The sequence below is a fragment of the Thalassotalea montiporae genome (genome assembly GCF_053485855.1).
Genome location: NZ_JBQRUO010000003.1, coordinates 346028 through 403698 on the forward strand (window position 1 = coordinate 346028; position 57671 = coordinate 403698).

42 protein-coding genes and 1 other RNA gene (2 of these 43 running past the window's edge) are annotated in these 57671 nt (G+C 43.9%); 21 read left to right on the forward strand and 22 right to left on the reverse strand.

Annotation, left to right across the window (positions count from 1 at the left end; translation table 11 throughout):
* Positions 1–813, reverse strand: partial view of a DUF3299 domain-containing protein gene (locus tag ACSLUR_RS12205; protein ID WP_448554891.1) — the 5' portion only. 42 nt of this gene lie to the left of the window's left edge; the window shows 813 of its 855 coding nt (coding positions 1–813); it begins with the start codon at positions 811–813; the stop codon falls past the left edge of the window.
* 115 nt (positions 814–928) lie between these two features.
* Between ACSLUR_RS12205 and ACSLUR_RS12210 the strand changes: the two genes are divergently transcribed.
* From ACSLUR_RS12210 to ACSLUR_RS12220, 3 genes are all read left to right on the forward strand, one after another.
* Positions 929–1765, forward strand: a complete 837-nt coding sequence (locus ACSLUR_RS12210) for an ABC transporter ATP-binding protein (protein ID WP_448554893.1) — start codon at positions 929–931, stop codon at positions 1763–1765.
* The gene (locus ACSLUR_RS12215; protein ID WP_448554895.1) at positions 1765–2994 is read left to right on the forward strand and encodes an ABC transporter permease; all 1230 of its coding nucleotides are present in this window, start codon (positions 1765–1767) and stop codon (positions 2992–2994) included. Before ACSLUR_RS12210 ends, ACSLUR_RS12215 begins: the two co-directional genes overlap by 1 nt.
* Before the next feature lie 104 nt (positions 2995–3098).
* Positions 3099–4490 carry an alkaline phosphatase PhoX gene (locus tag ACSLUR_RS12220; protein WP_448554897.1) on the forward strand — a complete coding sequence of 464 codons (1392 nt, stop codon included), beginning with the start codon at positions 3099–3101 and terminating at the stop codon, positions 4488–4490.
* Between the two features lie 182 nt (positions 4491–4672).
* Here ACSLUR_RS12220 and ACSLUR_RS12225 read toward each other — a convergent pair whose 3' ends face one another.
* Both ACSLUR_RS12225 and ppnP read right to left on the reverse strand, forming a co-directional pair.
* Complete coding sequence (locus tag ACSLUR_RS12225) at positions 4673–6628, reverse strand: BCCT family transporter (RefSeq protein WP_448554899.1); 1956 nt, start codon at positions 6626–6628, stop codon at positions 4673–4675.
* Between the two features lie 509 nt (positions 6629–7137).
* Positions 7138–7500, reverse strand: coding sequence for a pyrimidine/purine nucleoside phosphorylase (gene ppnP, locus ACSLUR_RS12230; RefSeq protein WP_448554901.1), 363 nt, complete (start codon positions 7498–7500; stop codon positions 7138–7140).
* A gap of 473 nt (positions 7501–7973) precedes the next feature.
* On the opposite strand from ppnP, the gene ACSLUR_RS12235 reads away from it, so the two are divergent.
* From ACSLUR_RS12235 to ACSLUR_RS12255, 5 genes are all read left to right on the forward strand, one after another.
* Complete coding sequence (locus ACSLUR_RS12235) at positions 7974–8951, forward strand: DUF1852 domain-containing protein (RefSeq protein ID WP_448554903.1); 978 nt, start codon at positions 7974–7976, stop codon at positions 8949–8951.
* A 105-nt stretch (positions 8952–9056) separates the two neighbouring features.
* On the forward strand, positions 9057–10145 hold the full coding sequence (locus ACSLUR_RS12240; protein WP_448554905.1) for a methionine synthase: 1089 nt from the start codon (positions 9057–9059) through the stop codon (positions 10143–10145).
* A gap of 227 nt (positions 10146–10372) precedes the next feature.
* A complete protein-coding gene (locus ACSLUR_RS12245; RefSeq protein WP_448554907.1) occupies positions 10373–11263 on the forward strand; it encodes a LysR family transcriptional regulator in 891 nt (296 codons plus the stop codon).
* Positions 11264–11568: 305 nt separating this feature from the next.
* Entirely contained in the window at positions 11569–12309 is a 741-nt protein-coding gene (locus ACSLUR_RS12250; RefSeq protein ID WP_448554909.1) for a putative quinol monooxygenase, read from the forward strand.
* A gap of 85 nt (positions 12310–12394) precedes the next feature.
* Positions 12395–13525: an SMP-30/gluconolactonase/LRE family protein gene (locus ACSLUR_RS12255; RefSeq protein WP_448554911.1), complete on the forward strand. Its 1131-nt coding sequence runs from the start codon at positions 12395–12397 to the stop codon at positions 13523–13525.
* A 184-nt stretch (positions 13526–13709) separates the two neighbouring features.
* Here ACSLUR_RS12255 and ACSLUR_RS12260 read toward each other — a convergent pair whose 3' ends face one another.
* Positions 13710–14219 (reverse strand): hypothetical protein, encoded by a 510-nt coding sequence (locus ACSLUR_RS12260; protein WP_448554913.1) that lies wholly within the window; start codon positions 14217–14219, stop codon positions 13710–13712.
* Between the two features lie 663 nt (positions 14220–14882).
* Between ACSLUR_RS12260 and ACSLUR_RS12265 the strand changes: the two genes are divergently transcribed.
* On the forward strand, positions 14883–15512 hold the full coding sequence (locus ACSLUR_RS12265) for a PilZ domain-containing protein (protein ID WP_448554915.1): 630 nt from the start codon (positions 14883–14885) through the stop codon (positions 15510–15512).
* 216 nt (positions 15513–15728) lie between these two features.
* Here ACSLUR_RS12265 and ACSLUR_RS12270 read toward each other — a convergent pair whose 3' ends face one another.
* On the reverse strand, positions 15729–16409 hold the full coding sequence (locus ACSLUR_RS12270) for a helix-turn-helix transcriptional regulator (protein WP_448554917.1): 681 nt from the start codon (positions 16407–16409) through the stop codon (positions 15729–15731).
* 116 nt (positions 16410–16525) lie between these two features.
* Between ACSLUR_RS12270 and ACSLUR_RS12275 the strand changes: the two genes are divergently transcribed.
* Both ACSLUR_RS12275 and ACSLUR_RS12280 read left to right on the forward strand, forming a co-directional pair.
* Positions 16526–16915 (forward strand): VOC family protein, encoded by a 390-nt coding sequence (locus tag ACSLUR_RS12275; RefSeq protein ID WP_448554919.1) that lies wholly within the window; start codon positions 16526–16528, stop codon positions 16913–16915.
* 521 nt (positions 16916–17436) lie between these two features.
* Positions 17437–19317, forward strand: a complete 1881-nt coding sequence (locus tag ACSLUR_RS12280) for a methyl-accepting chemotaxis protein (RefSeq protein ID WP_448554921.1) — start codon at positions 17437–17439, stop codon at positions 19315–19317.
* Between the two features lie 246 nt (positions 19318–19563).
* Here the strand turns inward: ACSLUR_RS12280 and ACSLUR_RS12285 are convergent, their stop codons facing one another.
* The 6 genes from ACSLUR_RS12285 to gcvT all read right to left on the reverse strand — a co-directional run bounded on the left by ACSLUR_RS12285 (position 19564) and on the right by gcvT (position 27992).
* Positions 19564–20580 carry an AraC family transcriptional regulator gene (locus tag ACSLUR_RS12285; protein WP_448554924.1) on the reverse strand — a complete coding sequence of 339 codons (1017 nt, stop codon included), beginning with the start codon at positions 20578–20580 and terminating at the stop codon, positions 19564–19566.
* Positions 20581–20662: 82 nt separating this feature from the next.
* Positions 20663–21151 carry a hypothetical protein gene (locus ACSLUR_RS12290; RefSeq protein WP_448554926.1) on the reverse strand — a complete coding sequence of 163 codons (489 nt, stop codon included), beginning with the start codon at positions 21149–21151 and terminating at the stop codon, positions 20663–20665.
* Positions 21152–21244: 93 nt separating this feature from the next.
* A complete protein-coding gene (locus ACSLUR_RS12295) occupies positions 21245–22846 on the reverse strand; it encodes an aldehyde dehydrogenase family protein (RefSeq protein ID WP_448554928.1) in 1602 nt (533 codons plus the stop codon).
* A 562-nt stretch (positions 22847–23408) separates the two neighbouring features.
* Entirely contained in the window at positions 23409–26312 is a 2904-nt protein-coding gene (gcvP, locus tag ACSLUR_RS12300; RefSeq protein WP_448554930.1) for an aminomethyl-transferring glycine dehydrogenase, read from the reverse strand.
* A gap of 83 nt (positions 26313–26395) precedes the next feature.
* Complete coding sequence (gene gcvH / locus ACSLUR_RS12305; RefSeq protein ID WP_116000968.1) at positions 26396–26785, reverse strand: glycine cleavage system protein GcvH; 390 nt, start codon at positions 26783–26785, stop codon at positions 26396–26398.
* A gap of 106 nt (positions 26786–26891) precedes the next feature.
* Entirely contained in the window at positions 26892–27992 is a 1101-nt protein-coding gene (gene gcvT / locus ACSLUR_RS12310) for a glycine cleavage system aminomethyltransferase GcvT (RefSeq protein ID WP_448554932.1), read from the reverse strand.
* Between the two features lie 597 nt (positions 27993–28589).
* On the opposite strand from gcvT, the gene ACSLUR_RS12315 reads away from it, so the two are divergent.
* Genes ACSLUR_RS12315 through ACSLUR_RS12325 form a run of 3 tightly spaced genes read left to right on the forward strand, consistent with a single transcriptional unit; the run spans position 28590 to position 33834 of the window.
* A complete protein-coding gene (locus ACSLUR_RS12315; protein WP_448554934.1) occupies positions 28590–29645 on the forward strand; it encodes an efflux RND transporter periplasmic adaptor subunit in 1056 nt (351 codons plus the stop codon).
* A 1-nt stretch (position 29646) separates the two neighbouring features.
* Positions 29647–30732, forward strand: a complete 1086-nt coding sequence (locus ACSLUR_RS12320; RefSeq protein ID WP_448554936.1) for an efflux RND transporter periplasmic adaptor subunit — start codon at positions 29647–29649, stop codon at positions 30730–30732.
* 3 nt (positions 30733–30735) lie between these two features.
* Entirely contained in the window at positions 30736–33834 is a 3099-nt protein-coding gene (locus ACSLUR_RS12325; protein ID WP_448554938.1) for an efflux RND transporter permease subunit, read from the forward strand.
* Between the two features lie 68 nt (positions 33835–33902).
* Here the strand turns inward: ACSLUR_RS12325 and ACSLUR_RS12330 are convergent, their stop codons facing one another.
* The 3 genes from ACSLUR_RS12330 to ACSLUR_RS12340 form a co-directional block, all read right to left on the reverse strand.
* Positions 33903–36350 carry a beta-glucosidase gene (locus tag ACSLUR_RS12330; RefSeq protein ID WP_448554940.1) on the reverse strand — a complete coding sequence of 816 codons (2448 nt, stop codon included), beginning with the start codon at positions 36348–36350 and terminating at the stop codon, positions 33903–33905.
* A gap of 151 nt (positions 36351–36501) precedes the next feature.
* Positions 36502–38793, reverse strand: a complete 2292-nt coding sequence (locus ACSLUR_RS12335) for a TonB-dependent receptor (RefSeq protein ID WP_448554942.1) — start codon at positions 38791–38793, stop codon at positions 36502–36504.
* 96 nt (positions 38794–38889) lie between these two features.
* Entirely contained in the window at positions 38890–40200 is a 1311-nt protein-coding gene (locus ACSLUR_RS12340; protein WP_448554944.1) for a sugar MFS transporter, read from the reverse strand.
* A 513-nt stretch (positions 40201–40713) separates the two neighbouring features.
* Between ACSLUR_RS12340 and ACSLUR_RS12345 the strand changes: the two genes are divergently transcribed.
* Positions 40714–41754 carry a LacI family DNA-binding transcriptional regulator gene (locus ACSLUR_RS12345; RefSeq protein ID WP_448554946.1) on the forward strand — a complete coding sequence of 347 codons (1041 nt, stop codon included), beginning with the start codon at positions 40714–40716 and terminating at the stop codon, positions 41752–41754.
* Between the two features lie 77 nt (positions 41755–41831).
* On the opposite strand, the gene ACSLUR_RS12350 is transcribed toward ACSLUR_RS12345, so the two are convergent.
* The 4 genes from ACSLUR_RS12350 to ACSLUR_RS12365 form a co-directional block, all read right to left on the reverse strand.
* On the reverse strand, positions 41832–43088 hold the full coding sequence (locus tag ACSLUR_RS12350; RefSeq protein ID WP_448554948.1) for an FAD-dependent monooxygenase: 1257 nt from the start codon (positions 43086–43088) through the stop codon (positions 41832–41834).
* A 61-nt stretch (positions 43089–43149) separates the two neighbouring features.
* Positions 43150–44439, reverse strand: a complete 1290-nt coding sequence (gene ubiH / locus ACSLUR_RS12355) for a 2-octaprenyl-6-methoxyphenyl hydroxylase (RefSeq protein WP_448554950.1) — start codon at positions 44437–44439, stop codon at positions 43150–43152.
* A 24-nt stretch (positions 44440–44463) separates the two neighbouring features.
* Positions 44464–45795 carry a Xaa-Pro aminopeptidase gene (gene pepP / locus ACSLUR_RS12360; RefSeq protein WP_448554952.1) on the reverse strand — a complete coding sequence of 444 codons (1332 nt, stop codon included), beginning with the start codon at positions 45793–45795 and terminating at the stop codon, positions 44464–44466.
* Between the two features lie 51 nt (positions 45796–45846).
* Positions 45847–46413, reverse strand: coding sequence for a UPF0149 family protein (locus tag ACSLUR_RS12365; protein WP_116000974.1), 567 nt, complete (start codon positions 46411–46413; stop codon positions 45847–45849).
* Between the two features lie 236 nt (positions 46414–46649).
* Between ACSLUR_RS12365 and ACSLUR_RS12370 the strand changes: the two genes are divergently transcribed.
* The 3 genes from ACSLUR_RS12370 (at position 46650) to ssrS (ending at position 48486) form a co-directional block, all read left to right on the forward strand.
* Positions 46650–46955: a cell division protein ZapA gene (locus ACSLUR_RS12370; protein WP_116002442.1), complete on the forward strand. Its 306-nt coding sequence runs from the start codon at positions 46650–46652 to the stop codon at positions 46953–46955.
* Between the two features lie 26 nt (positions 46956–46981).
* On the forward strand, positions 46982–48184 hold the full coding sequence (locus ACSLUR_RS12375; RefSeq protein ID WP_448554955.1) for a hypothetical protein: 1203 nt from the start codon (positions 46982–46984) through the stop codon (positions 48182–48184).
* Between the two features lie 118 nt (positions 48185–48302).
* A non-coding RNA gene (gene ssrS / locus ACSLUR_RS12380) (6S RNA) lies at positions 48303–48486 on the forward strand.
* Between the two features lie 78 nt (positions 48487–48564).
* Here the strand turns inward: ssrS and ACSLUR_RS12385 are convergent.
* Positions 48565–49944: an MDR family MFS transporter gene (locus tag ACSLUR_RS12385; protein WP_448554957.1), complete on the reverse strand. Its 1380-nt coding sequence runs from the start codon at positions 49942–49944 to the stop codon at positions 48565–48567.
* Between the two features lie 151 nt (positions 49945–50095).
* On the opposite strand from ACSLUR_RS12385, the gene murI reads away from it, so the two are divergent.
* The gene (gene murI, locus ACSLUR_RS12390; protein ID WP_448554959.1) at positions 50096–50932 is read left to right on the forward strand and encodes a glutamate racemase; all 837 of its coding nucleotides are present in this window, start codon (positions 50096–50098) and stop codon (positions 50930–50932) included.
* 257 nt (positions 50933–51189) lie between these two features.
* Complete coding sequence (metK, locus tag ACSLUR_RS12395; RefSeq protein WP_448554961.1) at positions 51190–52377, forward strand: methionine adenosyltransferase; 1188 nt, start codon at positions 51190–51192, stop codon at positions 52375–52377.
* A 104-nt stretch (positions 52378–52481) separates the two neighbouring features.
* Here metK and ACSLUR_RS12400 read toward each other — a convergent pair whose 3' ends face one another.
* The 3 genes from ACSLUR_RS12400 to ACSLUR_RS12410 form a co-directional block, all read right to left on the reverse strand.
* The gene (locus ACSLUR_RS12400; protein ID WP_448554963.1) at positions 52482–55001 is read right to left on the reverse strand and encodes an ABC transporter permease; all 2520 of its coding nucleotides are present in this window, start codon (positions 54999–55001) and stop codon (positions 52482–52484) included.
* Between the two features lie 14 nt (positions 55002–55015).
* On the reverse strand, positions 55016–55696 hold the full coding sequence (locus ACSLUR_RS12405; protein WP_448554965.1) for an ABC transporter ATP-binding protein: 681 nt from the start codon (positions 55694–55696) through the stop codon (positions 55016–55018).
* Between the two features lie 107 nt (positions 55697–55803).
* Positions 55804–57138 carry an efflux RND transporter periplasmic adaptor subunit gene (locus tag ACSLUR_RS12410; protein WP_448554967.1) on the reverse strand — a complete coding sequence of 445 codons (1335 nt, stop codon included), beginning with the start codon at positions 57136–57138 and terminating at the stop codon, positions 55804–55806.
* 421 nt (positions 57139–57559) lie between these two features.
* On the opposite strand from ACSLUR_RS12410, the gene ACSLUR_RS12415 reads away from it, so the two are divergent.
* Positions 57560–57671, forward strand: the beginning of a protein-coding gene (locus tag ACSLUR_RS12415; protein ID WP_448554969.1) for a sigma-54-dependent transcriptional regulator. It continues 1295 nt past the right edge of the window; only the first 112 of its 1407 coding nucleotides appear in the window; its start codon is at positions 57560–57562; its stop codon lies beyond the right edge, outside the window.

Here is a 57671-nt window from a genome sequence, read left to right on the forward strand (position 1 = left end):
GGCTGCGGTTGCTAGCTGGTCTTCAAATAACTCAGTTGCCAATTTCCCCGACACCCAAATAGGTTCATAAAGATTCTCGAGCGCAAAACCGCGTTCAGACTCAACAAAGATTATTTGATTTGGCGGTGGTGGTGGCGCATGAATACAAGCGCCGAAAAAGGGAACTAAGAAGAAGCTAGTGACAACTTGGCTGTCGTTAAATTCTAATGGCACAACAAAGCCAGGAATACGAACGTTTTGTCCATTCATGGATTCAATAATATTAGTGGATACCAGCGCTTGCTCGTAAGGATCTACCTGCTTTTCGCCATTTTCAGCATTATTTGCCGCCTTATTTGCTGCCTCATTTGCCGCCATGGCATTTTGAATAGTGCTAGTGATTTGATCTTCGGCAGAGCCATCTTCTATTTGAATCAAATAATCCGGTGGGTTAAGCAAGGCTTGTAAATCATCTTCCGGAATTAAATCGCCCCACTCGATGGTATGGTAAACGCCAGATTTAAGATGTGAACTATCACTAAAGGTCATTAGCTCTTGCTCAATAACTTGCGCAGCAGGGTTTTCTACTGCTTGCACCTGCGTGCTAATTTCCTGACCTTGCTGCGACTCACTGCAGCCACTGTTAAGTAGCGCGCCTGCGACTAATAGCACTGCAGAAAAAACCTTAAGCCTACTTGCTGTATCGCTATTGATATTACTAGTGCGAGGCTTAACGCCTTTGCGCTTTGTTTTGCTATTTGTATTGCTAGCTATTGTAAACATAATCGCTCGGGGGAATTGGGCATTGCGAATGAGTTTCGCTGAGCTTCTCATAACAAATTTAACCTACCGACTTCTCACTTCAGACAACACCGTGATACCATCACAAAACACAACTTTAGTGACAATATAACAATTAATACCAATTGCATAAGAATAGTCCGTTTATATGAGTCTAGCTGTCGAAATCGAAAACCTAACGTTTAGCTACAACCAAGGGAAAAAGAGCGCAGCTCCAACAAGCCTTAGCAGCGCAGAAAATAGCGTTGAAGGTAGCGCAGAGGTTAGCACAGAATCGCCTGTGCTCAGTATCCCTCACTGGTCTGTGCCCCAAGGGCAAAAACGCTTTATCTTTGGCGCATCAGGCAGTGGTAAAACAAGTTTACTTAATATACTCGCGGGCATTTTAACCCCCGCATCAGGCACTATCCGGGTGCTGGGTGAGCCCATCAACCAAATGAGCGTTCGCCAACGTGACAAATTCCGAGCTCAGCATATTGGCTATATTTTTCAGCAATTCAATTTAATCAGCTATTTAACCGCCGTAGACAATATCAAACTAGCCAATCACTTTGCTTCCCATCAAAGCCGTAAACACAAGGTTAGTGAGAAGCAAACCATTATGCCCTTGCTAGAGCGACTTGGCATTCCATCCGCAGATTGGTATCGACCAATTAATCAGCTAAGTGTTGGCCAACAGCAACGTGTGGGTATTGCGCGAGCTTTTATCAATCAACCTAAATTGTTGATTGCAGACGAGCCAACCTCTTCACTGGACACTGCCGCGCGTAATGACTTTATAAAACTACTGACGCAGCTATGTGTAAATGATAATAGCAACCAGCAAACTACTTTATTATTCGTTAGCCATGACACTCAATTGGCACCGCACTTTGATCATGTCGAAGCGTTACATGATTTCAATATTGCCGCCGATAACTGCCAAGGTCAAAACTCCACAGATAATAACCGCCAAGGCAATGACCACAAGCGAGAACACCGCTAATGTTATTGCAAATTGCCAGCAAGAGTTTATGGCACCGCAAAGGCTCGGTCATGCTGACCATATTTGCCGTCACTGTCAGTATTATGGTGATGCTGGCCACTGAGCATATTCGCCAACAAGCAAAAACGAATTTCGCTAATAGCGTTTCCGGCGTTGACCTTATTGTTGGCACTCGCACGGGCAGTTTAAATTTACTGCTCTACTCGGTATTTCGAATGGGCGCGCCAACCAACAATATTAGTTGGCAAGCGTATCAAAACGTTAGCCAACACAATGCCGTAAAGTGGGCCGTGCCAATCTCGCTTGGCGACTCGCATAAAGGCTATCGCGTGCTGGGCACAACAACAGATTACTTTACTTACTTTAGCTTTGGTCAGCAGCAACAGCTCAGCTTCAAGGCGGGTCGAGCATTTAACGGTGTTTTTGAGCTAGTGCTTGGCAGTGAGGTTGCAAAGCGCTTGGGTTACCAGCTTGGTGACAAACTGATTTTGTCACATGGTATTGGTAGCACTAGCTTTACGCAGCACAAGCAATCGCCTTTTCAAGTCGTTGGCATATTGGCCCCCACGGGGACACCCGTTGACAGAAGTTTACACGTAAGCTTGCAAGGCTTAAGCGCGGTGCATTTAGCACGGCCATTAAACTCTGGGCTGCAACCGGCTAGCCAAGTGTCGATGGCGGCTCCTGAGCTACAGCCATCGTCAGTTACCGCAGTGATGCTTGGCCTTACTTCAAAAATGCGCGTGTTTCAGCTTCAGCGCCAGATTAATACCGACAATAAAGAGCCGCTAATGGCAATATTACCGGGCGTAGCGTTGCAAGAACTGTGGCAAACCATGTCAGTTGTTGAAAAAGCCCTCAGATTAATATCAGCATTAGTGGTGATTTCTGCGCTGCTTGGGCTTAGCGCCATGTTACTTAGCTCTATTAACGAGCGTAGACAAGAGATAGAACTGCTGAGAATGATTGGCGCTTCACCGCTATTTATTTATTGGTTTATTGAACTTGAGGCCATGCTAATTGTCATTGTTAGTGCGCTATTAGCGACAGGGCTTCTAAGCACAGGCTTAATATCTGCACAGCATTACCTGCTCAATCATTACGGCCTTGCCATAACGCCCAACGTTTTCTCGCAAACCAACGTCATCACACTTTTGCTTATCGCCGTATTAGCTTTTATCGCAGCAATCCCCCCTGCGCTTTCGGCGTTTCGCAATGCAAAGCAGTGAAGACTATAGCACTTAGTAAATGGCGTTCGATAAATGGCGTTAACTGAATGGCATTAACTAACTGATATTAAACAGTCTTGAAGGTATCAATTAAAGGACAACACATGGTTACTAGACGTAAATTTTGCCTCGGGTTGACGTCACTGGCATTTGCTGGATTATCTGGCTGTAACTTGGGTAAAACTTCCAGTGTCGCTAATCAAAGCACCCAGCCTCTCTCTGCCCTTGCTAAGGGTTATGGGCCACTGCAAGCTGACGCTACTAACCTACTCGATTTACCTGCGGGTTTTAGCTATGAAATTATCTCGCAGCTTGGTCAGCCAATGAGTGATGGTATGGCGGTGCCAGACAGAGCAGATGGCATGGGCTGCCTACCGCTCGATGCAGACCGTGTAGTGTTGATCAGAAATCACGAGCTATCGCCACAAAATTTGGCAACCCAACCTGAGCCTATCAAGCTGCATAAAAGCCCTTTAGCTTATGATCAGCTGGCAAGTGGCGTTTCGCTACCCGGTGGTACTACCTCAATTATTTACAACCTAAAAACCAAGCAAGTAGAGCGCGAATTTATCAGCCTGAGTGGCACTATTCGTAACTGCGCTGGTGGTGTAACACCATGGGGAAGCTGGTTATCGTGTGAAGAAAATGTCTCTTTACCTGATGAAAATATTAGCCAAGCACATGGTTATATTTTTGAAGTACCAGCAAGCGCCAAATCACAGATTGATGCTAAACCGCTGAAAGCCATGGGACGATTTAACCACGAAGCAGCAGCGGTCGATCCAAAAACTGGTATTGTTTATCTCACCGAAGATCGCGGCGATAGCTTGTTCTATCGTTTTATTCCTAAAACTTATGGCAAGCTTGCCGAAGGTGGGCAACTTCAAGCGTTAGTAGTGAAAGCTCAACCACAATTTGACACGCGTAACTGGCAAGACAAAACAATGTCGTTATTCGACTGGCTAGACGTTGAATGGATTAATATTACCAATCCAGAAAGCCCAGAAGATGATCTACGCAAACAAGGTTTGACTAGTGGCGCAGCGTTATTTGCTCGTGGCGAGGGCATTCACTGGGCTGATAACGAACTTTACTTCTGCTGCACAAATGGTGGCAACAAACAGCTTGGTCAAATTATGCGTTATCAACCATCAGCTTATGAAGGCACAGTAAATGAACATACACAGCCGGCTCGTTTACAACTGTTTTTAGAAAGCGAAGATGAATCACTATTTAATTTTGGTGACAACCTAACTGTTACCCCTCAAGGTCACCTGTTAGTTTGTGAAGACCAATATACTGAGGTGGTTAACAACCACCTGCGCGGTGTAACCCCCGACGGTAAACTGTATGATTTTGCCCGCCTGCATGCACAAACAGAGCTCGCCGGTGCTTGCTTTTCACCGGATGGTTCAACGTTATTTGTTAACCTTTATTCGCCCGCTAAAACACTTGCAATAAAAGGCCCATGGCAAGACGTAAGTGCACTAAGCTAAGTTGATTCTTAGCCAACAAAAGTAGCAAGAAAAAGTAGTAAGAAAACGAAGCCAGCAAAAATAGCTAGTAAAAAGCCACCTGCTCTGAGGTGGCTTTATTGTTTATTCATCAGCGACTTATTAACAAGTGCACTCAACTACTATGATAATTGTCGTGCTTTACACTACAACTCAAGACGATGCTACTCCCGCAACAAGTGTAAGAAGTGCATATGCTTTTGGTACTGATCAACAATATCATTAAGTACTTCGGCTTCTGACCAGCCCATTATGTCGTAGTCTTGACCACCTTCCACCAAGTGTACTTCAGCGCGGTAGTAGCTATCGGAATTGCTATCGGTATCGCTGTTGAAATCTGGCTGTAAATGCTCACTCTTTTTCACTGCGTAAATAAAGTCATGCTCATCACCATGAAAAACTTTTAGCTGTATACCAGAGTTCGTAGGCTCGATGCCGACATCAATGTCGTTGGCTTCGAACTGCTCCTTCATTTTTTCAAACGCTTTTCGCACGCGATTTTTAATAAACACATCAGCGTTTTTCTTGGTGGGTGTTGATAAAATATTATCCAGCTTTTCCTGCCAATCATCCTTATGGCGATACATATTGGTAGTCGACAAATTCAGTTGCATCGCATCGCGTTTTGCTGCTTCAACACGCAGCGCTTTCACTAAACCAAAACAAGCGGCTAGTAACACCAAAGAGAAAGGTAAGGCGCTGGCAATGGTCATGGTTTGCAACGCTTCTAAGCCGCCAGCTAAAGTCAGTATTGCCGCCACAACACCAACACAGCACGCCCAGAATAAACGTTGCCATACTGGTGTATCGTTTTCACCATTTGAACACAGCATATCAATGACCATAGCTCCTGAGTCACACGAGGTAACAAAGAAGATAATAATCATCAAAATTGATAATCCCGTTAGCGCTGTTGACCAAGGAATTGCTTCCAGAAATACAAACAAGCTAACCGCGGCATTTTCATTCACCATTTCAGCCAAACGGGTAAAGCCGCCATCAACAATCAATGAAATTGCAGAGTTACCGAAAATCGTCATCCACAATAAGGTAAATGCCGTTGGCACCATCAGTACCCCTAAAACGAATTCGCGAATTGTGCGGCCTTTTGAAATACGTGCGATAAACAAGCCAACAAATGGTGCCCATGCTAGCCACCAGCCCCAGTAGAAAATCGTCCAGCCGCCAATCCAGTCTTTTTTCTCGTAGGCAAATAAATTAAAGGTATTGGCAACAATTTCAGATAAATAACCACCAATGTTTTGCACATACACTTGGAGTAAATAAACCGTTGGGCCAAGCACAAAAATCAGTAGCATTAAAATGACTGCCAAGCCCATGTTCACTTCCGATAGAATCTTAATGCCTTTATCTAGCCCCGTAACGACAGAAACCGCCGCCAACGAGATTATCGCTAGCATAATCAGCATTTGATTAATTTGGCTAACATCAACCTCAAACAAATAGTTAAGGCCAGCGTTAACTTGGCTTGCGCCTAAACCCAGTGAGGTAGCAACACCAAATACCGTACCGACGACAGCAAAAATATCCACTAAATGCCCCGGCCAGCCATAGATGCGATCACCAATAATCGGGTAAAGCGCTGAGCGCAGTGTTAACGGCAACCCTTGGCGATAACAAAAGTACGCCAATATTAGTGCAACAATGGCGTAGATAGCCCAAGCATGAAACCCCCAATGGAAGAAGGTGATTTTCATTGCCTCGCGCATTGCATCAATTGAGCCTGGCTCTGCGGTAGGAGGGGATAGATAATGCATTACTGGCTCAGCAACACCAAAGAACATTAAGCCAATGCCCATACCTGCTGCAAAGAGCATTGATAGCCATGTGCTCATACTGTAATCAGGGGTTGAATGATCTGGCCCAAGCTTTATTTCACCAAAGCGAGAAATACCCAAGTACAGTACAAACCCTAAAATTATGCCCACTGCTAATACATAGAACCAGCCACCATTGACGGTTATTGCAGCTTGCATGGCACTAAAGGTTGCTGATGCACTTTTTGGCCAGACAAAGGTAAAAGCGAGCAAAGCGATGATGGCAAGGGTGGAAGGAAAAAAAACGGCGTGATTAAGCTTCGATGAATTCAATTTCATCATTGATTGACACCTTAGCGCAAAGCGCAGGTTGTGTATGAGAGTCAATGCTTAATTGTTTAACCGCTTTTAATAATCAGTTTTAGGCGTTACTCAACATTAAAGCCAGGTTAATACGCTTCACTTTAGCCATCTAGTTAGTAGGCAAAGTCAAAGTAGGAAACCTAAAAAAGTAACGAAAAACGGCGAAAGAATTAAGCTCGAATATAAAGGTTTTAGATGATAGCACAATTAGATAGCAAATTCGGGTTGATTGCTAAACAGTTTATATATTCTGAAAATCATTGAGGTTAACTGCGATGAATCAACAACACTGTTGTATGTTATGCACAAGTTTTAGCAGCTAACGCTTAGCTTGGTAGATGGAATATAGCTTGTCAGATGAAACTTAGCTTGTCAGATAAAACATATTCTGGCGAGTTAATTACCTAAATCAAGGCGAAGCTACTGCAAAAAACACGCATCAATAGCTCCCCTCCTTGATCATTCAAACATCGCTAAAGGCAAATCAATTATTTTATGTAAGAGCAGATATAGTCAGTAACTGAATGCACTTTGAGTTGAAATTGTGAGTTTGCTGGTACAGTAAATTGCTCACCACCTTGAATGGTTTGCCAACTAGCATCGTCACCAATTAGTACCTCAAGCTCGCCTGCTTGAATTTCCATAATCTCTTTTTCTTGCGTGCCAAAGGTATAATCACCCGGTAACATGATCCCTAAAGTTTTGTGGCTACCGTCGTTAAATTGCACGGTTCTGCTCGTCACTTTACCGTCAAAATATACGCTGGCTTTTTTTACTACAGAGATGTTTTCAAATACTGAGCTCTTGTCTTGGCTCTTATCTTGATTCTTATCTAAGTTAGCTTCTGACATCTAAACTGCTTCCTTCTAGTTAACTTATTGTTGTTGGATTTTTAGTTCTCGAATTTTCGATATTAACTTTTAATTGTATCGCTCAAAAAGCACTCGCTAGAGCATAAACACTAATTTCTTGCGCGACAAGCAGTTCGTTTACTCCTCACTCGTTATCGACTCGCTACAACTCAGGCTGTTCAATTCATCTTATCTTAGCCTTAGCCTTAGCCGAGCTACTTTTTTCGAAGCGTTGTAAGCCAAGCAAAAATAACGTTAGCAAGCCCGAACTAAGCTCGCCTGAAAGCCGCTACCAATCAGTATTATGAAATCAGCTCATCTTTTCATGAAGTATCTTCATTTTTATTCATCTCGTTAAGCCAGTATAAAAATAGCTAACAGCGACGACTTACCGAAAGCTTATAACTACTTCGGCAAGCATTTATCTGACTTTTTACCTTAACCAATATTTTAACTGGCGAGCATCAATCATCATGAGTACAGATTTTAACTACAGCATCAAGCGCATCAGCTTTGACGAAAACTACCAACCAGCAAACAGCACTCGTTTAACCACTAACTTCGCCAATTTAGCTCGCGGAGCGCATCGCCAAGCCAACTTGCGCAACGCCCTAAAGATGATTGATAACAGTTTTAATGCCCTAGCCAACTGGGACAACCCAAACGGCGATCGCTACAGTGTCGAACTTGAGATTATTTCTGTGGATATGACAGTAACCACAAGCGATGAAATATTTCCGTCGATAGAAGTGTTAAAAACCAATATTCTTGACCATCAAACAGGTGAGTGCATTGAAGGCATTGTTGGCAATAACTTTTCTTCTTATGTGCGTGACTACGACTTCAGTGTACTGCTGCTGAACCACAATAAAGACCAAGCACAATTTACTGTACCCAATAACTTTGGTGACTTACACGGCAAGCTATTTCAGTACTTTTTAAGCTCAGACGCCTATCGCCAGCACTTTAACAAGCCACCCGTCATCTGCCTAAGCGTATCAGACAACAAAACCTATCATCGCACCGAAAATCAGCACCCTGTATTAGGCGCTGAATACCTGCCAAATGAGTCGTCGTTAACCGAGCAGTACTTCCAAAAAATGGGCTTACAGGTACGTTATTTTATGCCGCCAAATAGCGTTGCGCCGTTTGCCTTTTACTTTGTTGGTGATTTGCTAAATGACTATACCAACCTTGAATTGATCAGCACGATTAGCACCATGGAAACCTTCCAAAAAATCTATCGTCCAGAAATTTACAACGCCAACGCAGCAGCAGGTAAATGCTATCAGCCAAACCTAAAGAACCGCGACCATTCGCTAACACAAATAGTGTATGACCGTGAAGAGCGCAGCAGACTGGCAATTGAACAAGGAAAGTTTGCCGAACAGCATTTTATTAAACCCTACCATGGCGTACTTGAAAATTGGGCTGCCAACTATTCAGTTTAGCCGCCTCGCGGTTTAGCAAGTTAGCGCTTTTAGCTCGTAAAAGCGCATAGCAAAAGCCCAAAATAAAAACCAACATCAACCCCAAAAGAATTAGATATTATTTTTATGAAAACACTATTACCCACATCAACCGCAGGCAGTTTACCTAAACCCGTTTGGTTGGCAGAGCCAGAGCAACTTTGGTCACCATGGAAACTGTCCGGCACAGCATTAACTGACGGCAAACAAGACGCTTTGCGCGTCACCCTGCAAGAGCAACTAACAGCGGGTATTGATATTGTTAGCGACGGCGAACAAACCCGCCAGCACTTTGTCACGACCTTTATTGAAAATTTAAGCGGTGTCGACTTCGAAAAGCGAAAAACCGTGCGTATTCGCAATCGCTACGATGCCAGCGTTCCAACGGTTGTAGGCCCTGTAAGCCGCATCAACCCCGTATTTGTCGATGATGCTAAATTCTTACGCCAGCAAACTAACCAGCCAATCAAGTGGGCGTTGCCTGGGCCAATGACCATGGTCGACACCCTTTATGACGCGCACTATCAAAGCCGTGAAAAACTAGCGTGGGAATTTGCCAAAGCCTTAAACGAAGAAGCCAAAGAACTGGAAGCGGCAGGTGTTGATATTATTCAATTTGACGAACCTGCCTTTAATGTATTTTTTGACGAAGTGAACGAATGGGGTATTAAATGCTTAGAGCGCGCCATTGAGGGCTTAACGTGCGAAACTGCGGTACATATTTGCTATGGCTATGGCATTAAAGCAAACACTGACTGGAAGAAAACCTTAGGCGATGAATGGCGCCAGTACGAAGCGACTTTCCCAAGCCTTCATCAATCAAGTATTGATATTATTTCGCTGGAATGCCACAACGGTCGCGTGCCATTAGAAGTACTGGAATTAATTCGCGGCAAAAAGGTGATGGTTGGTGCCATTGACGTTGCCACCAACGCCATTGAATCTCCAGAGGAAGTCGCCGAAACGCTGCGCAGCGCCCTTAACTACGTTGATGCCGACAAGCTCTACCCTTGCACTAACTGCGGTATGGCACCACTTTCACGCGAAGTTGCTAATGCTAAGCTAAAAGCATTGAGTGCGGGCGCTGCAATTGTTAGAGAAGAGCTTGAGCACCAGCTTCAAGCAAAGCCGGTTTCAAGTAAAGCCAGTCTAAAACAACCACACAGACCAAATTAGCTGCTAAGGTAAAAGTTAAGGTCAAGCTACACAGCACCAAGCCAAATAGCAGCACCTGTTTAAAATCAAAATAATCGCGAGGCTTTTAATTCACTATGCCTCGCTTACTTTGCTTAACGATTGAACTTCATATTGAGCTAACAGCAATTCAATCTAGCATCACCACACTATACTCAGTAATATCTATTTGATTAATCGCAATTAATTTACGGGTACAAGTAGCTAGCATGAATATCGATCACTTAAAACTTTTTGTTCGCGTCGCAGCAACCCACAATATCAGTATGGCTGGCAGTGAATTTGGCTTATCGCCTGCGGTAGCAAGTGCTCATATTAACAAGCTTGAAGAATCGTTAGGGGTGCGCTTAATGCACCGAACAACGCGCAAAGTGTCGTTAACTGACGAAGGGGAAACCTTATTACCAATCGCTGAAGAGATCCTTGCCAACGTTGATATGGCTCGCTCGTCAGTAGGCAGTGGTCGCTTAGCTCCTTCCGGCACATTAAGAATTACCGCGCCAGCATCGTTTGGCCGTATGCATATTATGCCGGGCTTGTCGGGCTTTATGGCACAATACCCAAAACTGAAAATAGATTTAAGGCTCAGTGACAACATTGTCGACCTAGTTGAAGGCGGCTTTGACATTGCCATTCGTGACGCCGCCCTTAACGATTCCAGTTTAAAAGCAAGAAAGCTTGCACAAGACAACCGTAAAATTGTCGCTTCGCCAAAATACTTGGAACAGCATGGCATTCCGCAAACTCCCGAAGAGTTAACCCACCACCAAAGTGTTAATTTATTTGGCTTAGAAGTTTGGCAGTTTGCTGCAAAACAGGGAACCAATAACATCAAAACAAATACCGTACTGCGCGTTGATAACGGCGAAGCTGTACGTGATGCTTGTGCCGCAGGTTTAGGCATCGCAATCACCTCAACGTGGTGCTCTTATGAAAAACTCAACACAGGTGAACTGGTTGAAATTCTAAGTGACTATCCACTCAAGAGTTCAACCGATATTTGGGCGCTATATCCCAATACCCGATTAGTTGCGCCTAAAGTGCGGGCATTTATCGACTACTTTATTGATTACTTCAAAGACAACCCTAATTTAATCTAAGTTAGTTAATCTCGACTATTAGCCTAAATGAGTTAGTCTGAATTGGCTTACCTCAACAAGCTTGTCCAAATTTATTAGCCCAAGTAACTCTCCTGCTCTTTCCAAACAACGGTTCTAAGCTTTCGTCCTCAAGTTGATAAAACCACACTCATTATCAACTTTTTCTATATAAAGTTTCTACTTTGCCATCAATTATCAAAACATAAAAAGATAATTAACATTTTCATCACTGATTAATCAGCATTTGCTGTCGGTTAGTCACCCATGAGGGCGTGTTAATTCCTTTTAATATTAGGAGAGTGAAAATGTTTAATAACTTTGGTTGGATTGTTGAGGCAAAACTTAAAGAAGGTGAGTTAGAAAATTTTAAAGCCGTGATGAACTCACAGGTAAACCAAGCGCTTACCGAAAACGGTACCTTTAACTATCAATACTATATGTCGGACGCTGGCGATATCTTGGTATATGAACGGTTTGCTGATGCTGCTGCTTCTCATGAGCATATCGAAAATTGGGACGCCCATGCCGAACGCTGGTTAGCGGCAGCCGATGCCACCCGTATGTTGCACCTTGGTAACTTGCCAGGCGATGTTCGCGCTCGCCACGCGGCGCTGTCACCGCTTTGGCTAAAACCACTCGCAGGCTTTGCCCGTGAAGATGCAGAAGGTAGCGAAATCAAGGTTGATGGCAACACCACCTTTGAAAACTATGGCTGGATTGTCGAAGCCAAGCTCAACGAAGGTATGCTAGAAGAATTCAAAGCAGTAATGAACTCACAAATTGCACGTGCCGAAACCGAAGAGGGCACGCTAAATTATCAATACTACCTTTCTGACGACGGTGACATCTTAGTTTATGAGCGCTTTAAAGATGTTGAAGCCTGCCACACCCATATCGACAACTGGGATGCGCACGCTGAACGTTGGATGGCAGCCGCCACACCTACGCGTATGGTGCACTTAGGTAATTTACCATCAGAAGTAAGAGCCCGTCACGCGGCCATCTCGCCACTGCTACTTAAACCACTTGGCGGTTTTGCCAAGTAGCTTGCCTAAATTCCCTAATCAACTCAGCTAGCGGTTACCTTCCATGAAGATAAGCGCTAGCTGCTATCAAACTTCAAGAGAGATCATGATGAAACAATTTCTAAAAGCGACCGCAGTGTCGTTTACACTGCTGAGTATTTCCGCTTGTTCGGTAACAGCCGAGCAATTATCAACAACAATCAGTGAGCCATTGCCGCAATCACAATTACTGGCGAAATTACCGGATAGCTATAACTCGCCAGCCAGTTTTACTTTAGATGCCTACAATAATGTGCTGTTTACGTCCCCCAACTTGCATAACGACGCATTCGTGAAGCAAGGGCTGATCGCCAAGCCTGCTACACCAGTGATAGGTATGATTGATGCTAATGACAAGGTTACTACTTGGTACACCTTTAAACCTCAAGATATGGAGCCAACCAGCGGAACAGTCGTACCTATGGGGTTAGCAAAAGGACCAGACGGCAATATTTATATCGCCGATATGCAGCTTTGGGCAGGTGGTGAATCTCGAATTTTACGAGTTAATGTTAGTGAAGGTAAAGCCGTTGATGTAGACGTAGTTGCCAAAGGCTTAGCATTTCCTAACGCGATTGCATGGTATGGTAGCGATCTTTACGTTAGCGATACTGTACTTGCCACGGAGCAAGGCAAATCTACTACAAGTGGCGTCTACAAAGTAAATATTAGTGAGCTAAGCGCAGCAAACCCACTACAATTTTCTGCCTACAAAAATGCACAAACATATGACCAACACTTGTTTGACACTTTCACATCAAACGGTAGTTTAGGTTTTGGTGCCAACGGTTTAGCGTTCGATACCCAAGGCAATATGTACACAGGTATTATGGAAGATGGCAGCGTATTCAAAACTACTCAAGATGAAAAAGGTAACAAGTTAAGCTCGACACTATTTGCACAAGGTATGGTAGCAAACGATGGCATTCACTGGGATAGCCGCACGCAAGCGCTCTATATTACCGACTTGTTCGACAATGCGGTTTACCGAATTGATTTAGACGGTTCGCTAACATTACTGGCTAAAAACGATAATACCGATGGTGCCAATGGTGAATTAGATGCCCCCGGCGAAGTGATTGTGCGTGGTAATAAAGCCTATGTGAATAACTTTGACGCAGCCTTTGGTGCCCCGAATATGGTTAATACAACGCCGGATATGCCAGTGACTATTTCAGTTATTAATTTAAACGATTAAGTTAAACGATTAAGTCATTAATACAAAAGGTGTTAGCACTAGCTTTTAAATGTCGAAATATTAAGCGTTTAAGCGTTAAGTAAAGGAAAAGGAGCTTAACGCTTTAAGAGCTATCCAAACGAGGCTGAAATAAATCACGGCAGATTAGAGATCTCTTCAAAACCGCTTTTTTAATTTCGCAGCTTTAATTTCGCTGCTTTAACAAGGTAAAGGTGTAGCTGTAACCATATAGCGCACTAAAGAAAATGCTCGGCGCTACTGTTAGCCATAAATTAGGTGTTTGATTAATAACGTTCACCATAATCACCAAACTCGCCTGCACCGAAAGCGGCACCAAAGGCGCAAGCAGGCTACCAGTAACGCACTTACCTTTAAGGTGAGTTGCCGCCGCGTCTAATGCTTCATTAAAGGTATTTAAAATGGCAAGGTTATGGCGAGTTTTCGAGTGCACCGAGCAAAGCACGGGCACGATAAACACTAAAGAAAAACAACTACCGCCAAATTTAGCCACCGCTTTTTCCAGCACAAAGGTAAAAACTAGCGTAACAGAAGCGCTGAAACTCGCTTGTACAAAAGCCGCACGTAACACGGTTTCGCGATCAATCCCTTCGATGTCATTAGCCCAATACGCCCAAGCAAAATAAAAAACAAAGGCAACAAGTGCTGACCAAATTAACCTTAATTTTGACGACAAATTTTTCTCCTTCGTAAGGCTAGCGATGAGGAACAAAATAGTTGGAAAGCATACATCAGCTCGACTGTTAAATCGCCCATATATGCATCAATACATAGCCGACAGCTCAAATTAATCGCCAATTTTTGCATATCACTAGCCTTATACCAACATTGGCTAGCAATAAAACCAACGCTCTAAGCCTACCACCTCAGCCTTCACAATGAAGAACAGTAGTTTGGCCCAGTATTTACTCCCGATCTCAAACATTAACGTAACTATGGACTCGTGGCAGTCAGCTCTTTGCCTAACTATATGTAGAACCAGCCACCTAACATTATGCTTGCGCCAAGAAAAAACATAATTACTTGTTTTTAATATATTTATTTTGCAGTATATATTTCAACATTGGCGAGTCACTTTTAATCAAAATGGGTTGCTAAGTTTGCTACCGAGATAAAGGAATATTTTGGCATCAACGACGACTAATATTTACCTGAACGAAGATCACTAGTTGGTAAATATGGCGATTATGAACCGATGCAGCAAGATAACAGTATTACTTATAAGTGTTACCAAGTAACAACTGTTATTGACTTGCAACGAAAGGAAGGTATTGCGTGTGCACTAGTATGCGTTAAGTGCCTCAGACAAAAGTTTTGCACCAAATAACAGGGATAGGATATGGATAAAACGAATCACAATGTCGTGATCAGTCAGCAAGAATTGGAATTCATTGCTGGCTTAGAACACGAATCAAATGAAGATGACGACCTTCAGAAAGACTCAGAAGTGTTCGTCACTAATGCCGAGCTCAGCTTTTTCAAGCACTTTAGCAAAGCTGACAGCGTTGGCGTGGTAGCACAATACGGTAATCATCGTTTGTTCTTCCCTATCGAGTTTAATACTAACGAACAAGGCTTAGACTCGATGGCGTTTGCACCTCCTCAAATATTCGAAAAAGGTACACACGACCGTTCATGGCGTTTGATTCCAAAACAAGAACTTATGCTTCTTGATCACCAAGGAGAACCTCTACCCTACAAGCTGCGTGATATTTCCTTTTCAGGGTTATCGTTACAGGCATTGGACACAGAAATCGAATTACCGACCGAACTAGAAGATGTTTATCTCAAAATCCCTGAGCAACCTAAAATCCCACTCAACGGACGCTTCAGTCGTTATATCAACCCTGGGACGATTGCTTTCGAGCTAGATGATATGAGCCAGCAAGGAAACCGCACCTTACGAGAATACTTATACTCTGCTCATCAAATGCTAAATAAACCTAAAAGCCTGCTACCAGAGTACTGAGCTCAACAGGAAATAATCTAGCTCTTTAAATTTTTGGGTAGTGCAAGCGAGTGCATTGCCCCAGACTAGTTCTGAAGTTAGGCGATAAGAGCTCAAAGGTTTTAAAATGTAATGCTAGTGTTGTTATAACATAGGAGATATTCCATGTTGTGATGGCTTGGCTAATTTCCAGTGAAACAGACTGCCCGCGAAGTTCCAATCTTGTTATCGTGCTAATTAATATTTAACTTTCGACAAATACGTTTGAAAACTCTTGTCTTTCTCATCCCGAAAGCGTTCATTAAGCGGTGTAAAATCAGAAATTCGATCGATACGAAAATTTCGAAAATCCTCCCTTAACTCACACCAAGCTGTTAGTAACCACACAGGACTAAATGAGGTCAGCGCTAACGGCCTAACAGTTCGTTGTGTAGGTGTTTCATTAAGATCTAAATAATCAAAACGAATCAGTTGTTTTCGCCTAATACATTCTCGAAGCTCAGAAAAATCGACTTTCCATGGAATTTTATAGTGACTAGGCGCGGAAAACGTCGCTATTTGCGCTAACTCATTGAGCATAGGCGCCGACAAGGTCGCTTGTATTTTTTGAAAGGCACTTTGGGCTTTTTGAGCAAATTTTTCATCAGTCCAGTTACTGACCATACCGATTCCCAATGCTATCGCTTCGATTTCTTTCGCATCAAACATGATGGGTGAGAGGTGATAGGTTTTATCAATCACATACCCCACGCCTGCTTCACCGAGTATGGGAACACCCGCGCTTTGTAAATCTTGTATATCTCGATAGAGAGTACGAGCACTTACCTCAAATTGCTCGGCAAGCGTGTCTGCCGTTACGGCATGATGCATTCGCCTGAGGTATTGAACAATTTCATTAAGCCTTTCTGCTTTTCGCATCGTTATTTCATCGTCTGATTTGTCACCTAATTAGTGTAATCAAACACTACTGACACTAGATGTCAGTAGTCAATATCTATAATCAATTCGAAGTCATTGAATAAGGAGAAATAAAAATGATCGGTTATGTAACCTTAGGCACAGCAGATTTAGATAAAGCCAGTGCTTACTATGATGAATTACTTGCAACCATTGGCGCAACTCGTTTTATGGAAGAGCCAAACTACTTTGTTGCATGGTCACAAACCCAAGATGGCAGCGGTTTGGCTGTAAGCCTGCCATTTGATAAAAAACCTGCAAGTGTTGGCAACGGTACTATGGTTGCGCTAGAAGTGAAAACGCCAGAAGAAGTTAACGCTGTCTACCAAAAAGCACTTGAGTTAGGCGGAACATGTGAAGGTAAACCTGGCTTTAGGCCAGAAGATGCCAATCAGGGCTTTTACGCGGGTTACTTTCGTGATTTAGACGGCAACAAGTTGAATGCTTATTGCATTGTGGAAGCTTAAATCCTATTAGTGGTCAATTTATATTGGCCACACTTTTTCAACATTCAATAAAACTCTGCTTACCATGTTAGCTAGCTTTAGCCCTAGTGACGTATAGGGAGCTCTAGCAAATCAGAGCCACAATACCCCACCAATTAAATAACACTTTACCAACACTCTGTTTACACTTGTTTGGTTATAATTGCGCCGCTTTTTTTGGGGAATAAGGCATAACAGTTTGGAATATCTGTTTTATTGGTGAATAACCGACGTATCTAATTGGCAGCAATCAAGCCAACTTAGATTAATTACCAGTGTTATCTCGTCACATTCCTGCTCACTTCTCCTCAAATACTATATTTAGTTTACTTAGTAACGGTTCTTATTGGCTTGAATAGCTAGCCATATTCATATCGCAATAGGTTTGAATATTCGATACAGCGAAGAGATAAATTGAATTTATTCAATGTCGCTCGCGAAAGAAGCATTACTACTTAATACAAGCTTATTTACAACAGACAAAACCTTAATTCGGGGTAGTTATGCAGAAATTTAAATTACACTTAATCGGCTCATTAGGTGTCATCATCGTCGCGATTATCGCGCTATTGGTAACCCTGAGTTACAACACGTTCAAAAATGAGAGTGTTTCGCTTAATAAAGCAATCTTAAAAGAACAAAATGCCACGACCGAATCAGTATTAATTGAAAGGTTTAGTGCCTATAAAGACACCATTTCTGCAATAACGTTAACCGAAAGTGACGTTTTATCCAATACGCTATCTGCCCATCTTACTTCGCAATTAGCCACAATTGAAAATATTCAACGCGACATTAGCGATGGTATTTATCTGTTTAGAGAGAATGGTGACATTTACGACACAAAAGGCGAATTGCAAAGCTTCAACGTAAAGCAACTTAACCGCGAATATTACCGAGCTATTTTTGAACAAGGGCAAGATTTCTATATTTCAGCGCCTTTTAACTCTGCGGTATCAGGGGAGCAAGTACTTGGTATGGCACATAGAATTAATCGCTCTTTTGCGATTCTTTCTAACATTAAACTCGATGCGGTATTGGGCTCACTTGCCAATGCCAAAAACATGTTTATGTACACTCAGCAAGGAACAATTTTAGTTGCCCCCTACCCCGAATTTCTGGGCAAAAACATTTTTACCGAGCGCCCGCTTTATCAGCAATTTAACAATCAAAACCCAATACTTTCTTACACAGCAAATGTCGCCGGCGGCAATATTGATTTCACTGCATTTTGGACTGAACTAGAAGTTAACAACTGGTCATTTGTCTCTTTCGTGAAAGACAGTGCTATTTCAGAAAAGGCAGACTCGCAACTTATCGTTGATTTAATCATTGGCTTAGTATGCTTAGCTATTGCCGTTATTGTGCTACAAGTATTACTGCAAAAGCTTGTGCTTACTCCTGTGGGCGGCGCACCCGCTGAGATCGAGTCGCTAATGGCAGAGATGGCCTCAGGTGACTTTACCCAAACACTAGAACAAACAGGCAAGGAAACGGGTATTTACTTGTCGCTTGTCAATCTATCAAATCAGCTTTCTGACTTAATTAGAAATTCACACGCTATCTCTGAAAACGTGGCCTCGGCATCACAAGAACTAAATGCAGTGATGGGCCATACGCTGAACAATGCCCAGCAAGAAATGGCACAGGTAGAGCAAATCTCAACAGCGATTCACGAGCTTTCTTGTACCTCTAATGAAGTGAGTGACAAAGCCATAATTGCCGAAGAGCGAGCAAACGACGCACAAGCTAACGTTGCAACGGGTAAAGCAACACTGGAAGAAAATATTATCTTATCAAGCGATATTGATGCATCTGTTGCAGAATCGGCACAATTAACCCAAGAGCTGCAAGACTTTGCAGTAGAAATTGGCAGCGTTACCGATGTTATTAACAGTATTTCCGAGCAAACGAACTTACTGGCGCTTAACGCTGCCATTGAAGCTGCTCGTGCAGGCGAACACGGGCGAGGCTTCGCGGTAGTTGCCGATGAAGTGCGAAACCTAGCTTCAAAAACACAAGAATCAACAGTGAGCATTCAAAACCTGATTGAAAAGCTGCAATCTCAATCACAAAAAGCCAGCCAAAATATGGAACAAAATGTTGAGCTGATCGCAAAATCGGTAGTACTAGCAGACCAAATCAAAGTAGCGTTTGAAGATATCTCAACTGCGGTTGAGTCTATTTCAGAGGTAAACACCTTAGTAGCAACTGCCTCACAAGAACAGCAAAGTGTCACTCAAGATATTTCACGCACAACCACACAAGCGTTTGATTTAGTGCAGCAAAATGTTTCAGCGGTAAACCAAACCCTGCAAGCCTCAACAGAACTTTCGCAGTTATCAGAAGCACAAAAAACCGAACTTTCGCACTTTAAAATTTAATGTACTCACAATTAAATAGTTCATACCATATACGCGTATGCCCACAAGGGGTTATAGAAAACATAAAAATAGGCAAGCTTATGTTTGCCTATTTTGGATGTTAGATAGTAGTTCTATTGATTTAATTTCCGCTACATTGATAATAACTAACCGACTAATTAATGATATCGCTACTTTAATTTAGCACTTGGAAAATTATTCAATGAAATTAATGAGATCTGATCCTATTTGTGCACAAAATTGTTTCTAGTGACCTTTACGCACTCTTTCTGGTGTCTTGCCAGTCCATTTGTTAAATGCTCTGAAAAAAGAGTTAGGGTCATCGTAACCAAGTAGAAATGCTATTTCTAAACTGTTGTATTCGGTTTTTTTTAAATAATGCATCGCTAGCTCTTTTCGAACTTCAGCAAGTTCTTTTTGAAAACTAGTTTTTTCGCTCTTTAACCTGCGCTGCATAGTTCGAGGACTGACAGCGAGGTGCGAAGCCGCGTTTTGCATGGATACCCCACCACTGGCAATTGTTTCAAATAGATATGCACGAACACGCTGTTTAAATGATGCAGACTTTCCCAGATCATTTAAACGTAGGGCTAATCCAGGCTCAAATGCTTGCAAGATCCCCTTGTTCACAGTTTTGAATGGCAATTGCATGCTCGTATGTGCCAAAACAAGTCGATTAGCATTACCACTTTCCATTTCTATACCTAAAAACTCACTATAGTCTTCAAGACTAGGCAAACTCCTTACATCATGTGCTAATTCAACTTTAACGGGGATTACTTGCTCGCGGGTTCCCATGCGCAATAAATGTACTAAAAACAGCAGCTCAAACAATGATAACCAGATAGGTAAAGGCTGCTCATTTGGCACTCCAGAAAGCGTGATGACCGTATTTTTTTCAGACGCATCGTCACATGAAATTTCTTTAGTAATATTTAGTTTAATAGGCCCTATTAAAGGCTTGTATTGCTTTAAGCGTTTAATGGCGCCATCAAAATTGGGACTACATAACGCAGCAAAGATGGGCGGATTGAACATTTCGGGGGATATTGTCTTAACAACTTTAAGTGGAAAAGAAGAATCTTTGGTCATAGTGACAAGAGATTCCCATAATCGATAATACTCCGCTGCTGTTAACTCCAACTGCGGCTCGTCCAACATACAAACGGAAAGTTGTGCCTTTTTGAGAGCGTCTTGTGGGTCAATTTTTAAATCATTCAGAAGTAATAACCACCCTATATCCAACATGTATTTTTGATTCATTACTCCATCAGCCATTGGTTATTAATTTTAGTTTGGTGACTCTTGTTGAATAAGCCGTCACTGACATTGGTACATACTGTTTCTATAACTTAGAAATAGAGTTAATGACAATATTAGAGCGCGAAACAAAACCGTAATCGATTATAAATGCACTTATAAATACAAGTGCGAATCCCAGTGCCATTCCTTGATAAAATCCGCTTTGCATCAGCATTAACGCAACCATACTAACGATTACCAAGACGGGATAAACTTTTAGCAGCGTATTACCAATCTTATTGTCAGAATTGTGTTTATTGAGTTCTGTAACAATTGCTTCAGGGGGTGAGGATTGATACAACGCTTCGCTTTGAGTCACGTGTACCACTCGACTTTGCAAAATAAACCCACCATAGCCAATAAGCACAATTACTAAAAAACCAAGCGGTAACATCCCCCCACGAAGTAGCTCGTTTTGGCTAAGATACATAGCAATAGCGGCAAGCAATAAAAGTACTCCAATAAGGATCATCACTTTCCCTTGCAGTAATTCCCCTTTTAGCCAAATATGTAATATGTGATTAAAACTCATAATTTTTAAGCCAATAAGTAATTTAATAGAATAGGCGTTGAAAGCGGGTGCTATTGATTTGCAACCCACAATATTCGTCTATCAAAAACGTAACTAAAAGTCTTTTTTCTTAAAACCGTCGACCATCATTTGACTCGCCATCTTGGCAAAGCGCCCCCAGCTTTGATCTATGGAAAAATAAGATGCGTTTTCTAACAGCCTTTCCGTTGCTCGTCTGTTAGTGAATTCAAAACTAGTAGCAGTGAAATCATTTAAAATGACTGATTTTCTGACATTTTCAAAATTAAACACATTGCCAAAGTTACCCACTCCCGATACAAAGCTTTCTATACTTTCGCCACATCCGCTCCATGTAAGGTAGGGATTCAACCAAATATTGGGGGGCACATCATTCACTGCAATCCCGCCATAGTTTAGTTCTAAAATTGCTTGGTTTAAGTCAGATTCATGAGTTTTCATTGTGCTACTGTCAATCAAAATCATACAACCTAATGACCCTAATAGTTTGTTATTGCAAAAATCAGTTGCTCTGTTCAAGAACGCTCTAGTATCTGTGCTTACATCTAGTGGAATTTCGCTATAAACCTGACAAAAGGCTTCGTTGGAGACCGCAAAATCGTCTTCACCAATGTTTGGAATGAAAACAAAATCACTGGCTCTATGCTTTCCATTTTCGGGTTTGAGTATTTCAACAGTAGGTTGATTTTTAAGAAACTGTTCCCTTGTTTTGTCAACATTTGGATAGTGTGTGCTACTGCTAAAAGTTTGCTCAGATATAGCTTGGCGCAAGGCTTCTAGGAATTGCTCACGCTGCGGCCAGTTTTTGGACGTAATGATTGTCTGCGGACGCCCACACACTGCCCCGCCGTTTAGCTTTCCAACTGATGCCAATTGAATTGCCTGTCGCTCGATGTCCTTATCTGACCAATTACCAGGCACGATAATACAAGGATTGTTCCCGCCACACTCAGATACAACAGGTACCTTGGTTTGGCTTTGAATGGCATGTGCTACACCAGTAGAACCAGTGAAATAGATGGAATGAATGCCTTCTAATTCAGACATTTCTCGTCCTTGATCTGCGCGGCAAAAGGCTACCGCCTTTAGTTTGATCAATGGTTCAAAAATTTTTTCCCATATTTCATCGGTTGCCTCATTAAGAGCGTGTGGCTTATGGAGTATTACTTTGTTTTCCAAAAATAACGCCATTACCATTTCAATAGACGAGCTGTAATTACCTGCACCATATATTGCGACCACGCCAGCTGACTTGTCCATCGGGTTAGTTTGCCTAGGCTCGCCCGTAATATGCAAATAACCACGTTGTTTCTGGGCAACCAATTTGTCTTTTTTATAAATTGGGAATACTTCTACCGAATAGGTGTCAGCATTTATTTTATTAATGCTTTTAGCTTCGGGCATATTTCCAAGCACAAGAGATTCATAAAGATTTTCAATACCTTTTAGTGTGCCCGCCATTGGCATAACCGTTGTCGCCATGCCTTCAGCGATGGATATCTTGCTCTCTCCAATCAGCTCATTTTTCATATTAGCGTCAACTTCACCCAACTGTTTCGCGTGCTTGGATAAATTTGCTTGAATTTGTTCAATTAACTTAAGTTTTTCAACTACAGGCATCTCTGCCCATGAGATGGGTTCTAGACTGTCGAAAGCTTGTTGCGCAGTCATAGTCATGTTGCTCTCCTATTAGCTTATTGAGGTGGTATTGGCACTGCATATTGAGTGCATACTAAATGTTTGGCACATAGGGTTTACGTAATCCATTCGGATAAATAAGATGAGCACAAAGAATAAAAATTGACTTCTTCGTATTAAACTAGTTGGCTCGCTCTAACAAACCCATGCTTCACCAGAGCAACGCTATGCACTCTTCGTCACCTTATTTTGGGGCTCCGATAACATGTTCTGCGTGTTTTCTAGCAGTGTGGTTAACATTTGTTGATGGTATTGCAGTGAAAACATTCAATCACTAGCAAAATACGCCAATGACCTAGCAAAAAGCGACACAATAACGATCTAGGGAATAGTTATTGACTTTCAGTGGGATAACAAACGCAAGAACTTGAATCGATATGAGCAAAAGCTATGTTTGATTTGTATGAAAGACAGCTAACTTTTGCTTAACATAAAGGTACAAAAAATATAAAGGTATAAAAAAGGCGAATCAGAGATGATTCGCCTTTTCATATTTCGACTAGCTAGTCGTAAACTTTTTTACTAGTGATCAAACTTGCAATTAGTCTTTATAACTCTCAATACTCGGGCAAGAACACACCAAGTTACGGTCGCCATAAACATCATCAATTCGATTCACTGTTGGCCAGAATTTGTTTGCGGCAGCAGCTGGCACTGGGAATACAGCTTCTGCAACTGTGTAGGCTCTATCCCAACCAGCATCGGTGATATCCGCTAGCGTGTGTGGTGCGTTATGCAGCGGGTTGTCTTCTACTGTCCACTCGCCCTGCTCTACTTTGCGGATTTCATCGCGAATGCATACCATAGCTTCAATAAAGCGGTCGATTTCGACTTTGCTTTCTGATTCGGTTGGTTCAATCATTAATGTGCCAGCCACAGGGAATGACATCGTTGGTGCGTGGAAGCCGTAGTCCATTAAACGCTTTGCCACATCCATTTCGGTAATGCCTGACGCTTCTTTTAATGGGCGCATATCAACAATACATTCGTGAGCAACACGGCCATTTGCACCTGTGTACAAAATTGGGAAGTGCTCGCTTAGCTTCTTCGCTAAGTAGTTGGCGTTGGTGATAGCGTATTTCGTTGAATCGGTCACACCTTTTTTACCTAACATGGCGATGTAAAGATAAGAAATACATAAAATGCCCGCTGAGCCAAATGGCGCGGCAGATACAGCATCGTTACCTTGTGTGCTTTCTTTTACGTTCACTAATGGGTGATCTGGTAAGAAAGGCGCTAAGTGCGATTTTACACCGATTGGTCCCATACCTGGGCCACCACCGCCATGCGGAATAGCAAAGGTTTTATGTAGGTTTAAGTGTGATACATCAGCGCCGATAAAGCCCGGCGAGGTAATACCCACTTGTGCGTTCATGTTGGCGCCATCAAGGTAAACTTGACCACCGTTGGCGTGCACTACTTCACAAATTTCGCGCACGGTTTCTTCGTAAACACCGTGTGTTGACGGGTAAGTGATCATAATACACGATAAGTTTTCGGCCATTTCTTCCGCTTTCGCTTTCAGATCGGCCATGTCCACGTTACCGTTTTTATCACAATCAACCACCACTACTTTCATGCCAACCATTTGCGCCGACGCAGGGTTAGTGCCGTGTGCCGAAGATGGAATTAAACAGATGTTACGGTGACCTTCACCGCGACTTTGGTGATATTTGTGAATTGCGATTAAACCAGCGTATTCGCCTTGGGCACCTGAGTTTGGCTGCATTGAAACCGCATCGTAGCCAGTCAACTCAACTAACCATTTATCCAACTCGCCAATCATTTCTGCGTAGCCTTGCGCTTGGTTAACTGGCGCAAATGGGTGCATATTGGCAAACTCTGGCCATGACACAGGGATCATTTGTGCTGTCGCATTAAGCTTCATGGTACAAGAGCCTAGCGAAATCATGGAATGGTTAAGCGCTAAGTCTTTGTTTTCTAATTTTTTGATATAGCGAAGCATTTCAGTTTCGCTATGGTACGAATTAAATACTGGGTGCGTAAGAATTTCAGATTCACGCACTAATTCCGCTGGAATTGACGAGTGACCACAATCAACAATTTTCGTGTCTAGCGCTGCCACATCTAAACCATGACCTTCGCCAAGTAGCACATCAAATAACACCGTAACGTCTTCACGTGTTGTTGTTTCATCGAGTGATACTGAAATTTGGCCGTTTACGTCGGTACGTAAGTTAAGATCGGCTGCTAAAGCACGGGCAACAATCTCGTTTTTGTTTTCGACATTAAAGGTTAAGGTATCAAAGTAGTTAGCGTGAATTGCTTGTAAGCCTTTAGTGGCTGTACCTAAACATAAAATGTCGGTGAAGCGATGAATGCGATTCGCGATGGTTTTTAGGCCTTGCGGGCCGTGGTAAACCGCGTAAAACGCTGCCATGTTGGCAAGCAATACTTGTGCAGTACAAATGTTTGAGTTCGCTTTTTCGCGGCGAATATGTTGCTCACGGGTTTGCATTGCCATACGCAGTGCTTGGTTACCACGGGTATCTTTTGAAACACCAATAATACGACCCGGCATCGAGCGCTTGTACTTATCTGATGTTGTAAAGAAGGCTGCGTGTGGGCCACCGTAGCCCATAGGCACGCCGAAACGTTGGCTTGAACCAATTACCACGTCTGCACCTAACTCGCCTGGGGCTTTAAGTAGCACTAAGCTCATAATATCTGCCGCTACCGCTACAATACCTTTTTTCGCTTGTACTGCTTCAATTAATGGGCGGATATCAACAATTTCACCCGTTGCTGTTGGGTATTGCAATAATGCACCGAAGACATCGTGCTCACCTACGGTAGCCGCAGGTGCTACGATAATGTCAAAACCAAAGAATTCGGCACGGTTTTTCACTACGGAAATAGTTTGCGGGTAAACTTCTTCTGCAACAAAGAATGCGTTTGATTTTTTGTTTTTGGAAACGCGTTTTGCCAATGCCATGGCTTCAGCCGCTGCGGTACCCTCGTCAAGCAATGAAGCAGATGCTAAGTCTAAACCTGTTAGGTCTAAACACATTTGTTGGTAGTTCAGTAATGATTCTAAACGGCCTTGCGCGATTTCTGGTTGGTATGGCGTATATGCTGTGTACCAACCTGGGTTTTCCAATACGTTACGCAAAATCACATTCGGTGTAAGCGTTGGGTAGTAGCCTAAACCAATGTACGAAGTGTTCACTTTGTTCTTGCTAGCCACGGCTTTTAAGTCGGCTAGCGCTTTCACTTCTGTTTTGCTTTCTTCAATCGCTGGCAAGTCTGCTAGGCGAATATCGTTGGGGACAATTTCGTCAATTAGCGCGTCTACCGACTCAGCGCCAATATCGGCAAGCATGGCCTTGGTTTGCGCTTCATCTGGGCCAATGTGGCGACGAATAAAATCTTGAGTTTGTTCTAAATCACTTAGCGTTACTTGTGCTTGGGATTGAGTAGTCATAAACAGCTTCACTAAAATTTGCGTACGTATTTAAAAAAGAAAGCCCCGAACAGGGTTCAGGGCTTGTATATATGGTTTAACGATTAGTCTTCGTCAATTGAGTTTTCGTAGCCTTCTGCGTCTAGTAGGCTTTCTAACTCGCTTTCATCTTCAATTTTTACTTTGAACATCCAGCCGTCGCCGTAAGCGTCTGAGTTTACTAGCTCAGGTGAGTCTTCCAGGTCTTCGTTAACTTCAACCACTTCACCAGTGACTGGCGCGTAAATGTCTGACGCTGCTTTTACCGACTCAGCTACTGCAACATCGTCACCAGTGCTTACGCTGTCGCCTACTTCTGGTAACTCAACGAATACCATATCGCCTAGTAATTCTTGTGCGTGCTCGGTAATACCGATAGTCACAATACCGTTGCCTTCGTTACGCACCCACTCGTGTGATGTTGCGTACTTTAACTCAGAAGGAATGTTGCTCATTTTTCTTGTTCCTAATATTTAACGTAATTTGTGAAGTGAATAATCCCACTAAAAATATAGAGGAATTAGTTCACAGATCAACTAATCTTTTGCTGGCAAATTTGACTTAAAACGCCTTTTTGCCATTGCGGGCGAACGATGGCTTAATCACTTTCACATCCACCAACTTCTTGCGCATTTCAACTTGCACGGTGTCTTCTAATTTAACGGCACGCGGTACACGCGCCATGGCAATTGAGTGACCTAAGGTTGGCGAGAAAGTGCCAGATGTAATTACACCTTCGCCGTGCTCAGTGATCACTTTCAAACCTGAGCGCAATACGCCTTTTTCTTCTAGCACTAAACCCACTAGCTTAGGTTGGTCGCCAGCAGCACGCTGCGCAGCAATCACTTCTTTGCCGACAAAGTCACGCGCTTCGTCGTCCCAGCTAATCGTCCACGCCATGTTTGCCGCTAGTGGCGAGATTGATTCGTCCATATCTAAACCGTAAAGGTTCATACCCGCTTCTAAGCGAAGCGTGTCACGCGCACCTAAACCACAAGGTTTTACACCAGCATCAAGTAGTTGCTGCCATAAATCGGCTGCTTGCTCATTTGGCAACGCGATTTCATAACCTGCTTCACCTGTGTAGCCAGTCGTTGCGATAAATAAATCACCCGCTTGTGCTGAGAAAAATGGCTTCATGCCTTCAACAGCAGCTTTTTGTTCTTCACTTACCATGTTAGCAAGTAAGGTTGCTACTTTTTCTTTCGCTGTTGGGCCTTGTACGGCAATCATGGCGAATTCTGGGCGCTCGGTAATGGTGACGCTGAAATCTTTTGCTTGCTCAGCAAGCCAAGCTAAATCTTTTTCACGCGTCGCAGAGTTAACCACTAAGCGGTAATCAGTGGTTGAGAAGTAGTAAATAATCAGGTCATCAATCACGCCACCTTCATGGTTACACATGCCGGTGTAAAGCGCTTTGCCTGCCACATCAAGTTTCACGACATCGTTAATCACTAAACGGCGCAGAAAAGCCTGAGCATCGTCCCCCTTAATATCAACAATGGTCATGTGTGATACATCGAACATACCGGCGTCTTGGCGCACTGCGTGATGCTCTTCAATTTGCGAGCCGTAGTTAATTGGCATGTCCCAGCCGTGGAAATCGACCATTTTTGCGCCCGCTTCAATATGCTTGGCGTGAAGTACGGTTTTATTCGTCATAGTGCACACTCTTGGTTTGCATCACATTAACTATAGAAGTTTCGGTGAGCTTGTTGATATTAATCTTTAGCCAATATACGAAGGCTATTTCGCAAAGCTTTAGTTGCTCGCCCAGGCCTAGTCATTGAACATTCGCTGTATAGTCGCTAACGATTTACAAAAATTAACGAAAAGTATAATCAAGCACGCTTGTTGATTCAACAATCTAATGCCTGTTTATGAAACATAAATCAGCTTACAACCTGCAAACAAAATTTTATTTCAATATTCCTTTTCGTTCGAAATTAAAATCAATCATTATCAACATTCTTTTAATGAATAATTGATAATTCGCTTTACAGCAATTGCCTAACACTTTGATAACAATCGTTAACAGCATTAACCGCCAAAAAAACAGACAATTATCACCGACATTGGACACCTGTTAGACCTAGCAAGTAATTAGCAAATCACGACACTTGTCATCTTGTTGTGATAACGCGCTAGTAAGCTTAGTTTTGCTTTATTTGGCTTAACTGCTGACAAATTTGAAAGGCAGATAATTAGTAATTTTGTGCCATAGTTAAGTCTAGCCAGCATGACATCACTGGAGAATGTATGATTAATAACAAGAAAAACGCACTGGGGGTAATGCTGATGGCACTACTTGCCGCCAGTTGCTCCGAGCCACCTAGCGTTGATTATTCCGCGACCATAAGAGCGGTACAAATGATGAACATAGAGTTGGTGACCACTAAGGTACAGGCTTTTCCCGCGAAAGTTGAAGCCAGTAAACAAGCGAGTTTATCGTTTCGAGTACCAGGCAAAATTGCCAAATTTCATGTTCGCGCCGGCGCTTTGGTTAAGCAAGGGCAACCGCTGATTGACTTAGTGCCAACCGATTACCGAATCGCAGTAGAAGGACACCAAGCAGATTATCAACTAGCCAAAGTGCAGCACGAGCGCTCAGAGGCATTAATTGATGAGCAGTTGATTTCACAAGATCAGTTTGACCAAACTGAAACTGCGCTCAAAGTTGCCGAAAATGAACTTGAGCAAGCCAAAACTGACCTTTCATACACCCATATCTCAGCGCCATACGATGGCCGTGTTGCCGCCACTTACTTCAAAGCACATGAATACGTGCAAGCACTGCAACCGGTGATGTCAATTCAATCGGAAAATGCCGTTGATGTCGTAATGGAAATACCTGAACGCTTAATTGGTGCCTTGCGTCGCTCGCATTTGCAAGTGAACCAACCAACTGTAAGTTTTGCGGTGAAACCAGATCAGCAATACACAGTGTCAATTAAAGAGATTGAAACGATAGCAGATCCAGAATCAGGCACCTTCACCGTTACCATGACGATGCCTAGCCCTGATGACTTGAACCTTTACCCAAGTATGGCAGCTACTGCCAACGTTGAACTTGTGCTTAGCGAAGACAGCTTAACGCAACGCATTCCTAACAGTGCAGTTATGAACGAAAACGGCCAACACTATGTTTGGCGCGTTAGCGCCGATAATCAACTGGAGCGTGTCAGCATTGAACTTTCACAAGACGGCAAGCTAATAAGTGGTTTGCTTGATGGTGACCGCATTGTTACTGCTGGAGTTAACGAGCTTACTGCTGGTCAAACGGTAACTGAGTGGATTAAGGAGCGAGGGTTATAATATGAAATTCTACAATCAAATAGCACTAGTATTGCTCGCCCTTGTCACGATTGCTGGCTGCACTCCCGCACCTGCACCGCAAGTGCAACCGATTAGAGTAAGTGTTGAAACCATTCCTGAAATCAGCAATGAAAAACTACAAACCTTCCCAGCCGTAGTTCACGCCAGTGAATTAACCAAACTGAGCTTCCAGCTTAATGGCGAAGTAAACGAGCTGATTGCCACCGAAGGGATGGAAGTTAAAAAAGGTGAATTACTTGCCAAGCTTGACGACACCTTATTGGTACTTGCGGTAAGTGAGGCGAAAGCAAAAGTTGAGCTTTCAAAAGTACAAGCGGCACGAGCCAAACAAATGGTCGATCGCGGCAATATGCCAGAAAGCACTTACGACGAGCTTTTAGCGCGTTATGAAATTGCCCTTGCTCGCTACAACTACGCACAAAGCCAACTAGATTATGTGTATTTACGTGCACCGTTTGACGGCATTATTTCTGATGTTGCCATTGAGCGCTTCCAAGCGACTACTATAGGTCGCCCGATTATTACCATGCACAAGCTGGACATGGTGGAAGTTCGCATCGACATGCCTGATATTTTAGTTGCCAGTGCCGACCAGCAAAAAGTCGACGGTCAACAACATACTGTTGACGTCAAATTGGATGCTTACCCTAACCAAATATTCAAAGCGGAATACAAAGAGCACACAACTGAGCAAAATGAAGAAAACCGCAGCTTCACCTTAGTGTTGGAAATGCCATCAACACAGGCAAAACCAGTGATTCAAGGCATGCCTGGCAGTATTTCTCTAGATTTAGCTCAAATTGAGCGCGATTCAGCTTATTACTCAGTGGTGCCGCTTCATGCCGTGGTATTGCCTGACAGCTATTCATCATCAAGCTTTACTTCAATTATTTGGCGTCTTAACGGCACACAAGTTGAGCCAGTAGAAGTTACCCTTGGTCGACTTGTTGATAAGTCTCATGTTGAAGTCATTGGCGATATTAAGCCAGGTGATAAAGTGATCACCAAAGGGCTGCATTATTTGCGCCGCGGAACTGAAGTTATTGTTGCCGAGAAGGAGGCTTAGTCGATGAGTATCGCTGAATATTTTATTAAGAACAAAGTGATCAGCTGGATGTTTACGCTGATCTTGCTCGTTGGCGGCACCCATGCCTACTTCGGCTTAGGTCAACTGGAAGACCCTGATTTTACGATCAAAGATGCCTTGATCAACACCTCATACCCAGGTGCTTCTCCGCTGCAAGTGGAAGAAGAAGTCTCGTATGTCATTGAAAAGCAGCTAATGACGCTGGCTTACATTGACAAAATCACGTCAATTAACAGCCGTGGTTTATCACAAATTACCGTTAGTATGAAAAATACCTACGGTCCTGATGAGCTGCCGCAAATCTGGGATGAGCTGCGCCGTAAAGTTAACGACATTAAAGCCCAATTACCGCCAGGTGTGAATGAGCCGCAAGTTATCGACGACTTTGGTGATGTTTACGGCATTATGTGGGCCGTTACCGGTGACGGCTTTAGTTACCAAGACTTGAAAGATTATGTTGATTTTCTCAAACGTGATATCGAGCTTATCGACGGGGTTTCAAAAGTTTCTGTGGCTGGCGAGCAGCAAGAAACGGTATTTATTGAACTTTCAGCCAATAAACTAGCGAACTTAGGTGTGCCACCGGGTTCAATATACAATGTGCTACGGGCACAAAATGTTGTGCAAAGCGCTGGCGCAATGCGCAGCGGCCCAGATTATATCTATGTGCACCCTACGGGTGAGTTTAAGTCAGTTAAGCAACTTGAAGACTTAATTATCTCTAGCCCGAGCAGCGATCGCCTGATCTACTTAAAAGACGTGGCTACCATTAGCAAAGGCTTCCAAGAAGTACCGCGCAACTTAATCAACTATAACGGTAATCAAGCCATTAACATCGGTGTGTCTTTTGTCACGGGTGTTAACGTAGTTGATGTTGGCACGCGCATCGAGCAACGCATGGCAGAGCTGGAGCAGTATCGCCCTGCTGGTATGGTTGTCGGTGAAATCTACAACCAACCTAAAGAGGTAGATAACTCAGTTGCCGCCTTTATGCTTAATCTAATTGAAGCGGTCGTAATCGTTGTCGTTGTATTACTTGTCTTTATGGGCATTAAGTCTGGCCTATTAATTGGTTGGATCTTATTACTGACCGTACTAGGTACCTTCTTGGTAATGAACCTATACGACATTAACCTGCAACGTATTTCACTAGGTGCGTTAATTATCGCCCTAGGTATGCTGGTGGACAACGCCATTGTTATTGTCGAAGGGATACTGATTGGCCAAGCCCGAGGGCAAACCAAACTGCAAGCAGCCAATGCCATTGTTAAACAAACCATTTGGCCATTATTAGGTGCGACAGTAATTGCCATTACCGCCTTTGCGCCAATTGGCCTAAGCCCTGACGCCACGGGTGAGTTCGCAGGTAGCTTGTTCTGGGTACTACTAATTTCACTCTTTATTAGCTGGATAACAGCGGTGACCTTAACACCATTTTTTGCCAGTTTATTATTTAAAGAAACGCCAACTTCACTACTTAATAACAACAAAGATGGCGACAAGGGCGGCGAGCAAGATGACCCGTACAAAGGTGCGATCTTTGTTTTCTACAAAGCGTTTTTAAACATTTGTATGCGTTTTAAAGCGTTAACCATCATTACGGTTGTTGCCTTGTTTGCCCTATCCATTGTCGCTTTTGGCTCAGTTAAACAAGCTTTCTTCCCACCATCAACTACGCCTATATTCTTGGTAGATTTATGGATGCCAGAAGGCACTGATATTCGCCATACTTACGAAATTGCACAAGAAATTGAGCAGCAAGTCATGAGTTATGATGCGGTTGAACACGTGACTTCAACTACAGGCCAAGGTGCGCAGCGCTTTATGTTGACCTACGAAACAGAGCGCAGTTACGCAGCTTATGCTCAGCTGATGGTACGTGTTGACTCATTCGACAACGTTCTAGCGACAATGAAGAATGCACAGGCTTATATCGACCAAAACTATCCTGAGCTGCTAAATAAATTCAAGCGCTTAGAAATTGGCCCATCGCCTGCAGCAAAAGTTGAAGTAGAAATTACCGGTCCAGATCCAGACACCTTGCGCACACTAGCAACGGAAGTGATTGGTATTTTCCGAGAAGCCGGTGGTACGGTAAACGTTCGTCACAACTGGCGCGAGCGCACTAAGGTGTTTGAACCTCAGTTTAACGAAACCCAAGCACGTCGCTTAGGTATCACCAAGGAAGACGTTGATAACACCTTGCAAATGAACCTTTCTGGGTTAACGGTTGGCTTGTATAAAGAAGGCACATCATTACTGCCAATTGTGACACGTACACCGGAAGATGAACGTCCATCGTCGGCATCAACCATTCAAATTTGGTCGCCAATTTACAACCAGTTAGTGCCAATTAATCAAGTGATTACTAGCACAGAACTGCGCTGGGAAGACCCGATCATTATGCGTAAAGACAGAAAACGCATGATCACAGTAATGATGGATCCAGACTTTAAAACCAATGAAACCGCTGATTCGCTGCGCAATCGAATCTTAGCGCAAGTGGAAGCTGTTGAGTTGCCGCAAGGTTATAGCATTAACTGGGGCGGTGAATACGAAGACTCGCAAGACGCTTCTGAAGCGATATTTGCCTCGCTACCTGTTGGCTATTTGTTAATGTTCTTGATCACAGTATTCCTGTTTAATGCAGTGAAAAAACCACTGGTGATTTGGGCTTGTGTACCGCTAGCGTTAGTTGGTATCGTCACAGGCCTGTTAGTACTGGATAAACCGTTTGGCTTTATGGCGCTGCTGGGTATGTTGAGTTTATCAGGGATGCTGCTGAAAAACGGGATTGTCTTGCTTGATCAAATCAACAGCGAACTTGCCGCCGGCAAAGAGCCTTACCTAGCAGTGTTTGACTCAGCAGTTAGTCGTGTGCGCCCTGTGTCTATGGCGGCGATTACAACGATTTTAGGTATGATGCCACTCTTGGTTGACGCCTTCTTCGAATCGATGGCAGCTGTGGTAATGTTCGGTTTAGGTGTAGCAACAATCCTTACGCTAATTGTTGTACCTGTCCTATTCTGTTTATTCCACGGTATTCAATACCGACCATTGGAAGATGTTTACAAAAACTAATTGAGTTTTACTGCGTCTTATCGCTGCCCCTAAAAATTAGGGGCAGCACACTTATAAACTTTCTCTTTCTATCTCATTATATTAAGCGTTTCACTCGCTGTTAGGCGTGTCAGCTTATCGCTAACAATATATTCCTTATCCACCGTAAAGCTGAACTGCTGGCGAATATCACGAGATGATGCGCCAATAAACACTTGGTATTTGCCAGGTTCTACAATCCAACGTGAGCTTTGCTCATCAAAAGATGCTAAATCGCGTAAATCAACTTTTAGACTTAGTCGCTCGCTTTCTCCAGGTTGTAGTTGTCGTGTTTTATTAAATGCTTTTAGCTCTTGAGCCGGCTTAGCCAATTTTCCCTGTGGTGCGCCGACGTATAACTGTATGGCTTCTTTACCAGTAACCAGCCCAGTATTAGTCACGTCAATTTCAACATCTAACCCGAGTTTATGGAAACTAAAGTTTGGTGATTTGTAAGCAAACGCGGTGTAAGACAAGCCATAACCAAATGGGTATGCAACGTCTTTAGCAAAAGTATCAAAATAACGATAGCCAACGTAAATATCTTGATGATAATGGGTACGAGAAGGTTTGCCCGAAGGCATATTGATGTATGGATTAACAATTTCCTTATCTTCAAGCACTTCACCAGGGAAGCCGTCTACGTTAGGTAAATCTTGGTAGCGCAGCGGTATAGTTGCCGTCAGTTTGCCAGACGGATTCACCTTGCCCGTCAACACATCAACAGCGGCATTGCCCGCTTCCTGTCCTCCTTGCCAAACCAGTGCAATGGCATCCACTTTATCTCGCCATGACGCAATTTCGATTATGCCGCCAACATTAAGCAACACGACAACTTTTTTGCCTTCTTTATGAAAAGCGTTGGACACCTGCTCAATCAATTGCTGTTCTTTATCCGAGAGCGTAAAGTCGTTCGCTATTTGCCGGTCGGCAAATTCACCCGCATTGCGACCGATAGTGATTAAAGCAATATCAGCTTGTTTGGCTTTTTCCGCAATTAACTCAGTTGACACGCCCATTTCACCAATTGGTGGTGGCAGTAAGAAGTGGAATTTGGGTTTAGGCTGTTTTGCTTTTTCTGTGGCTATATATTCGCTGTAGCTGCTTTGCAATTGGTTATCTATCGAAAACCCAGCTTGTTCAAGCCCTTGCGCCAAGGATACAGTGTAAGCTTCATTGACATCACCACTACCAGAGCCACCAGCGATAAAATCAAACGAGGTATTACCAAATGTTGCAACCGACTTAACATGTTTGGCAAGAGGTAATGCATTGCCATTATTTTTCAGTAGCACAATACCTTCGGCGGCGGCATTGCGAGCCAAAGTTGCATGCGCTTGCAGATTTGGCTTATTGCTGTATTGATAATTTTGCATCACTGGTGAGTGAAAAACAGTATTGAGTACTCTGGCTAAATTTCTGTCGATCGCTTGTTCAGTTAGTCTCCCTTGCTCAAGGCCATCGATAATCTGCTGTTCATTGGCTTTGGAGCCTGGCATGATCAAGTCATTACCCGCTGCCACTTGCTGCGCCGAATCATCACCAGCAAACCAATCACTCATTACCAAGCCTTTAAAGCCAAGTTCATCGCGCAGTACGTCAAGTAGCAATGAATTTGATTGTGAAGCATAAGTGCCATTTACCTTGTTGTAGGAACTCATTACTGCCCAAGGTTGTGACTTGGCAATCGCGATTTCAAACCCCTTAAGGTAGATTTCACGCATCGCTCTGCCACTAACCACCGTGTCTAAATGCATACGGTTAGTTTCAATATTATTCGCAACATAGTGCTTTATAGTGCTGCCAATACCGTTTGATTCAACACCATTGACCATAGCTGCCGCCATATTGCCGCTTAGCACTGGATCTTCTGAATAGTATTCAAACGCTCGGCCACCAAGCGGATTTAATTGAATATTCATGCCAGGTGCCAGGAATACATCTACACCATATTCCTTTGCTTCTTGCCCCATGGCTGCCCCCACCAGCTCTAACAACTTGGTATTCCAGCTTGACGCGAGTAAAGTCGCCGTTGGAAAAGCCGTTGCATAGTAGGTTTGTTCGTCATCCTGACGATGCGGGCTTATGCGCAAGCCCGCGGGTCCATCTGCTAGCACAATGGAAGGGATACCGAATTCTTTTAATGGAAAGGTCTCGCCTGCTGCGCCCGGTACTTTATTTGAGCCGCCAATGGCGTCCATGGTAAAACCGGTGCCCATTAACATATTAATTTTTTGCGTTAGACTCATGCGCGCAATCAAATCTTGCACTCGTTCCGCAACCGGTATAGCTGGATTTTCATAGCGTTCCAACTGGCCGTTTTTGTTCAGATCATAGAGGTTTAGATCATAAAGGCTCAGATCTTGTTTCCGCTGTTCCTGTTCAGGCTTATCACCCGCAGAATAGGCAAGTACTGCGGTCGAGCAACTGAGTGTAACCGCCAGCAATGATGCTGTCCTTAATTGGCGCGCCAGAGAATGAGAAGAAATTATGCTCATAGTTTTCCTTTTATTTATAAGGTGCTGTGTTGACTTAGTGTTGAGATGGAGTGCCTGCGAAACACAGGCACTTGTCTTGCGTATGACTGTCAAGTTCAGTCTTTTTGCACGAGATAGGCGTACTCGTTTTTTGCGTTAGCTCGACACAGGGTTAAAACTCATAACCAACACGCACGCCAAATAAGCGCGGGTCAGCAAAATTTACAGTACCGTCTGTTAACAATGGGTAATTAACCGAAATTTCTGCATGAGAAACGGTTAGCTCGTTTTCTAAGTTCTTAGCAAAAAGCTGCGCATACCAATCATCTTCTGGACTGTGGTAGGTCAAAGTAATATCTGACTTGGTAAAACTTGGTTGTTCAAACTGGGCACGCAACGGCGTTGATTGAATAAAGTATTCGTCACTCCAACGACTACTCAAAGCCAGACTTAGCATGCCGCCATTGCTTAACTCATGATCATATTGGTAGCCCAAACGAACTACCCATTCGGGAGAGCGATCTAGTGACTGGCCTTCAAAATTAACACCCGGTGCTATGTTGTAGTCATCGTAACGAGCGTCTAGCCAAGTGAGGTCAAGATCAATGCGGCTACTGGAAGTTAATTGATAGCGAGTTTCTAGCTCAACACCATCAATACTCGCTTCCGCGGCATTAGTCGTGATCTGACAAGGGCCACCACACAAATTGGTATTTTCAGACAGTTGTAAATCTTTGTAGTCATAGTGAAAATATGCGCTATTGAGGGTTAGTCGGTTATCCAGAAAACGAGTTTTTACACCAACTTCATAGGAGGTTAGTGTTTCTGGCTGATAAAATAGCGCCTCTTCTGGCAACGGACTATTACAGTTTGCCTGCCCCGCTAAACAGCCATCGTTAAAACCACCCGCTTTATAGCCTGTAGCGATACTCGCGTAAAACAAAGAGTAGCTGTCTAAATCATGCTCTAAGCCAAGTTTCCATGTTGTTTCATCAAAGGTGCGTTCAGCATCGTTAAGAATATCGCCAGCAGTAAAATTAATTGGATCATCAACATTGCTGTGGAAGATGGTTGCACCACGTCGCGACTTTTCGTCTTCGGTATAACGTATACCCGCCGTCACGCGCCAATCATCACTCAAACTATAAGTGCCCTGTGCAAACGCACCAATTGATTTCGATACCGTTGGGTCTTGTGGAAAACCAAAAATATAGCCAGGGTTGCCAGGTACTGGGTTCAATAAGCCAAATAGTAATAACTCTATCGCCGAATGCTCGCGAAAATAATACAGGCCAGTCTGCGCTTGCAAGTTTTCGCCATCGTAGGCTAAACGAAGCTCTTGCGAGTTCTGTGCATAATCGCCAGTAAAGGTACTACGAACATTAATGGGTAAGTTAAATTGCGGGAATACACCGATAAAGCTAGTGTTTTGTTCATCACGGGTAAATTCGCGATACGAGCCTAGGTAATACAAGGTATAATCACTGTTTATTGACCAACTTAGCTCAGCATGAACTCCCCATGTATCATTGTCAGCGCGATCTTCAAAAGGTCTGGCAAATTGCAACGCCAACATATCATCATTGCTAACGCCATTGCGGTAAATAGGTGCAGTGCCGAGTTCGCCATCTGCTGGCGGATTATCAGGGAGCTGGTATAAATTACTTACAGGCACTTGATCGACCAGCGAACCTTCAAGGCTAGCATAATCTGCGCGAACTAAGATTTCGAAATCATCAGTCGGCGCATAAAGCGCGCTAAGCCTGAAAGACTGATTGTCCTTGTAGGGGTCAACATCAATGGCTGTACCGCTTTGATTTTCTAAAAAGCTGTCTCGACGCTCAATGTTAACCGCCGTTCGAATGGCAAAATTATCTCCCACTGGCAGGTTAAATACCCCTGTCGCTTGCTGACTGCCATAATTGCCTAAACCTAGTTCAAACGAGCCTTCGGTATAATCTAACTCAGGTCTTCTCGCAATGACGTTGACTAGCCCAGCAGTTGTATTTCGGCCATATAAGGTGCCTTGTGGCCCTCTTAGCACTTCAACACGAGCAATATCAAAAAATGACACTTCTTGGACTTGCGGGCGTGCGATGTAAACACCATCCAGTAAAAAAGCCGCAGAGGGATCGCCCTTTTCCGTGTTATCCGTACTGGTGACGCCACGAATGGTAATTTGCAAGCCATTGTTACGATCAATGGACAAGTTAGGCACAACATCGGCAAGTGTGCTTGGATTTGTCACCCCTGCATCACGCAAATTCTCGCCAGTGGCAGCACTTAACGCAACTGGCGTTTTCGAGGCCAATGACGCTGTACGATTGGCGGTGACGGTAATTTGTTCGAATGCTTGCTCATCATCACTTGTTTGCTCAGCAACTGCCTGTTGGCTCAATGCACTCAGTACAAGTAAGCTGCTAGACAAGCCTAAGTGACAACTATGCTTTCTCCCCTTAAACATAAGTTTTCCTTATTGTTGTTAATTAATTTTGTATTTTTGTGGTTTGGTTCTTGTATTTATGATTTTTGAATCTATCTTGCAGATGCCCGCGAGCCGTTATGGTTCGCTTGAAGGATTGGAAATAGGCGCAGCATCGCGATGACAATCTTGTTGTGTTTTGTTTGCAGCATCGGTGATTAGTGTGTATGCGCAATAACCGCCGTAAAAGGCAATATAGATGTAGCAGATTAACGGCAAGACAAAGGACAATTGAACTCCCCAACTATCAGCCATAACACCTTGCAATAACGGGATAAGTGCGCCACCAACAATGGCTAAACATAATAGCCCTGAGGCTTGACTGGTTAGCTTACCCAAACCACCAAGTGCCAAGCTAAAGATGGTTGGAAACATGATTGAGTTGCACAAACCTACCGATAAAATAGCGAACATCGCCAATTGTCCTGAGCTAGATATTGCCAGCAGTATCAATGCGGCGCTTACTAGAGCGTTAATGCTCAGCAGTAATGCCGGAGAAATTCGCGTCATCACTGCTGCACCAATAAAGCGTCCCACCATGGCTCCGCCCCAATAGTAGGCAAGGTAAGTAGCCGCTTGGTGCTCCTCAAGGCCAGCAATATCTGATTGACCAAGAAAACTAACGATAAAACTGCCGATAGCGACTTCCGCACCGACATATAAGAATATGCCCAGCACCCCCAACATTAATTTCGGGCGCTGCTGCAACATCTCCCAAAGTACGGGTAAGGTAAGCTTTTCTTGAAAAGATTGTGCCTGCTGCTCTGAGCCTACTTCTGGTAGAGAAAAACGAGCGATAAGGATGGCAATTAACAGCAAACAAAAAGCGAAACCAAGGTAGGGAACTTCAACTGCTTGCGCAGCAACACCTAAAATAATGCCACCACCAACCAATGGCGCGACTACTGTGCCAAGCGCATTAAAGGCTTGTACCAAATTTAGTCGAGCGGGTGCGGTACCTGTATGCCCTAGGCCATTGACATAAGGGTTGGCTGCAACCTGTAAAACAGTAATGCCTGCAGCCAAGACAAATAGCGCGAGAAGAAACAAACCATATTGCTGCACCGCTGCCGCCGGATAAAACAAAAAACAGCCTAACGCAGCAATCCCCAACCCCGTCACCATACCTCGCTGATAACCAATTCGGTTGACTAATAACCCAGCGGGAATTGACACAATAAAATAGGCACCAAAGAAACAAAACTGCACCAACATTGCTTGGGTGTAAGTTAACGCAAACAAGGCTTTAAAATGCGGGATCAATATATCGTTAAGACACGTTAGGAACCCCCAACAGAAAAATAACAAGGTTAGTACGCCAAATGCCGAGTAGTCCGATGTGATATTTTTCACAATACTTGGCTGTGACTGCTGCGATAAGCTGTTCATACTTCCGAATTCCCCTGTTTCATCGCCCTTCCTACTGAGCTTTTGTTAGCTCAATTTTTAAGATGCTTTTGTTGTTATTGTTAAATTGTTGCTAGTTATTATTCGAAAAAAGCGTTAGGCACTTACCGCCTTACAGGGCAGCTTTAAGTCGCGGTAAAGCTGCCCCCTAATGAATTGCTTGCTTGTTCTCAAGCGTCGGTCGTGACAACTAAGCGATCTTGTTTTAACGACAATCCGAAATAGCACGACTCACCCTGTCTATTTATTAAACTACGATCAAAATGACATCGTTGTCAATTTAATTGAAAATTAAATATTAAACCCAACGAAATAAATAAATTAAAACAATTAAATACAAACACTTAAAATAAAGCCTTGCATATTGACAACAATAACAAAAACCTACTTAAAGTGCATGTTCGAAAAAGCTAAACTCACACTATTAATTTCCTGATATACTGCGAATTATTAGAAGCTTAACGGGCAGCTGGGTTGCCATTTAAAGAGGGATGAATGAGCACAAGCAAGTCATTAACAGCAGCAAGCGGCGCAACAATTAAAGATGTTGCTAAGCACGCCAATGTGTCGATAAAAACTGTATCTAGAGTGCTAAACGAAGATGACAACGTTCGTGATAAGACCATTGCTAAAGTGAAAGCGGCCATCACAGCGTTAGATTACAAGCCCAATCTACATGCCCGTAAACTGCGTAAACAAATGTCGTATATGCTCGCAGTACTTCATTGCCATCCTGAAGAACCCATTGCCAGCCGTTTGGTGCAAGGTGTTTACAACGGCTGCAATAAGGTTGGTTTCGATATGCTACTGCACCCATGCGAACCAGATAGTGACAACTTAGTTAACGAAATTGTTGAAATGGTGCAGCGCACACAGGTGGATGGCCTGGTGGTTGGCCCGCCGCTGTCAAACAATAGTGAACTTACTTCAACACTTCATAAACTCAACATCCCTTTTGTCAGCCTGGCTCCTAAGCTGCCTTACCCCTACCCATACGTCGCATCACAAGAAAGAGCTGTAGCAAAACAAGTTACTGAGTATTTAATTTCGTTAGGACATAAAGCCATTGCGTTAATTATTGGCCCCAGTGGTCACGGTGCAGCTGAGTGGCGACTTGAGGGTTACCAAGATGCCATGAAAGAGGCTGGTTATGAGCTACCTGAAGCAATGATTATTGAAGCCAAGGGGGATTTTACCTCAGGTGAGAAAGCAGCACGCAAGTTACTTAATAGCGATGTTAGGCCAACGGCAATTTTTGCGACCACTGACAGTATGGCATGTGGCGTTTACAAAGTTGCCGCGCAACTAAACATTAAAATCCCAAGTCAGCTCTCAGTCATTGGTTTTGACGATGTTCAGTTGGCTCAACAACTTTGGCCAGCTTTAACCACAGTGCGCCAACCAACCGCGGAACTCTGTGACAATGCAGTTCGTATGCTAGTGAGTATGGTGAATGAAAAACGTTGGGATGTCGAAAATACAACTGACTTAGACTGCCAACTGATCGTGCGAGACAGTACAGCGCCCTGTACTTAGCCCTATAAATTCAGCATATGCTCTAAGTCTTTAGAGCTTTGCAATTTCATTGCTACGCTGTTGTCTCGCTATTGAAGTTACTGCGAAATCTCTGGCAGGTCGCCGCTAAGCCCCATCGCTTGTTTAATCATTTGCTGTTTCACCGCCGGAATGTGATTGATTAACCCCATGCCTAGGCCACGTAGCAATTTGATTGGCGCGATTTGTGGCGTGAAACTCTGCTTGATGGCTTCCATCGCCGTAACCATTTCAAGCGCTTCTGCGCGTCGCCAGCGGTTATATTGACTGAGCATTTTATCGCTGTACCATGCGCTGTTAACGCTATTAGCACCAGTAGCGCTTGGTTGCGAGCTGTTTTCACTGTGATAGTGCTCGCTAATAAGCTGGGCAAGGCTGGCTGCATCTTGCAGACCTAAGTTCACTCCTTGTCCTGCCAATGGGTGAATCGTATGAGCAGCATCACCAATGAGCACAGCGCGCCCTTTAGTAAATTTATGGGCTAAACGCATGGTAAGCGGGTAACTTTGTGTGTCACTGGCTAACGTCACTTGGCCTAGCTTGCCATCTGAGGCAGCGGTTAGCGCTTTTGATACTTCGCTAACGTCTAACTGTTGCAAGCGCTCGGCTTCTTGTGGCGAAGTGGACCACACAATTGAGCATTGATTGGTATTATAAAGCGGCAAAAATGCCAGCGGCCCTTGAGGCAAAAACACTTGCCATGCGGTGTCTTGATGGCCTAACTCACAATCCACTGTCGCCACTAACGCGTGATTGTCGTAGTCGCGAAACGCCATGGTCATATCAAGTTGTTGACGCAGCCAAGAGTTTGCGCCATCTGCGCCCACTACCAACTTGGCCATCACTGGCATTTGGCTGGCAAAACTGGCGAACACTTCATGGTCGCCCATGGCAATGTTTTGCAATGGCTCTTGGGTAAGTAAGCTAATGCCGTTATCTGCATCAGCTTGTTGCCATAGTGCATTGCGGATCACTTTATTTTCAATGATATAGCCTAAGTTCTCGCGATTACGCGCGTCACTTAATTGATTGATATCGAAATCTAAAGCGCCGATATTTGCCTTGTCCCAAACATGCATATGACTATAGGGCTGCAAACGCTGCTGGGTAATTGCTGACCATACGCCAAGATTATTAAAAAATTGCTCACTGGCAGCATTAATCGCACTAACTCTAAGCTCTGGCGCTTGCGCAAGCTCTGTGGGCTGGTTAGGTTCAACAATAGCGATGGTTAAATCGGTTAGCTTTCTGACCGCTAAAGCGAGACTTAAGCCAACCATACCACCGCCAATAATAAGCAAATCGTATTTCTGCATTCTTTATTCCTGTATCTCGCGCTTAGCGCCAGTAACCCTCAAACGTCGCAACCCACAAGCCTTAGTAACCCATAGTTTTATTGACAAATGCTTTTTGCAAAGGAGAGAGATAGTTCATGACTTTCAAGCCAATATTACGTCCCGCCAACAGTGGCGGTAGGTCATTAGAAAACAAGGTTACCATGGAGTCGGTGAGCTTGATAATCGCTTGCTGATCAGATTCGCGCATAACTTGATATTGATTAAGCAACTTGGCATTACCTAGGTCAAGTTCGCCGCTGGCAATTTGTTGCTGCACTATGTCAGCCAGTACTAAGTCAGCCAGTACTTTGACATCTCGTAGCCCTAAATTAAAACCTTGGCCTGCAATCGGGTGAATCGTGTGTGACGCGTTACCCACCAGTGCCATGCGGTGATAGCTTTGCTGCTCGGCTTGCACTAAACTGAGCGGGAAAATAGAACGTTTACTGGTTGACTGAATACTACCAAGCCAACGCCCAAACGCCTGTTCAAGTGCCAAACAAAATGCTTTATCGTCAAGCTCGCTTATCTGCTGCGCTTGCTCTGGCGGTAAAGTCCAAACTAATGAGCATTGCTGATTGGTCATCGGCAACATGGCAATCGGCCCATGCTCAGTAAAACGTTCAAAAGCGCGATTATTGTGCGGCAGCTCTGGACAAACGTTGGCGATCACCGCCCATTGCCCATAATCTTGTTGTGAAGTGCCAATTTTCGCAACCTTGCGGCACAGCGATTGGCCACCATCACAAGCGATTACAAGTTTTGCCTCAATATCAATAGGCTCAGCTTGAGCGCCAGAAGCTAGCTTGATATTGGTATGCTCAGCCTTGATAGTTAGCTGTTCAATTTGGCTATCGGTGTACCATTGAATTGGCTTGTTATGCTCATCGGCTGTTTTGAGTGCAGCAAGTAAGCCATTGGCGATACTCGCGAGCGGAATAACATAGCCAAGCGCTTCAACTTGGTGATCTTTTGCCTTAATACGCGCCTTGCCATAGTTTCCACGATCTGAAATATGAATCGTTTCAATCGGGTTAGAGTCATCTGCCATTAGCGCCCATACACCAAGCGAACGCAGGTACTCAACACTGCCATGTGAAAGCGCGAGCACGCGATCATCAAAGGGATTAATTTGGCTTGGTTCAAGCTTGGCCGCTTCAATAATGGCAAGTTTACTGTGCTGGGCAATGTTAGGCTGTTTTAACAAGCTAACCGCCATCAATAAACCAGACAAGCCACCACCGACTATGCTGATATGGACTTGTTGTTGAGTTTGTTCTTTCGTCTGTTTTGAAGTGCTTTGGCTCATATTGCTACTTTCAGCGCTCATACCACTACTTTTACCAACCAGTTCTTATTTTGACTCAGCCATTAATGCTTCAATCGCATCAACCGTTTTAGGTGCGCTGACCGTTAAATTTTCATAACCGTGCTCGGTAACTAGCACATTGTCTTCAATGCGCACCCCTATGCCCTGCCACTTGTCTGCAACATCACTTCCTTTGGGAATATATATGCCAGGTTCTATGGTCATCACCATACCTGCAACAAACGGGCGCAACTGCTGACGCTCTTCGTTGGCGTGATAATCACCCACGTCATGCACATCTAACCCTAGCCAGTGGCCTAAACCATGAATAAAGTATTGCTTACACGCTTTGTCAGCAATTAGCTCGGTTAAATCGCCCGTTAAAATACCAAGGTCGTATAAACCTTTGGTGAGGATGTCGCAGACCAAATCATTAAGCGCCGCTAGTGTGTTACCGGGTTTGATAGCCTCAATTGCCGCCTGCTGCGCATCAAGCACTAGCTGATAAATCGCTTTTTGTGGCTCGCTAAATTTACCGCTCACTGGAAACGTTCGCGTAATATCAGCCGCATAGCCAGCGAGTTCGCCGCCTGCGTCAATTAATAGCAAGTCACCGTCATTTAATGCTTCATTGTTGTCGGTGTAATGCAAAATATTGGCATTGTCGCCACCGGCAACTATTGAATTGTACGCGGCATACCGCGCGCCATTCACGGCAAACTCATGCAGAAGCTCTGCTTCAATTTGGTATTCAAACTTACCCGCTTGCGTGGCTTGCATCGCTCTTTGATGTGCTTGACCGCTGATCACGTTCGCCTGACGCATTAACGCAATTTCACGCTCGGTTTTATGCAAACGAAGTTCGTGAATAAGCGCTGAGCAGTTCACTAAACTCGCTGGCGCACGCTTACCAATGCGACTTTTAGCGGCAACTTGCGAAAGCCAGTCGGTGGCAAGCGCCATGGTTTCACCGTCATCAAAGCAGCACAACACTTTGTCGACCTGTGAAAAATGCTCAACCGCAAATTCATCGATATCATCGATGCTAAGCGCTTGCTCAACACCAAATTCTTGCTTGGCAAGTTCAGGACCAACGCGGCGACCGTGCCAGACTTCCATTTGTGGATCTTTATCGCGGCAAAACAGTACACTTTGTTGCTCGGCAGACTTAACCAGCATCAACACCGCTTCAGGTTCATTAAAACCCGTTAAGTAGTAAAAGTTTTTATTCTGACAAAACGGATATTCGGTATCATTGCTGCGCGTTACTTCGTGCGCAGCGCTTACGATGGCAATACTGTTGCTTGGCATCGCGTCAAACATGGTTTGACGGCGCGCAACGAATTCTTCAACAGGTAACAATGTATGTTTTAGCATGAACCGCCTAATGACTTTTCTCGGTTAGTGAATAGTTAGCTTAATAAATGATTAGTGAATCGTTTTTTTATCGTCTGTGCTTGGCGGGCTAGCAAGCTCAGCAAAGCACAGTAAAACAGAGACTTTTACATACTCCGCAATTTCGTAATAAGCTTGCTCAGTGGCTTCATCATCATCAATTTCATCGGATAAATTAGCGATTTCACTAAAGTCAGACAGTACTTCTTTAACATCTTCAGACGCCACTGCATTGTCTTTTTGCTGCAAGCCATAACCTAAGTTAAAGCCCTGAACCCAGTGACCCAAGCCATTGGCGCGCTCTGCGATGGTATCGTCATCATCAGGCAGCATTAATTTAAAGCCAAACGAGTCATCTAGTAGTGACTGCCAAATTTCGCTATACACTTGCTTGATGGCCGATTTAACTGCCAATGGAAAGCCTTCGCCGTTGTTAAACATATCGTTAAGCATGGCAAGATAGTCAGTGCTTTCAAATTCATAACCTGAGGCAATTAAGCCGGTTAATACGCCATGAAGTTCACTGGCATGAGCTTGCAGGCTTTCTGCACTTAATGTGGCTTGCAAATCAGCAAAGTCGAGTAAAGATTGATCAGACATAAAAGTTCACAAATGTCATGGTATTAGATACCGCTAATCGTACCATTGCCAAGCCATTTGACTCCAGTTAAAAACACCTAAGCACAGGCTTTTGTCAGCTTATTTGGCGTTTGATCAACAAAAAATGCCGCAAACTCAGTAAATTCACCAGCTTGCGCAACGAACTACTTGCATCTGCTTTTTCAGATGGCTATAGTTCGAGGTTATTATTGATTTATAAGGAATTCGCTCCGCCGATGCGCAATAAAGTTGAAATATCCGTCGCAGGTCGAAAGCTTAAAATCGGTTGTCCAAGTGGGCAAGAAAGTGCGTTATTCGCCGCCGCTGCCGAGCTAGACAAGCGATTGGCCGCATATAGCGACAGCGAAACCATTGCGACAACTGAGCAGGCAATGACTATGGTCGCGCTTAATCTTGCTCATGATTTGCTTGCGGCAAACAAGCAACGAGAAGTTGAACAGCAAGAAACCCAAAATCAAATCAACTTATTGCAGGAAACCATAGAACAAGCCCTGGTTTCGCAAATCGATAAGTCTGCATAACTTGGTCTAAACCGGAACAAGTTATCATGAATAGCAAGGTATGGCTGGTGATTAGCTTACTCCTTGCCATTATCTTGTATTGGCAGTATCAAGCTGCAACACCTCAAACCACTAGTGGCGATCGCCACTCTGCTAATCATTGGACTAACCAAGCAAATAGCCAGTTAGAAAGCCCAAATAAGTCAACACATTGGGTAGACAGCTTTAGCCTGCAAGCTCAAGCCTCGCAAAATAGCCAGACCAATCCCCTTACTGACACCATAAATGATGCACAAAGCTCACTCGATGATGATGAAGCGACAGAAGCGTCAGCGATTAAGCGTTGTCCATTTGCTGAGTTCACCGACCAAGAGCATCAACTACTTGATAGCCAATTAACGGCATTTTTTAATGAAGGATATGCGGTTGATGATATTGAGCTGCGCAAACTAGGTTACATATTTTCCGCCGATAGCGGCGCCAGCAACCACCATAAACGATTGTTTTTTAGTGACTACCTGCAAGACAATCCAAACGACAGTATCGCCGTACATCAACTGCTCAAGGCCTGTTTGCAATTACCTCATGACAAAGGCTGCGGCGAGCAACTCGATACCTTGGTAGCGCAGTCAGACAACGACAATGGCTATTTGTGGCTGCAACTGGCCACCAATAAACTAGTTCAACGAAAGCCAAGCCAATTTATTCGTTATCTTGAGATCGCAGCCAGTAAAAGTCGTTTCGATAATTACTATTTTAATTATGTCGACCTTTTCCTCAGTACCAGCATCGGCCGCATCGATATTGCCTACACTAAGCTGAGGAACACTGCCGATGAACTGGCCTCAGCGCAATTGAATAACCTAAGCTATTTAGTCGACTTCTGCACGGGCAACCTCAATAAGTACCAAGATAGCTGCCTGAGGCTGGCAAAGTCACTTGATGGCAATAGCAAGAATGTTGATCTGCAAAGCTTTGGTTCGGGGTTGCTTAAAGAAATTTACCGAACATTAGATGACGACGAAGCGCTCGCCGAGCAGACAGCGCTTGACCAGCAACGTTACAGCGAGCTTTACAACCAAGATTGGGTCAATGCTCAATCGCTAATGCAATATGATCAAGAGCTGATGGTCACTTGGCTAGAAAACGGTAAACTGTTTGGCGAACAAGCAGCAGTCACTGCTTTGCTTAGCGAAGCGAAGCTAAAATCTCTCAATCCTGATTATCTGCCCTGTCCTCTTAACCAATAAGAAGCCGAACGAACAAACTCCTACTAAGAATTAATCACTTAGCTCAAAAGGTCGGCAAACGATCCATTTAGCCAATAAATTACTTAATCCGTAATAAGAATTTGCTATACTCAACACCTGTCTTCTGGGATGTGCGTAAGTTAACTATGTCCCTGAGCCGATAATCTTTACCCCAGGGTTTCATTTACTGGCTATTGAGCAAGCTCGGCTTGTACCGAGAAGCCTACGGTGAGCATATTGATTCCCGCCTTGAGCACACGGTGTTCAAGGGCTGACGTTGGCTACGGCATTCTGGAAGCAGCTCTTTTCTTTTTTCTCGCAACTTTTCTGTAAACGTTGTTTAAGCTAGTTGGTTAACTACTTCTAATACAAACCATTTATTACCTCCTTGCACTGCTTGAAGCCTTTTCGGCTTTGGCAAAATTTGGTCGCGTTAATGTATCCAATATTGAGTATAAATACATAACCAGCAACACCAATAGTGCAGCTATTACAAAGACCCAGGCACCGCCCAAGAAGTCGAGCATGGCACCACCACCTAACGGTGCTAAGGCAAATCCAATATAATAAAAAGATGCCGCACCAAAATAAGCACCGCGCAAATGAGTCGGCGCTAGACGGTCAATATGGACATTCATGGTCGGGAACAAGATGGCTTCACCAATACTAAGAATAACCACTGCGCCAATCCATCCCCAAAAAGCCGTAACCGGGTTTATCGCCATCCACACTTGCGCAAGTGCCAGCAACACTAAACCCACTTGAATTCGGCTTGTTAGCGATAGCCTTGCCATTATTTTTAACAGCACGAACTGCAAGCAAACAATAACTGCCGCATTGGCAAAAATCATACTAGAGATAAGCTTCATCAACTCTGGTACATCTGCTCGGGTAAGGTATTGGATGAGTGTTGAATCCATCTGCGCATAAACAAACTTGCAGATGATATTGGCGACAATCAAGCATTGCAGTACCCTGTCTTTTGCCAGTATTTTCAGAGTGTCCAGCATATTGGATTTAGGCTTGTATGACGCTTTTTTTGTCGCTTTCGACTTCGCATTTTGAGATTTTTGATTAGCTTCTTGCTGAACTTCTCTTTCGTTTTTAGCCTCTATCTCTCTTTGAGTAGCTTGCTGATTCGCTTGTTGATTAGCTTGGCGATTTGCTTGGTATCTCGCAAAGTGTCGCATGCCATAAGCAAGCAATAGCATCCATAAAGCAAACGCTCCTGCTGTCACTAAAAAACCCGACTGCTGACCAGTAATACCGATATATACGCCAGCCATTGGACCAATTGCACAACCCACATTGATCACAAAGTAACGGGCTTGCAAACCCAATTCGCGCACTTGTACATCGGGTAGAATATCAGACACTAATGCTTGAGTGGGTGGATCCCAAATCGCCTTCGATATAGAGCAAAGCGCGATAACAATGACATAGCCAGTAACGGTTTCCACATTGGCTAATAACACGAATGAAATCACATACAGGCTACCAGCGCTGAACATAATAATCTTTCGGCCAAATTTGTCTGACAGCGCACCGCCAAAAAAGCCAATAAACACAGAAATTACCGCAGCGCCCGATAAAATTAACCCAACTTGCGTGGCCGAAATACCAAACGATTTGTAAAGCATCACCGCCAAGAACGGCCACACCATATAAAAGCTGCCACGCGTAATTAAGTCGCCAAAGAGCACGATCCACATCAACCTTGGAAACTGTTTAAGCTGGTTAAACGACACTTTACTTTCCATTAAATTTCTCTGCTTTATACGAAGCCAACGACATCTGGCCCCTATCAATACACGCAAGTACCTCGCCAAGTTACTTTACAAAACCAGTAAAACTCCCTATAACGGCAACGTTTTCTATTAACTTTGCTTTTTGATCACATAAATGGGTGACATGGTAACAACTCAGGCTAGCTGCAACACACAGGCTCCTATTGGTATTTTCGATTCAGGTATTGGTGGACTTTCCATTGCGCGTTGTGTTGCGCAAAACTTGCCAAATGAGCAGCTAATTTATGTCGCAGATAGTGGCTTTGCACCATACGGCGACAAAAGCCATAAAGACATTATAGCCAGAGCTGACTTTGTTGCTAACTTCCTGATAAAGCAGGGGGTGAAAGCCATTGTTGTGGCTTGCAATACGGCAACTGTCGTCGCAATTGAAGAGCTGCGCGCAAAATATACGTTACCGATTATTGGCGTAGAGCCAGCAATAAAGCCCGCAGCCAAACAATCTAAAGCCAAGTCGGTTGGGATAATGGTGACACAAGCTACGGCCAAGAATGATCGCTTTCTCAGGCTTGTTGAAAGTTACAAGCAAGATGCACAAGTACATATTCAACCGTGCCCCGGCCTAGTGCAACAAATTGAACAAGGCGACCATGAAAGTGACACTTGCCAAGCGCTACTCGATAGCTTTATCGCCCCACTGGTCGATAAACAGATAGACACCTTAGTGCTCGGCTGCACTCACTATCCATTGATAGAGCAACAAATCAAAGCTCATTTACCAGCAGGTATTGAGTTACTAGAAACCGCCCAACCTGTCACCAATGAGCTTATTCGCCGGCTAACACTCAATAATCTGCTGGCGCAAAGCGATATAGAGATTCAGCGCTTAACAGCCGCTCAAGGTTACCAAGTCTATTCCAGTGCACTAACGCAAGCGCAACAGCAAGTTATTCAAACCTTTTGGCCAAGCAAGTTGAGTTTTCACAAACTATCACGCTAATAATTCCTACCGAGCCGAATAAGCCATTTAGACGTCTAGGCGTAAAAAACTTTTCATCAATCTTCAGTTCGAGTAGAATGGCGAAAAATTTGTCGTGGCCTATTTTTAGTATTGCGATTAGTTAGCTTCATTAGCCTTATTGGCTAGCTAAGTTAACTAATAAAATCCTATCGGGTTGAAACTGCGTAGTAGCAAACAGCTTGCACTATGTGCATAAGCGACAAAAATTACCCTATTTCAATGATAATTGAGGTTTTATGTCTAGACACCTATTCACCTCTGAATCTGTTTCAGAAGGTCACCCGGATAAAATTGCCGATCAAATTTCTGATGCGGTATTAGACGCAATTATTGCTCAAGACAAGCATGCTCGTGTTGCTTGTGAAACTATGGTTAAAACTGGCGTTGCCATTATCTCAGGTGAGATTTCAACATCAGCTTGGGTTGATTTAGAAAGCCTAACGCGCAAAGTAATCAGTGATATTGGTTACACTTCATCAGATGTCGGTTTTGACGGTGAAACTTGTGGCATTATGAATCTGATTGGCCAGCAATCTTCTGAAATCGCACAAGGTGTTGACCGTGCAAAACCAGAAGAGCAAGGCGCTGGTGACCAAGGCTTAATGTTTGGTTACGCGACTAACGAAACGCCAACCTTTATGCCTGCACCGCTTTACTACTCTCACTTATTAGTCGAGCGCCAAGCAGAAGTACGTAAGTCTGGTGTACTACCTTGGTTACGCCCAGATGCAAAATCGCAAGTGACGTTTGTTTATGAAGACAACAAGCCAGTTGCGATTGATGCAGTTGTATTGTCAACCCAGCACAACCCTGACATCAGCCAAGAAATGTTGCACGATGCGGTAATGGAAAACATTATCAAGCACGTGCTACCAGAAGAACTGCTAACTGCCGATACCAAATACTTTATTAACCCAACGGGTAGTTTTGTGATTGGTGGTCCAGTAGGTGACTGTGGTTTAACAGGGCGTAAGATCATTGTTGATACCTACGGCGGTATGGCACGTCACGGCGGTGGCGCTTTCTCAGGTAAAGATCCATCAAAAGTTGACCGCAGTGCGGCCTACGCAGGTCGTTACGTCGCGAAAAATATCGTAGCCGCTGGCCTTGCTGAGCGCTGTGAAATTCAAGTGTCATACGCCATTGGTGTGGCTGAGCCAACGTCAATTACCGTTGAAACCTTTGGTACGGGTAAAGTTGCAGAAGACAAGCTAGTTGAACTAGTTCGTGAACACTTCGACTTACGCCCATACGGCATTACTAAGATGCTTGACTTGCTACACCCTATGTACCAAGAAACAGCAGCTTACGGTCATTTCGGTCGCGAACCTTATGAAAAAACGGTTGATGGTGAAACCTTCACCGCATTCAGTTGGGAAAAAACAGACAAAGCTGATGCATTACGCGCAGCTGCTGGCTTGTAAGCCAAGCATATATCACTAAGAAAAAGCGCTAACGTGAATCACGTTAGCGCTTTTTTTATTTCTAGCATTGTATCTGCATTTAGGATTTAAACTTCGCGTAGCAGTTACTCATATCTGAGTGCATGCACTGGATTGCGACGCGCAACCCAAGCCGCATTGCCACCAACGGTAAACCAAGCAATCAACAGTGATAAAACGCCAACGCCTAGGCAAATCGGTGCAATCCACCACGCATCAATGCGATATGGAAATGCCTGCAACCAAGTTAGCATAAAGTAAGCTGCGAGTGGCCAGGCAATAATATTGGCGAGCATCACAGGTTTAGAAAATTGCCAAATCAGCAGCTTAACAATATCTTTTACACTTGCGCCCATCACTTTTCTGATACCTATCTCTTTAGTGCGACGCTCAACGGTAAAGGCAGATAAGCCGTAAAGCCCCAAACAGGCAACAATAATTGCTAGTACTGAGAAAGCTAAAAATAATCGAGCTGTAGTGCGTTCATCTTGATATTGAGCAGCCATCATTTCAGATAAAAATTGCAAATTAATGGGGTGCTGCGGAACATTGCGCTGCCAGATATCTTCCACTTTATTCACAAGCGCAGGCAGATTTTGCGTACTAAAAGCAATATTAGCGATTCGAAAACGGCTTGGATTAAGCGTAAACACCGTTGCGCGAATGCCAAACTTCATCGAGCGAAAGTGAATATCAGGTATCACCCCAATCACCCTGAACTGATGATTTTGATTGACTAACGTTTTGCCAATGATGTTCTCAGGATTCATAAAACCAAGCTTTTTCACGGCCGTTAAATTGAGAATAATACTCGCCTGTGAGTTTTCTTTTTGTGCCTCCGGTGTTTCAGTTGCATGAACAATACGATCGCTACCAAAATCTTCACTAAATAGTCGCCCAGCAATAGGTTCAACCTCGTAGGCTTCAAAAAAACCGAAATCCATGTTGTGATAGTTTAAGAACATTGGCTCAACTACATCGCCATAATCATTTGGTTCAAGCAGCCTAAACTGATCGTTGTTTTCGTCGTCTTGTGTCGGTGCTTCCGAGCTAAAGGTCACAGAGTTTACTTCGGGTAAGCTAAGCAACTCTTGGCGCAAGCTTTGTAACCTGTCGGTGGCAGTGCGCACGTTAAGGATTAGTTTGTCTTCACTTTTAAAGCCGACATCAGCCATGGTCGAATACAAGGTTTGTCCATACACAACCACTGTTGCAACCACTAACGTTATCGAAGCGGCAAACTGTACAACCACCAAGACACCGCGCATCTTTGTCGAATTAGCTGATTCACTGGCCTTACTCGCTTTTAAGATATGACTCGGAAGAAAACGTGATAAGTACAATGCTGGATAAATGCCTGCAAGAATACCTACCACAGTGGCTACTGAAATAAGGACAAGTAACAAACTTGGATCATCAAAAAGCTGCAGTTGCAAACTCGTGCCAAGAATTTGGTTGTAAAAAGGTAATACAATCTCTGATGCAGCAACCGCAAACAATAGCGCGACAAACACTAAAATAATCGCTTCGCTAAGAAACTGCACCGCCACCTGTTTACGTGAAGCACCAAGTACTTTGCGCATGGCAACTTCCTTCGCCCTTTTGCTCGCCTTGGCAGTCGCTAAATTCATAAAGTTAATACAAGCAATGATTAACACAATTAACGCAACCACCGAGAAAGTGCGGATCATATTGGCGTCACCCATAGGTGTTAGGTCGCCCATATTACCGGCATCCTGTTTAGCATTGAGGTGCAAATCGGTGAGCGTCATGACCTTGATATTAAAAAAGTCTGTTACCTTTCTGCCAGCTGCTTTATCACCTACAAGTTGCTGCCACATCGCGCCAAATGGGCTTTCGTTATCTAACCAATAGTTGATTCGCTCTTGAAATTGCGCTGCACTCACCTGCGGATTTAACTTAAAATAAGTGTAAACATTTACGCTGGTCCAAGTGTCCAACACATTATTTCCCGGCGGAAAAAGTGCCGGTTGCAAGTAGAACAGCATATTAATATCAAGATGGGTTTCACTTGGCAGGTCTTTGACAACGCCAGTAATCATTACGTCAGCAGGGCCCTGCGGGCCAACACAACAAACTGAAAGCGTTTCACCAACAACATCGGTACGACCAAAATATTTATGAGCAAGCGCCTCTGTCACCACTAAGTTCATCGGCTGGCTAAAAGAAGACTGGCGATCACCGTGAATAAAAGGCAATTGGAAAACGTCTAAAAAGCTACCATCAGCCATCGTGATGGCCTCATCGAAGATGTTTTCACCTTTGCGAATGGTCAAATTCCACTGAATCAAACGAACGCCTGTTTCAACTTCTGCACGCGCGTAATCTCGCACGGCTTCCATAATTCGACCAGGCGATCTCACCGTTAAAAATGGTTGTCTATCTGGCATGGTATAGGCGGTATGAATGCGAACAACTTGCTCATGCTCTGGCAACCACTTGTCATAGCCAGTCTCAGATCGGACAAATAGCATGATCAAAATACAGCTCATTAGCCCAACAGCTAAACCAAAAATATTAATGGCAGAAAAGACACCGTTTTTAACGATATTGCGCCACGCGGTTACTAAATAGTTTCTAAACATTTTGACTTCCTCGCTTAGGCCGCCCGAACATTTTCAGTCACGACATGACCATCAAATAAATTAATGGTGCGTTTGGCATAATCCGCGTGCGCTGGGCTATGTGTCACCATCACAATCGTTGTGCCACCATCGTTAAGGGTGCGCAGCATATCCATCACTTCCTGCCCATGAGCGCTATCAAGGTTACCGGTTGGTTCATCGGCAAGAATTAGTTGCTGATCACCAACAATGGCACGCGCCACTGCGACGCGCTGCTGTTGACCACCAGAGAGTTGGCTCGGCATATGGCCCGCACGATGACCAATGCCTACCTTATCCATGATATGGGTGACTCGTGCTTTACGCTCAGCCGCGGGGATATTGTGATAAAGCAAGGCGAGCTCAATATTTTCCGCCACGGTTAATTCATCAATTAAGTTAAAGTTTTGAAAAATAAAGCCTATGTGCTTTTTGCGTAGCGCTGCTAATTGCCCTTCACCATAGCCTGAGACATCCTCCCCGTTAAACAGGTATTGACCTCCTGTTGGTGAGTCCAACATGCCTATGGTATTGAGCAAGGTCGACTTACCGCAGCCAGATGGCCCCATAATGGCGACAAACTCACCTTGGTCTATTTCAATATTGACGCCATTGAGCGCTAAGGTTTCCACTTCATCGGTTTGATAAACCCGCGATAAGTTATGTAGTTTTAGCATCTTGTTTTTCCTGTCGTTAATTTTGTCATTAAGTCTTTTGCTATCTCTATCAAACTGGCGAATAGTTGCTTGGCTAATTGAGCGCTAATTAAGAGCAAATTGCTCGTTTATTTATCAGAAAGCGCCAAGCGCTCAATATCGCGATAGCTGGTGTAGGGGCTAGTGATCACCTGCTCACCTTGCTCAAGGCCGTCTAGCACTTCAATAAACTGGTTGTTGCGGCGACCAAGGCGAACCGTGCGTTTTATCGCTTCGCTGCCATCTGGCGCAACGACAAAGACCCAACTACCACCGGTATCTTGGTAAAAGGCGCCGTTAGGTAGCAGTAAGGCTTTGCTGGCATCTCCCAGTGTTAATTTGGTTTGTACGGTTTGGCCACGGCGAATACCGCTTGGTTGCTCGCCAGCGAAGGTAAAGTCGACTTCAAACTGGCCATTTTGCACTTGTGGGTAAATCTTGCTAATCGTCAGCGGGTACTGCTCATAGCTCGCCTGTTGGCCAAGATCAACGCGGCCAAGGTAGAACTCATCAATAAAGGCAGTGACTTTATAATCATTGGGCGTGTCTATTTGCCCTAAACGCTCACCTCGGCCAATACTTTGCCCGACTTCAACATTAAAGCCTGACAACTTGCCAGCCACGGGCGCACGAACATTCATGTTTTCTAAATTTTCACGGGAAATCGCCAAATTGCTTTCTAAACGCTCACCCGTTTGTTTTAAAAAAGCCAGTTGCGATTCCTGCATACGAGTATCTGACGCTTGGCTTTCTAGTGTCACTTCCCGCTGGTTGATATACCACTGCAAGGTATCACGGGTATCATCAAACTGAGACTTTGACACAGCACCACTGGCCACTAATTCTTGTTCACGCGCCACTTGGCGCGTCAGCAATTTAATTTGGTATTCAATATCAATTAAGTTGCGTTTATGGCGCAAACGATTTTGCTCTAAATTGAGCTCAATCGAGCGCATATTATTAAGCTGCTCTGCCACTCTCGCCTCGTTACCTAAAACACTCAATTGCAAGGAGGCATTGGAAAGCTCAACAATTAAGTCTCCTGCGGCAAGCGCTGCACCATCTTCTACTAAGATTCGTTCAACCCGACCACCTTCAATCGCGTCCAAGTACAAGGTTTTAGCTGGGGCTATGCGACCACGAACCGGAATAAAATCTTCAAAGGTGCCACTGGTAACGGTTGAAATTACCACTCGCTCGCTATTAATCGCGAGCACTTTACCACTGGTTTGCTGGCTAATATTAACCCCTAGCCAAAGGGAAATGCCGAGTATGGCTGCGCCGAGTACCAATTTAGGCCAAATGCTTTTTTTCTTTGCTACTTTGCGATCCATGCCTGCCCCTGCTTTTGCTTGCCCTGCATGTGGTGGCTGCGCCTGCTCTTGACTTGCCTTTTTTGTGACGGCTTTTAATGAGTTATTCATATGCTTACTGTCTGCTCTTAACTTGTTCTGGTCTTATTTAGGCTTTGCTCTGCTCTTAAACAACACCATGTTAGTTGCTTGGCTGCCACATCTACTGCTCTTAATGATTTTCTTATCGAGATCATTGGCGCAAACTTTGCGAGCTAACCTTTAGTGATTGAAAACAAATAAAACAAGAATCACACCAACACAGTTAAATATTGATTTTTATAGACTTTTTATAAAACACTAAGAAATACCAATGAAAAAACTGTACGTTTATGAACACTAGGTGTACGTTTATGAACAGTTTGGACAAGAGATTGCTTTGAAAAGTAAGTGCTATAGAAATAAGTACTTTGAAAGTAAGCACTTTGTATGCACATACCCAAACGCGCACAAAAAATTAAATTAAGATAGTTAAGAGAGTTAAGAGAGTTAAGTGAAACAACAGGGTCATATTCTTATTGTCGATGACGACCAAGATATCTTGGTTGCTGGCAAGCTATTACTGAAACGAAAATTCAGCCAAGTCGACATCTGCAATCGACCAG

Bases quoted from the DNA above. Each gene is read 5' to 3' on its own strand.
- ACSLUR_RS12210 (WP_448554893.1), top strand. From the start codon at position 929: ATGAGTCTAGCTGTCGAAATCGAAAACCTAACGTTTAGCTACAACCAA.
- ACSLUR_RS12215 (WP_448554895.1), top strand. From the start codon at position 1,765: ATGTTATTGCAAATTGCCAGCAAGAGTTTATGGCACCGCAAAGGCTCG.
- ACSLUR_RS12220 (WP_448554897.1), top strand. From the start codon at position 3,099: ATGGTTACTAGACGTAAATTTTGCCTCGGGTTGACGTCACTGGCATTT.
- ACSLUR_RS12225 (WP_448554899.1), bottom strand. From the start codon at position 6,628: ATGATGAAATTGAATTCATCGAAGCTTAATCACGCCGTTTTTTTTCCT.
- ppnP (WP_448554901.1), bottom strand. From the start codon at position 7,500: ATGTCAGAAGCTAACTTAGATAAGAATCAAGATAAGAGCCAAGACAAG.
- ACSLUR_RS12235 (WP_448554903.1), top strand. From the start codon at position 7,974: ATGAGTACAGATTTTAACTACAGCATCAAGCGCATCAGCTTTGACGAA.
- ACSLUR_RS12240 (WP_448554905.1), top strand. From the start codon at position 9,057: ATGAAAACACTATTACCCACATCAACCGCAGGCAGTTTACCTAAACCC.
- ACSLUR_RS12245 (WP_448554907.1), top strand. From the start codon at position 10,373: ATGAATATCGATCACTTAAAACTTTTTGTTCGCGTCGCAGCAACCCAC.
- ACSLUR_RS12250 (WP_448554909.1), top strand. From the start codon at position 11,569: ATGTTTAATAACTTTGGTTGGATTGTTGAGGCAAAACTTAAAGAAGGT.
- ACSLUR_RS12255 (WP_448554911.1), top strand. From the start codon at position 12,395: ATGATGAAACAATTTCTAAAAGCGACCGCAGTGTCGTTTACACTGCTG.
- ACSLUR_RS12265 (WP_448554915.1), top strand. From the start codon at position 14,883: ATGGATAAAACGAATCACAATGTCGTGATCAGTCAGCAAGAATTGGAA.
- ACSLUR_RS12270 (WP_448554917.1), bottom strand. From the start codon at position 16,409: ATGCGAAAAGCAGAAAGGCTTAATGAAATTGTTCAATACCTCAGGCGA.
- ACSLUR_RS12275 (WP_448554919.1), top strand. From the start codon at position 16,526: ATGATCGGTTATGTAACCTTAGGCACAGCAGATTTAGATAAAGCCAGT.
- ACSLUR_RS12280 (WP_448554921.1), top strand. From the start codon at position 17,437: ATGCAGAAATTTAAATTACACTTAATCGGCTCATTAGGTGTCATCATC.
- ACSLUR_RS12285 (WP_448554924.1), bottom strand. From the start codon at position 20,580: ATGAATCAAAAATACATGTTGGATATAGGGTGGTTATTACTTCTGAAT.
- ACSLUR_RS12290 (WP_448554926.1), bottom strand. From the start codon at position 21,151: ATGAGTTTTAATCACATATTACATATTTGGCTAAAAGGGGAATTACTG.
- ACSLUR_RS12295 (WP_448554928.1), bottom strand. From the start codon at position 22,846: ATGACTATGACTGCGCAACAAGCTTTCGACAGTCTAGAACCCATCTCA.
- gcvP (WP_448554930.1), bottom strand. From the start codon at position 26,312: ATGACTACTCAATCCCAAGCACAAGTAACGCTAAGTGATTTAGAACAA.
- gcvH (WP_116000968.1), bottom strand. From the start codon at position 26,785: ATGAGCAACATTCCTTCTGAGTTAAAGTACGCAACATCACACGAGTGG.
- gcvT (WP_448554932.1), bottom strand. From the start codon at position 27,992: ATGACGAATAAAACCGTACTTCACGCCAAGCATATTGAAGCGGGCGCA.
- ACSLUR_RS12315 (WP_448554934.1), top strand. From the start codon at position 28,590: ATGATTAATAACAAGAAAAACGCACTGGGGGTAATGCTGATGGCACTA.
- ACSLUR_RS12320 (WP_448554936.1), top strand. From the start codon at position 29,647: ATGAAATTCTACAATCAAATAGCACTAGTATTGCTCGCCCTTGTCACG.
- ACSLUR_RS12325 (WP_448554938.1), top strand. From the start codon at position 30,736: ATGAGTATCGCTGAATATTTTATTAAGAACAAAGTGATCAGCTGGATG.
- ACSLUR_RS12330 (WP_448554940.1), bottom strand. From the start codon at position 36,350: ATGAGCATAATTTCTTCTCATTCTCTGGCGCGCCAATTAAGGACAGCA.
- ACSLUR_RS12335 (WP_448554942.1), bottom strand. From the start codon at position 38,793: ATGTTTAAGGGGAGAAAGCATAGTTGTCACTTAGGCTTGTCTAGCAGC.
- ACSLUR_RS12340 (WP_448554944.1), bottom strand. From the start codon at position 40,200: ATGAACAGCTTATCGCAGCAGTCACAGCCAAGTATTGTGAAAAATATC.
- ACSLUR_RS12345 (WP_448554946.1), top strand. From the start codon at position 40,714: ATGAGCACAAGCAAGTCATTAACAGCAGCAAGCGGCGCAACAATTAAA.
- ACSLUR_RS12350 (WP_448554948.1), bottom strand. From the start codon at position 43,088: ATGCAGAAATACGATTTGCTTATTATTGGCGGTGGTATGGTTGGCTTA.
- ubiH (WP_448554950.1), bottom strand. From the start codon at position 44,439: ATGAGCGCTGAAAGTAGCAATATGAGCCAAAGCACTTCAAAACAGACG.
- pepP (WP_448554952.1), bottom strand. From the start codon at position 45,795: ATGCTAAAACATACATTGTTACCTGTTGAAGAATTCGTTGCGCGCCGT.
- ACSLUR_RS12365 (WP_116000974.1), bottom strand. From the start codon at position 46,413: ATGTCTGATCAATCTTTACTCGACTTTGCTGATTTGCAAGCCACATTA.
- ACSLUR_RS12370 (WP_116002442.1), top strand. From the start codon at position 46,650: ATGCGCAATAAAGTTGAAATATCCGTCGCAGGTCGAAAGCTTAAAATC.
- ACSLUR_RS12375 (WP_448554955.1), top strand. From the start codon at position 46,982: ATGAATAGCAAGGTATGGCTGGTGATTAGCTTACTCCTTGCCATTATC.
- ACSLUR_RS12385 (WP_448554957.1), bottom strand. From the start codon at position 49,944: ATGGAAAGTAAAGTGTCGTTTAACCAGCTTAAACAGTTTCCAAGGTTG.
- murI (WP_448554959.1), top strand. From the start codon at position 50,096: ATGGTAACAACTCAGGCTAGCTGCAACACACAGGCTCCTATTGGTATT.
- metK (WP_448554961.1), top strand. From the start codon at position 51,190: ATGTCTAGACACCTATTCACCTCTGAATCTGTTTCAGAAGGTCACCCG.
- ACSLUR_RS12400 (WP_448554963.1), bottom strand. From the start codon at position 55,001: ATGTTTAGAAACTATTTAGTAACCGCGTGGCGCAATATCGTTAAAAAC.
- ACSLUR_RS12405 (WP_448554965.1), bottom strand. From the start codon at position 55,696: ATGCTAAAACTACATAACTTATCGCGGGTTTATCAAACCGATGAAGTG.
- ACSLUR_RS12410 (WP_448554967.1), bottom strand. From the start codon at position 57,138: ATGAATAACTCATTAAAAGCCGTCACAAAAAAGGCAAGTCAAGAGCAG.